Origin of the sequence: Paenibacillus sabuli (assembly GCF_014705605.1) — a bacterium.
Taxonomy (GTDB): domain Bacteria; phylum Bacillota; class Bacilli; order Paenibacillales; family Paenibacillaceae; genus Paenibacillus_D; species Paenibacillus_D sabuli.
Genome location: NZ_JACXIZ010000021.1, coordinates 114,363 through 169,602, shown reverse-complemented (window position 1 = coordinate 169,602; position 55,240 = coordinate 114,363). Strand labels below are relative to the sequence as shown.

General features: G+C 58.1%; 60 protein-coding genes, 4 tRNA genes and 1 other annotated feature (2 of these 65 only partly in view). Of the genes, 44 read left to right on the top strand and 20 right to left on the bottom strand.

Features of this window, described 5'->3' with window-relative positions; translation table 11 throughout:
* The 3 genes from IDH44_RS13815 to ileS form a co-directional block, all read left to right on the top strand.
* A protein-coding gene (locus IDH44_RS13815; RefSeq protein WP_190918581.1) for a YlmH family RNA-binding protein crosses the window boundary here: on the top strand, positions 1–228 show its 3' end. It extends 555 nt beyond the left edge of the window; the window shows 228 of its 783 coding nt (coding positions 556–783); its start codon lies off the left edge, out of view; its stop codon occupies positions 226–228.
* Between the two features lie 83 nt (positions 229–311).
* Complete coding sequence (locus IDH44_RS13810) at positions 312–800, top strand: DivIVA domain-containing protein (protein ID WP_190918520.1); 489 nt, start codon at positions 312–314, stop codon at positions 798–800.
* A gap of 50 nt (positions 801–850) precedes the next feature.
* Positions 851–1,107, top strand: a binding site (T-box leader).
* A gap of 57 nt (positions 1,108–1,164) precedes the next feature.
* Positions 1,165–4,266: an isoleucine--tRNA ligase gene (gene ileS / locus IDH44_RS13805; RefSeq protein ID WP_190918579.1), complete on the top strand. Its 3,102-nt coding sequence runs from the start codon at positions 1,165–1,167 to the stop codon at positions 4,264–4,266.
* Between the two features lie 36 nt (positions 4,267–4,302).
* Here ileS and IDH44_RS13800 read toward each other — a convergent pair whose 3' ends face one another.
* Positions 4,303–5,010 (bottom strand): TraR/DksA C4-type zinc finger protein, encoded by a 708-nt coding sequence (locus IDH44_RS13800; RefSeq protein WP_190918518.1) that lies wholly within the window; start codon positions 5,008–5,010, stop codon positions 4,303–4,305.
* 172 nt (positions 5,011–5,182) lie between these two features.
* On the opposite strand from IDH44_RS13800, the gene lspA reads away from it, so the two are divergent.
* The 18 genes from lspA (at position 5,183) to IDH44_RS13710 (ending at position 25,172) form a co-directional block, all read left to right on the top strand.
* Positions 5,183–5,710 (top strand): signal peptidase II, encoded by a 528-nt coding sequence (gene lspA / locus IDH44_RS13795; RefSeq protein WP_190918516.1) that lies wholly within the window; start codon positions 5,183–5,185, stop codon positions 5,708–5,710.
* Entirely contained in the window at positions 5,682–6,629 is a 948-nt protein-coding gene (locus IDH44_RS13790) for an RluA family pseudouridine synthase (protein ID WP_190918514.1), read from the top strand. The genes lspA and IDH44_RS13790 overlap by 29 nt, the downstream gene beginning before the upstream one ends.
* Positions 6,630–6,791: 162 nt before the next feature.
* Complete coding sequence (locus IDH44_RS13785) at positions 6,792–8,027, top strand: LL-diaminopimelate aminotransferase (protein ID WP_190918512.1); 1,236 nt, start codon at positions 6,792–6,794, stop codon at positions 8,025–8,027.
* 339 nt (positions 8,028–8,366) lie between these two features.
* Positions 8,367–8,942 (top strand): bifunctional pyr operon transcriptional regulator/uracil phosphoribosyltransferase PyrR, encoded by a 576-nt coding sequence (gene pyrR / locus IDH44_RS13780; protein ID WP_223869654.1) that lies wholly within the window; start codon positions 8,367–8,369, stop codon positions 8,940–8,942.
* The gene (locus IDH44_RS13775; RefSeq protein WP_190918510.1) at positions 8,939–9,838 is read left to right on the top strand and encodes an aspartate carbamoyltransferase catalytic subunit; all 900 of its coding nucleotides are present in this window, start codon (positions 8,939–8,941) and stop codon (positions 9,836–9,838) included. Before pyrR ends, IDH44_RS13775 begins: the two co-directional genes overlap by 4 nt.
* 53 nt (positions 9,839–9,891) lie before the next feature.
* Positions 9,892–11,175 (top strand): dihydroorotase, encoded by a 1,284-nt coding sequence (locus tag IDH44_RS13770; RefSeq protein WP_190918508.1) that lies wholly within the window; start codon positions 9,892–9,894, stop codon positions 11,173–11,175.
* Between the two features lie 109 nt (positions 11,176–11,284).
* Positions 11,285–12,430, top strand: coding sequence for a carbamoyl phosphate synthase small subunit (locus tag IDH44_RS13765; protein ID WP_190918507.1), 1,146 nt, complete (start codon positions 11,285–11,287; stop codon positions 12,428–12,430).
* Complete coding sequence (gene carB / locus IDH44_RS13760) at positions 12,417–15,632, top strand: carbamoyl-phosphate synthase large subunit (protein ID WP_190918505.1); 3,216 nt, start codon at positions 12,417–12,419, stop codon at positions 15,630–15,632. Before IDH44_RS13765 ends, carB begins: the two co-directional genes overlap by 14 nt.
* A 116-nt stretch (positions 15,633–15,748) precedes the next feature.
* Positions 15,749–16,480, top strand: a complete 732-nt coding sequence (pyrF, locus tag IDH44_RS13755) for an orotidine-5'-phosphate decarboxylase (RefSeq protein WP_190918503.1) — start codon at positions 15,749–15,751, stop codon at positions 16,478–16,480.
* A gap of 1 nt (position 16,481) precedes the next feature.
* Positions 16,482–17,126, top strand: coding sequence for an orotate phosphoribosyltransferase (gene pyrE / locus IDH44_RS13750; protein WP_190918501.1), 645 nt, complete (start codon positions 16,482–16,484; stop codon positions 17,124–17,126).
* A 391-nt stretch (positions 17,127–17,517) separates the two neighbouring features.
* On the top strand, positions 17,518–18,207 hold the full coding sequence (locus IDH44_RS13745) for an ABC transporter ATP-binding protein (protein ID WP_190918575.1): 690 nt from the start codon (positions 17,518–17,520) through the stop codon (positions 18,205–18,207).
* Complete coding sequence (locus IDH44_RS13740; protein WP_190918499.1) at positions 18,170–19,255, top strand: efflux RND transporter periplasmic adaptor subunit; 1,086 nt, start codon at positions 18,170–18,172, stop codon at positions 19,253–19,255. Before IDH44_RS13745 ends, IDH44_RS13740 begins: the two co-directional genes overlap by 38 nt.
* 3 nt (positions 19,256–19,258) lie before the next feature.
* On the top strand, positions 19,259–22,141 hold the full coding sequence (locus IDH44_RS13735) for an ABC transporter permease (RefSeq protein ID WP_190918497.1): 2,883 nt from the start codon (positions 19,259–19,261) through the stop codon (positions 22,139–22,141).
* Between the two features lie 3 nt (positions 22,142–22,144).
* Positions 22,145–23,029 carry an ABC transporter ATP-binding protein gene (locus IDH44_RS13730; RefSeq protein ID WP_190918495.1) on the top strand — a complete coding sequence of 295 codons (885 nt, stop codon included), beginning with the start codon at positions 22,145–22,147 and terminating at the stop codon, positions 23,027–23,029.
* Positions 23,030–23,033: 4 nt separating this feature from the next.
* The gene (locus IDH44_RS13725; RefSeq protein WP_190918493.1) at positions 23,034–24,530 is read left to right on the top strand and encodes an ABC transporter substrate-binding protein; all 1,497 of its coding nucleotides are present in this window, start codon (positions 23,034–23,036) and stop codon (positions 24,528–24,530) included.
* Positions 24,531–24,878: 348 nt separating this feature from the next.
* Positions 24,879–24,955, top strand: a tRNA-Met gene (locus IDH44_RS13720).
* Between the two features lie 30 nt (positions 24,956–24,985).
* Positions 24,986–25,062: transfer RNA gene (locus tag IDH44_RS13715), tRNA-Ile, on the top strand.
* 21 nt (positions 25,063–25,083) lie between these two features.
* A tRNA-Leu gene (locus tag IDH44_RS13710) sits at positions 25,084–25,172 on the top strand.
* Between the two features lie 229 nt (positions 25,173–25,401).
* On the opposite strand, the gene IDH44_RS13705 is transcribed toward IDH44_RS13710, so the two are convergent.
* From IDH44_RS13705 to IDH44_RS13685, 5 genes are all read right to left on the bottom strand, one after another.
* Positions 25,402–25,668, bottom strand: a complete 267-nt coding sequence (locus IDH44_RS13705) for a type II toxin-antitoxin system RelE family toxin (RefSeq protein WP_190918491.1) — start codon at positions 25,666–25,668, stop codon at positions 25,402–25,404.
* Complete coding sequence (locus tag IDH44_RS13700; RefSeq protein ID WP_190918489.1) at positions 25,652–25,876, bottom strand: hypothetical protein; 225 nt, start codon at positions 25,874–25,876, stop codon at positions 25,652–25,654. Before IDH44_RS13700 ends, IDH44_RS13705 begins: the two co-directional genes overlap by 17 nt.
* Positions 25,877–26,056: 180 nt before the next feature.
* Positions 26,057–27,142: an XRE family transcriptional regulator gene (locus IDH44_RS13695; protein ID WP_190918488.1), complete on the bottom strand. Its 1,086-nt coding sequence runs from the start codon at positions 27,140–27,142 to the stop codon at positions 26,057–26,059.
* Positions 27,126–27,743: a hypothetical protein gene (locus IDH44_RS13690; protein ID WP_190918486.1), complete on the bottom strand. Its 618-nt coding sequence runs from the start codon at positions 27,741–27,743 to the stop codon at positions 27,126–27,128. The genes IDH44_RS13695 and IDH44_RS13690 overlap by 17 nt, the downstream gene beginning before the upstream one ends.
* A 428-nt stretch (positions 27,744–28,171) precedes the next feature.
* Positions 28,172–28,435 (bottom strand): hypothetical protein, encoded by a 264-nt coding sequence (locus IDH44_RS13685; protein ID WP_190918485.1) that lies wholly within the window; start codon positions 28,433–28,435, stop codon positions 28,172–28,174.
* A gap of 204 nt (positions 28,436–28,639) precedes the next feature.
* Here IDH44_RS13685 and IDH44_RS13680 point away from each other — a divergent pair, with 204 nt between their 5' ends.
* On the top strand, positions 28,640–29,326 hold the full coding sequence (locus IDH44_RS13680) for a uracil-DNA glycosylase (protein ID WP_190918483.1): 687 nt from the start codon (positions 28,640–28,642) through the stop codon (positions 29,324–29,326).
* Positions 29,323–30,183, top strand: coding sequence for an SPL family radical SAM protein (locus tag IDH44_RS13675; protein ID WP_317890182.1), 861 nt, complete (start codon positions 29,323–29,325; stop codon positions 30,181–30,183). Before IDH44_RS13680 ends, IDH44_RS13675 begins: the two co-directional genes overlap by 4 nt.
* A gap of 26 nt (positions 30,184–30,209) precedes the next feature.
* On the opposite strand, the gene IDH44_RS13670 is transcribed toward IDH44_RS13675, so the two are convergent.
* Positions 30,210–30,884, bottom strand: a complete 675-nt coding sequence (locus IDH44_RS13670) for a PspA/IM30 family protein (protein ID WP_190918570.1) — start codon at positions 30,882–30,884, stop codon at positions 30,210–30,212.
* A gap of 143 nt (positions 30,885–31,027) precedes the next feature.
* Positions 31,028–32,029 (bottom strand): S-layer homology domain-containing protein, encoded by a 1,002-nt coding sequence (locus tag IDH44_RS13665; protein ID WP_190918482.1) that lies wholly within the window; start codon positions 32,027–32,029, stop codon positions 31,028–31,030.
* A 180-nt stretch (positions 32,030–32,209) separates the two neighbouring features.
* On the opposite strand from IDH44_RS13665, the gene IDH44_RS13660 reads away from it, so the two are divergent.
* Positions 32,210–32,923, top strand: coding sequence for a glycoside hydrolase family 73 protein (locus IDH44_RS13660; RefSeq protein ID WP_190918480.1), 714 nt, complete (start codon positions 32,210–32,212; stop codon positions 32,921–32,923).
* Positions 32,924–33,001: 78 nt separating this feature from the next.
* Here IDH44_RS13660 and IDH44_RS13655 read toward each other — a convergent pair whose 3' ends face one another.
* The 6 genes from IDH44_RS13655 to IDH44_RS13630 all read right to left on the bottom strand — a co-directional run bounded on the left by IDH44_RS13655 (position 33,002) and on the right by IDH44_RS13630 (position 35,181).
* Entirely contained in the window at positions 33,002–33,181 is a 180-nt protein-coding gene (locus IDH44_RS13655) for a hypothetical protein (protein WP_190918479.1), read from the bottom strand.
* Between the two features lie 59 nt (positions 33,182–33,240).
* Positions 33,241–33,591, bottom strand: a complete 351-nt coding sequence (locus IDH44_RS13650) for a LytTR family DNA-binding domain-containing protein (RefSeq protein ID WP_190918477.1) — start codon at positions 33,589–33,591, stop codon at positions 33,241–33,243.
* 21 nt (positions 33,592–33,612) lie between these two features.
* Positions 33,613–33,741 carry an AgrD family cyclic lactone autoinducer peptide gene (locus tag IDH44_RS13645; protein WP_190918476.1) on the bottom strand — a complete coding sequence of 43 codons (129 nt, stop codon included), beginning with the start codon at positions 33,739–33,741 and terminating at the stop codon, positions 33,613–33,615.
* Positions 33,738–34,274: an accessory gene regulator ArgB-like protein gene (locus IDH44_RS13640; RefSeq protein ID WP_190918474.1), complete on the bottom strand. Its 537-nt coding sequence runs from the start codon at positions 34,272–34,274 to the stop codon at positions 33,738–33,740. The genes IDH44_RS13645 and IDH44_RS13640 overlap by 4 nt, the downstream gene beginning before the upstream one ends.
* The gene (locus IDH44_RS13635) at positions 34,267–34,932 is read right to left on the bottom strand and encodes a hypothetical protein (RefSeq protein ID WP_190918472.1); all 666 of its coding nucleotides are present in this window, start codon (positions 34,930–34,932) and stop codon (positions 34,267–34,269) included. The genes IDH44_RS13640 and IDH44_RS13635 overlap by 8 nt, the downstream gene beginning before the upstream one ends.
* A gap of 176 nt (positions 34,933–35,108) precedes the next feature.
* A tRNA-Val gene (locus IDH44_RS13630) sits at positions 35,109–35,181 on the bottom strand.
* Positions 35,182–35,327: 146 nt separating this feature from the next.
* Between IDH44_RS13630 and IDH44_RS13625 the strand changes: the two genes are divergently transcribed.
* Both IDH44_RS13625 and IDH44_RS13620 read left to right on the top strand, forming a co-directional pair.
* Positions 35,328–35,561, top strand: coding sequence for a hypothetical protein (locus tag IDH44_RS13625; protein WP_190918470.1), 234 nt, complete (start codon positions 35,328–35,330; stop codon positions 35,559–35,561).
* Positions 35,562–35,680: 119 nt separating this feature from the next.
* Entirely contained in the window at positions 35,681–35,911 is a 231-nt protein-coding gene (locus IDH44_RS13620; RefSeq protein ID WP_190918568.1) for a DUF3892 domain-containing protein, read from the top strand.
* Between the two features lie 107 nt (positions 35,912–36,018).
* Here the strand turns inward: IDH44_RS13620 and IDH44_RS13615 are convergent, their stop codons facing one another.
* Positions 36,019–36,753 carry an MBL fold metallo-hydrolase gene (locus tag IDH44_RS13615; protein WP_223869653.1) on the bottom strand — a complete coding sequence of 245 codons (735 nt, stop codon included), beginning with the start codon at positions 36,751–36,753 and terminating at the stop codon, positions 36,019–36,021.
* A 149-nt stretch (positions 36,754–36,902) separates the two neighbouring features.
* Between IDH44_RS13615 and IDH44_RS13610 the strand changes: the two genes are divergently transcribed.
* From IDH44_RS13610 to IDH44_RS13600, 3 genes are all read left to right on the top strand, one after another.
* On the top strand, positions 36,903–37,103 hold the full coding sequence (locus tag IDH44_RS13610) for a hypothetical protein (RefSeq protein WP_190918469.1): 201 nt from the start codon (positions 36,903–36,905) through the stop codon (positions 37,101–37,103).
* An 88-nt stretch (positions 37,104–37,191) separates the two neighbouring features.
* Complete coding sequence (locus tag IDH44_RS13605; protein WP_190918467.1) at positions 37,192–37,758, top strand: stalk domain-containing protein; 567 nt, start codon at positions 37,192–37,194, stop codon at positions 37,756–37,758.
* Positions 37,759–37,904: 146 nt separating this feature from the next.
* On the top strand, positions 37,905–38,204 hold the full coding sequence (locus IDH44_RS13600; RefSeq protein WP_190918466.1) for a DUF1292 domain-containing protein: 300 nt from the start codon (positions 37,905–37,907) through the stop codon (positions 38,202–38,204).
* A 37-nt stretch (positions 38,205–38,241) separates the two neighbouring features.
* Here IDH44_RS13600 and IDH44_RS13595 read toward each other — a convergent pair whose 3' ends face one another.
* Both IDH44_RS13595 and IDH44_RS13590 read right to left on the bottom strand, forming a co-directional pair.
* Complete coding sequence (locus IDH44_RS13595; RefSeq protein WP_190918465.1) at positions 38,242–38,661, bottom strand: DUF1885 family protein; 420 nt, start codon at positions 38,659–38,661, stop codon at positions 38,242–38,244.
* Positions 38,662–38,731: 70 nt separating this feature from the next.
* Positions 38,732–40,201, bottom strand: a complete 1,470-nt coding sequence (locus tag IDH44_RS13590) for an aminotransferase class I/II-fold pyridoxal phosphate-dependent enzyme (protein WP_190918463.1) — start codon at positions 40,199–40,201, stop codon at positions 38,732–38,734.
* Positions 40,202–40,368: 167 nt separating this feature from the next.
* Here IDH44_RS13590 and IDH44_RS13585 point away from each other — a divergent pair, with 167 nt between their 5' ends.
* Positions 40,369–41,559, top strand: coding sequence for an MFS transporter (locus IDH44_RS13585; RefSeq protein WP_190918462.1), 1,191 nt, complete (start codon positions 40,369–40,371; stop codon positions 41,557–41,559).
* A gap of 70 nt (positions 41,560–41,629) precedes the next feature.
* On the opposite strand, the gene IDH44_RS13580 is transcribed toward IDH44_RS13585, so the two are convergent.
* Positions 41,630–42,283 carry a YktB family protein gene (locus IDH44_RS13580; RefSeq protein WP_223869652.1) on the bottom strand — a complete coding sequence of 218 codons (654 nt, stop codon included), beginning with the start codon at positions 42,281–42,283 and terminating at the stop codon, positions 41,630–41,632.
* A gap of 210 nt (positions 42,284–42,493) precedes the next feature.
* On the opposite strand from IDH44_RS13580, the gene IDH44_RS13575 reads away from it, so the two are divergent.
* Positions 42,494–43,090: a hypothetical protein gene (locus IDH44_RS13575; protein WP_190918460.1), complete on the top strand. Its 597-nt coding sequence runs from the start codon at positions 42,494–42,496 to the stop codon at positions 43,088–43,090.
* A 197-nt stretch (positions 43,091–43,287) separates the two neighbouring features.
* On the top strand, positions 43,288–44,697 hold the full coding sequence (gndA, locus tag IDH44_RS13570) for an NADP-dependent phosphogluconate dehydrogenase (protein WP_190918458.1): 1,410 nt from the start codon (positions 43,288–43,290) through the stop codon (positions 44,695–44,697).
* Here gndA and IDH44_RS13565 read toward each other — a convergent pair.
* The gene (locus tag IDH44_RS13565; RefSeq protein ID WP_190918457.1) at positions 44,694–44,987 is read right to left on the bottom strand and encodes a hypothetical protein; all 294 of its coding nucleotides are present in this window, start codon (positions 44,985–44,987) and stop codon (positions 44,694–44,696) included. The two genes, gndA and IDH44_RS13565, sit on opposite strands and share 4 nt — an antisense overlap.
* Before the next feature lie 123 nt (positions 44,988–45,110).
* Between IDH44_RS13565 and IDH44_RS13560 the strand changes: the two genes are divergently transcribed.
* From IDH44_RS13560 to ptsP, 8 genes are all read left to right on the top strand, one after another.
* A complete protein-coding gene (locus IDH44_RS13560) occupies positions 45,111–45,632 on the top strand; it encodes a shikimate kinase (RefSeq protein WP_190918455.1) in 522 nt (173 codons plus the stop codon).
* Positions 45,629–46,009 (top strand): fluoride efflux transporter FluC, encoded by a 381-nt coding sequence (locus IDH44_RS13555; RefSeq protein WP_190918453.1) that lies wholly within the window; start codon positions 45,629–45,631, stop codon positions 46,007–46,009. Before IDH44_RS13560 ends, IDH44_RS13555 begins: the two co-directional genes overlap by 4 nt.
* Positions 46,006–46,365 carry a fluoride efflux transporter FluC gene (locus tag IDH44_RS13550; protein ID WP_190918452.1) on the top strand — a complete coding sequence of 120 codons (360 nt, stop codon included), beginning with the start codon at positions 46,006–46,008 and terminating at the stop codon, positions 46,363–46,365. Before IDH44_RS13555 ends, IDH44_RS13550 begins: the two co-directional genes overlap by 4 nt.
* A 25-nt stretch (positions 46,366–46,390) precedes the next feature.
* Entirely contained in the window at positions 46,391–47,683 is a 1,293-nt protein-coding gene (aroA, locus tag IDH44_RS13545; RefSeq protein ID WP_190918450.1) for a 3-phosphoshikimate 1-carboxyvinyltransferase, read from the top strand.
* Between the two features lie 16 nt (positions 47,684–47,699).
* Positions 47,700–48,134 carry a CoA-binding protein gene (locus IDH44_RS13540; RefSeq protein ID WP_190918448.1) on the top strand — a complete coding sequence of 145 codons (435 nt, stop codon included), beginning with the start codon at positions 47,700–47,702 and terminating at the stop codon, positions 48,132–48,134.
* A gap of 107 nt (positions 48,135–48,241) precedes the next feature.
* Positions 48,242–48,907 carry a hypothetical protein gene (locus IDH44_RS13535; protein WP_190918446.1) on the top strand — a complete coding sequence of 222 codons (666 nt, stop codon included), beginning with the start codon at positions 48,242–48,244 and terminating at the stop codon, positions 48,905–48,907.
* 118 nt (positions 48,908–49,025) lie between these two features.
* Positions 49,026–50,912 (top strand): glucose PTS transporter subunit IIA, encoded by a 1,887-nt coding sequence (locus tag IDH44_RS13530; RefSeq protein WP_190918444.1) that lies wholly within the window; start codon positions 49,026–49,028, stop codon positions 50,910–50,912.
* Positions 50,909–52,669 carry a phosphoenolpyruvate--protein phosphotransferase gene (gene ptsP, locus IDH44_RS13525; protein ID WP_190918442.1) on the top strand — a complete coding sequence of 587 codons (1,761 nt, stop codon included), beginning with the start codon at positions 50,909–50,911 and terminating at the stop codon, positions 52,667–52,669. The genes IDH44_RS13530 and ptsP overlap by 4 nt, the downstream gene beginning before the upstream one ends.
* Positions 52,670–52,713: 44 nt before the next feature.
* Here ptsP and IDH44_RS13520 read toward each other — a convergent pair whose 3' ends face one another.
* A complete protein-coding gene (locus IDH44_RS13520; RefSeq protein WP_190918440.1) occupies positions 52,714–53,244 on the bottom strand; it encodes a type 1 glutamine amidotransferase domain-containing protein in 531 nt (176 codons plus the stop codon).
* A 58-nt stretch (positions 53,245–53,302) separates the two neighbouring features.
* Between IDH44_RS13520 and IDH44_RS13515 the strand changes: the two genes are divergently transcribed.
* The 4 genes from IDH44_RS13515 to ccpA all read left to right on the top strand — a co-directional run.
* Positions 53,303–53,725 carry a VanZ family protein gene (locus IDH44_RS13515; protein ID WP_190918438.1) on the top strand — a complete coding sequence of 141 codons (423 nt, stop codon included), beginning with the start codon at positions 53,303–53,305 and terminating at the stop codon, positions 53,723–53,725.
* A gap of 125 nt (positions 53,726–53,850) precedes the next feature.
* Positions 53,851–54,234: a hypothetical protein gene (locus IDH44_RS13510; protein ID WP_223869650.1), complete on the top strand. Its 384-nt coding sequence runs from the start codon at positions 53,851–53,853 to the stop codon at positions 54,232–54,234.
* Between the two features lie 50 nt (positions 54,235–54,284).
* Positions 54,285–54,647 (top strand): bacillithiol system redox-active protein YtxJ, encoded by a 363-nt coding sequence (ytxJ, locus tag IDH44_RS13505; RefSeq protein ID WP_223869649.1) that lies wholly within the window; start codon positions 54,285–54,287, stop codon positions 54,645–54,647.
* A 94-nt stretch (positions 54,648–54,741) separates the two neighbouring features.
* Positions 54,742–55,240, top strand: partial view of a catabolite control protein A gene (gene ccpA / locus IDH44_RS13500; RefSeq protein WP_190918434.1) — the 5' portion only. It continues 506 nt past the right edge of the window; 499 of the gene's 1,005 nt are visible here — the first part of the coding sequence; the start codon lies at positions 54,742–54,744; its stop codon lies beyond the right edge, outside the window.

Below are 55,240 nucleotides of genomic sequence, written 5' to 3'. Positions count from 1 at the left end.
CTGGACGGCATATGCAGCGATGTGTACCGCATCAGCCGGGCCAAGATCGTCGAACCGATCCGCGCCGGCCGCTGCCGGGTGAACTGGAAGGTCACCGAGGATCCTTCCAAGCCGCTGAACGCCGGAGACGTCGTGTCGCTTCAGGGATTGGGCCGATTCAAGCTGCTTGCCGTGGAGGGCGAGACCAAAAAAGGACGTCTGCGCGTGAAAGCCGGCAAATTTATTTGAAGGTGTTGCAGGATTTTGTGCAGCTTTGTCGAATCAACTAGGCAGGAGCAAGGTAGGCCGACAATTCACTAGGAGGTGCACAGATGCCGCTTACACCGCTGGATATACATAATAAGGAATTCGGCCGCAGGCTGCGCGGATACGACGAGGACGAGGTCAACGAGTTTCTCGATCAGGTGATCAAGGACTACGAAGCGATCATTCGGGAAAACAAGGAGCTGCAAAATCAGATTTTGACGCTCCAGGAAAAGCTGGGTCATTTCTCCAACATCGAGGAAACCCTCAGCAAGACGATCATCGTGGCCCAGGAAGCCGCCGACGAAGTGAAGCAGAATGCCAAAAAGGAAGCCCAACTGATCGTCAAAGAGGCGGAGAAAAACGCTGATCGCATCATTAACGATTCGCTGGCCAAGTCGCGCAAAGTGTCGCTGGAGGTCGAGGAGCTGCGCAAGCAAGCATCCATCTACCGCGCCCGTTTTCGCACCTTGGTCGAGGCGCAGCTCGATCTGCTGAGCCACGACGGATGGGATTCGCTGGAGACGGCTTCGAGAGAAGTGGCGACGACCGAGTAGCTTCGTTTGACAAAAGGCGCCGTCCGGCGTATAACTATAAGCATAACGCAAACCATTCGATGACGAGAACGAGTAATGGGCAGGCCAGTCCTCCAGAGAGTCGGCGTAGTGCTGCAAGCCGATGTTCGGGCCGCCGATGAAAATCATCTCCGAGAAGCTGCGCCGAAGCCGGCAGTAAGCGCAGACGGGCGTCTCCCGTTAACGAGACTGCGGATGCATGTCCGTACAGAGCAGCCGTTTGCTTGGCCGTTTCGACAGCCGGGCCAGCGGAATTAGGGTGGTAACGCGAGCAGACCTCGTCCCTTTCGGGAGGAGGTTTTTTTGTTTGTTTTTTACATTCAACGTCAAAGGTGGGATCGTCGCGATGCAGCGTGTCGATGTAAAGGAAAAAGCCCGTGCCCGAGAGCTGCGGGTATTGAACAAATGGAAAGCCGAACAGACCTTCAAAAAGTCGGTGGAGGGTCGCGAGCACGCCCCGAACTTCGTATTCTACGAGGGGCCGCCGACGGCAAATGGCGCGCCGCATATCGGGCATGTGCTCGGCCGGGTGATCAAGGACTTCATCTGCCGTTACAAAACAATGGCGGGCTATCGCGTCGTTCGCAAGGCCGGATGGGATACGCACGGTCTGCCGGTCGAGCTCGGCGTGGAGAAGCAGCTCGGTATCTCGGGCAAGCAAGAAATTGAAAATTATGGAATCGAGCAGTTCGTCAAAAAATGCAAGGACAGCGTATTCGAGTACGAGCGCCAATGGCGCGAGCTGACCGAAGCGATCGCTTACTGGACGGATATGGATCAACCGTACATTACACTGGATAACCGCTACATCGAGAGCGTCTGGCATATCCTCTCGTCCATCCACGGCAAGGGACTGCTCTACCGTGGTCACCGCGTCAGCCCGTACTGCCCGTGCTGTCAGACGACGCTCAGCTCGCACGAGGTGGCGCAGGGCTACGAGACGGTGAAGGATCTGAGCGCGACGGTCAAATTCAAGCTCGTCTCCAGCGGCGAAGCGGTACTGGCCTGGACGACCACGCCCTGGACGCTGCCGGCCAATGTGGCGCTGGCAGTCAATCCGGAGCTGATCTACAGCCGCGTCCGCAAGGACGGAGAGATCTACATTGTCGCGGAAAGCCTGGTGCCGAGCGTGATGGGGGAAGAAGGCGGCTACGAAACGGTCGGCACGCTGAAAGGCGCGGAGCTGGTTGGGGAGGCGTACGAGCCGCCCTTTGCTTATGGCGCCGTCGAGCGCGGTCATGTCGTCATTGCCGGCGACTTCGTCAGCGATACGAGCGGCACCGGAATCGTCCATATCGCGCCCGCTCACGGCGAGGACGATTACCGCGTCGCGCGCGAGACGGGCATCGGCATGCTCAGCGTGGTAGACGCTGCAGGTCGCTATACGGAGGCGGTCACCCCGCTCGCCGGTCGTTTCGTCAAGGATTGCGATGTCGACATCGTAAAAATGCTCAGCGAGCGCGGTCTGTTGTTCGCCAAAGCGCGGTATGAGCACAGCTATCCGTTCTGCTGGCGCTGCAAATCTCCGCTGCTGTATTACGCAACCGAGAGCTGGTTCATCAATACGACGGCGGTCAAGGATCAGCTGATCGCAAACAACAGCAAGGTGGACTGGTACCCGGGCCATCTGCGCGAGGGTCGCTTCGGCAAATTCCTCGAGGATCTGGTGGACTGGAATATCAGCCGCAACCGCTACTGGGGCACGCCGCTCAACGTCTGGGTGTGCGACAGCTGCGGCGACGAATACGCGCCACACAGCCATGCCGACCTGCGCGCCCGCGCGACGACGCCGGTCTCGGAGGATCTCGAGCTGCACAAGCCGTACGTGGACGAGATCAAGCTGGCTTGTCCGCACTGCGAGGACGGCGAGATGACCCGCACGAGCGAGGTGATCGACGTCTGGTTCGACAGCGGCTCGATGCCGTTCGCCCAGCAGCACTATCCGTTCGGCGACAAGCGCCGCTTCGAGGAGCAATATCCTGCGGACATCATCTGCGAGGGCATCGACCAGACACGGGGCTGGTTCTACAGCCTGCTGGCGGTGTCGACGCTGTTCAACGGTCAGGCTCCATACAAGGCGGTCATCTCGACCGGTCATATCCTTGACGAGAACGGACAAAAAATGTCCAAATCCAAGGGCAATGTCATCGACCCGTGGGAAATCATCGAAGCGTACGGCACCGATGCGTTCCGCTGGGCGCTGCTTGCCGACAGCGCGCCGTGGAACAGCAAGCGATTCTCGCACGGCATCGTAGCCGAAGCGAAATCAAAGGTGATCGACACGCTGGTCAACACGCATGCGTTCTATGCGCTGTATGCGACCATTGACGGCTTTGATCCCGACCAGCACACGGCGCGCCGCCCGTCCGGCCGACTTGATCGCTGGATCCTGTCGCGTCTTCATTCGCTCACCCGCCAGGTCGTCAAAGGACTCGAAAGCAACGATTTTTTAAACCCGGCCAAGGCGATCGAGGAATTCGTCGACGAGCTGAGCAACTGGTACATCCGTCGCTCGCGTGACCGCTTCTGGGGCAGCGGGCTGACCGACGACAAGCTGGATGCGTATGTCACGCTGCGCGAGGTGCTGCTCACGACGGCACGGTTGATTGCCCCATATGCGCCGCTGCTGGCCGAGGATATCTTCGGCAATCTGGGGGGCGGCGACAGCGTGCATCTGGCGGATTATCCCGTTGCCGACGATACGCTCGTCGACGAGGCGCTGGAACGCGATATGCTGACGGCGCGCCAGATCGTCGAGCTGGCGCGCAACGTGCGCAACGAGACCGGCGTCAAGACGCGCCAGCCGCTCGCGCAGCTCATCGTCTCGCTGGACCGGACCTTTGATCTTGAGGCGTACGCCGATATTATCCGGGACGAGGTCAATGTCAAGGAGATCGTCGTGCAGCGCGACGATGAGGGGCTGGTCGACTATACGCTCAAGCTGAATCTGAAGCTGGCCGGACGCAAGTACGGCAAGCAGGTCGGGCCGATCCAGGCCAGGCTCAAGGCGTTGACGCCTGATGAGGCCCGGGCCGTCGTGGGCGGCGAGGCGCTCTCCGTCACGACGGCGGATGGAGAGGAGATCGCCGTCGGCGTGGACGAAATGCTGGTCGAAAAAACGGCCAAGTCCGGCTATGCTTCCGCGAGCGGGTACAACATGACGGCAGCGCTCAATACCGACATCACGCCGGAGCTCGTGCAGGAGGGGATGGTGCGCGAGGTGGTGCGCGCCGTGCAGGATACGCGCAAAAAGCTTGACCTGCCGATCGAACGGCACGTCAAGCTGACGCTACGCGTCGACGAGGAGCTGCGCAAGGCGCTGCAAGCCTTCGGCCATGTCCTGCGCGACAACGTGCTGGTCACCGATGTCGTCTTCGCAGATAGCGACGAAGGCATGGAGCAGGTCCAGGCCGGCGACCGCGTGATTGGCATCGCTATCGCGCAGTAAGGCTTTGAGCGTCGGTATGGACTTGTACCGACAGCACTACTCGCCGGACATGTCGATCTCGACCTCGTATTCGCCGCGGTCGATGTAATCGCGGTATTGGCGATTGCGGTAGACAAAGCGGCTAGTGCCGGTCATGTCGGTAGCGACAAAGCTTTCGAGCGGTTCGACGAACCCTTCGTTGTCGTCGGGGTTGCCGCCGAGCTCGTCGTAAAAGTCTTCGACCGGAAATTCCCGCATCGCCGGCGAATCGGAGTTGCCCCAGCTCTCGACCGTCTGCCAGGCGTCCTCGCCGTCGAAGCCGCCCGGACCTCGGCCCGCATCGGGATCGGAACGGCCGAAGGGTGCGGGAGATTCTTCGGCCGGGCGCCGTTCGGAGACGGTGTGACGCGGCGCGTGCTCGACGCAATACAGACTGTCCGGGACCGCTTCGAGCCGCTCCGGATCAATGCGGCGTCCGCAGGCGCGGCAAATGCCGTACGTTCCGGCTTCGAGCGCTTCCAGCGCCTCCTGAATCCGGACAAGGTGCAGCTCCTCTTGCTCCAGCAAGGCAATGTCCTTGCCGCGCTCGTACAGGTCGGTAGCATTGTCGGCCGGATGGTTGTCGTTGGTCGACAGCTCGCCGGTCGACTCCCGCATCGCACTGGCGAGGTTGTAGCTCCGATTTTGGCTCAGCTCACGCTCGAGCCGCTCTTTTTCTTTCGTCAAGCGTTGCTTCAGCTTGCGCTCTGCATTCGTTTCGCCCATGCGCGTCACGCTCCTTTTTATCTCGCTTCCGGATTAGCTTTTGCCTGCCGGGCCGCGGTTAACCCCAGACAAGTGTGGAAGGCCTGGTAAACTGGTCCGCGCCCGGCGGATATGCTACAATATGGACGATCAATCGAATGGAACGAAGACGTTTATTTAGAGGGGGCAGGCAATGAGGTTTTATTACTACTGGATCGCGATGGCCGTGTTCGTCCTTGATTACATCACCAAAAAGATCATCGAGACCCAACTGGAGATCGGCGATAAGCTCTCGATCATCGGCAACTTTTTTATCATTACCTCTCACCGAAATCGGGGAGCGGCCTTTGGCATTCTGCAAGAGCAGACTACGTTTTTTATCCTCATCACGCTCGTCGTGGTCGCGGGCATCTTGACGTATATGTACTTGAATCGCAATTCGGGACGCAAGGTGCTGCTGGTCGGCCTCGGACTGGTGCTGGGCGGCGCGTTCGGCAACTTTTTGGACCGCGCCTTGTACGGCGAGGTCGTCGATTTCCTGCAATTCAATTTTGGCAGCTACACGTTCCCGATCTTCAATGTCGCCGATTCGGGAATCGTCTGCGGCGTCGCGCTGATCATGCTCGACACGGTGCTGTCGATGCGCGACGAAAAAAAAGAAGCGCCCCGCGAGGAAGGAAAGGACAACAACGATGAACCAGACGGAAAGCAGTCAGTATAGCGACGAAGCGGAAGAGTGGGTCGTCTCGGCGGGCGAGTCGGGGGAACGGCTGGACAAGCTGATCGTCGAGCTGGTCAAGGAGGAAGGCGCATCGCGGACGCTCGTGCAAGATTGGATACGCGCCGGCCACGTCGAGGTTAACCAGGCTCCGGCCAAAGCGAACCAGCGACTCGCCGAAGGCGATCAGATTCGGCTGAGCATCCCCGAGCCGCAGCACATCGGCATTGTCCCCGAGGCGATCCCGCTCGATATTGTACACGAGGATGCGGACGTGATCGTGATCAACAAGCCGCGCGGCATGGTCGTCCATCCGGCTCCGGGGCACAGCAGCGGCACGCTGGTCCATGCGTTGATGCATCATTGCGGAGAGCTGCCGCTGATCAATGGCGAGTACAGGCCCGGCATCGTGCATCGGATCGACAAGGACACGACGGGTCTGCTAATGGCGGCCAAAAACGATCGTGCGCATCACCTGCTTTCCGAGCAGCTGCGTTTGCATTCGGTTACGCGCAAATATATTGCCCTGGTACATGGCAATCTGCCGCATGATCAGGGTACGATTGACGCGCCGATCGGCCGCGATCCGAAGGATCGCAAGCTGTTCACGGTAACCGACCGTGCCAGCCGCGACGCGGTGAGTCATTTTCTTGTGCTGGAGCGGCTGGACGATTATACGTTGCTGGAGCTGCAGCTCGAGACCGGGCGCACGCACCAGATTCGGGTGCATATGAAGTATATCGGCTACCCGCTGGCCGGCGATCCGGTATACGGCCGCAGCAAAACGGTGGCGCTGAACGGGCAGGCCCTGCATGCGGCGGTGCTTGGCTTCGACCACCCGTCCGACGGGCGCAGGCTGCAATTCGAGGCGCCGCTCCCCGCCGATTTCGAGCATGTGTTGACTGCGCTGCGCAACCGCTAAGCAACCGCTGAGCAACCGCTGAGCATGCGCAGGAGTGCAAACTTTTCGTTATTTCATGCATTATCAGCTTGCGCCGGCTCGCGTTATGCTGAGAGGTAGGCATAAGAGGCATAACGGGCGTGCGCCTGAAACGAAGATGAACTGAAAGGTGTGGATACAAAAGTGGCAAACATTAACCAACATTATACAGAGCTGCAGGGCAGCTATCTGTTCTCGGAAATCGCAAAACGCCGCACGGCCTTTACGAAGGAAAATCCGGAGGCGAGCATCATCAGCCTCGGCATCGGCGACGTCACGCGCGGCCTTCCGCAGGCCGTCGTAAACGCCATGCATGCGGCCGTGGACGAAATGGCGGAGCCGGGCTCCTTCCGCGGCTACGGTCCGGAGCAAGGCTACGATTTTCTGATCGACGCCATTATTGCAGGCGACTACAAGTCGCGCGGCATCGAGATCGGCACGAATGAAGTGTTTGTCAGCGACGGCTCCAAATGCGACGTCGGCAACATCCAGGAAATTTTCAGCCAAAACAGCTCGGTCGCGGTGCAGGATCCGGTCTACCCGGTCTATGTCGACACCAACGTCATGGCGGGCCGCTCCGGCACGTTCAATAAAGAAACGAATCGCTATACCAACATGACCTACCTGCCGAGCAGCGCGGAGAACGGCTTCAAGCCGAGCCTGCCCGATCGCAAGGTCGATCTGATCTATCTCTGTTACCCGAACAATCCGACCGGCATGACGCTGACCAAGGACGAGCTCAAAAAATGGGTCGATTACGCCAAGGCCAACGACAGCATCATCCTGTACGATTCGGCCTACGAGGCCTATATTCAGGAAGAGGACGTGCCGCACAGCATCTATGAGATCGAAGGCGCCAAGGAAGTGGCCATCGAATTCCGCAGCTTCTCCAAGACGGCCGGCTTCACCGGCGTGCGTTGCGCCTACACGGTCGTGCCCCGCGAGCTTAAGGCTTTTGACGAGGCGGGCAAAGAATACCACGTCAATGACCTGTGGAACCGCCGTCACAGCACGAAATTCAACGGCGTATCCTATGTGACGCAACGCGGCGCTGCAGCCATCTATTCGTCGGAGGGCAAGGCCCAAATTGCGGAGCTGGTCAGCTATTACATGACCAACGCCGCAATCATCCGCGACGGTCTGAAATCGATCGGCCTCGACGTATTCGGCGGCGTGAACGCGCCTTATATCTGGCTGAAAACGCCGCGCGGTCTCGACTCCTGGGCTTTCTTCGACAAGCTGCTGTCCGAAGCCCATATCGTCGGCACCCCGGGCGTGGGCTTCGGTCAGAGCGGACAAGGCTACTTCCGCCTGACGGCCTTCGGCAGCCGCGAAAATACCGAAGCGGCGGTCGAGCGCATTCGCAAGCTGACGCTGTAGCAAAAGATCTTGACTTCTTTTGTCGAACGTGTGATAATTCTTCTAATGCAAACGAAGTACCTTTAATGCAGTCCAGAGAGGCTGTCAAGGTAGCGTAAACAAACGGAGGAACCATCCCTGCTGCGGCGAATGTCCCGGCAAGCTGCGGCTTGCCGGACTTGGCTGCGCACAGGCGCGGTTCGCGCGGAGGCCCATCGCCCTTCCGCGCGTGCACGAGACAAGCTTGCCAGCTTGTCGACGCCTTGCGCCGAGCAGCCGGCACTCCGTCTTGCAAGCTCCTTGCGGTCTGACGCAAGGAGCTTTTTTATGCCAGCTTTCCATAATGGAGGAGGCCCGCCGATGATCGAGGAGCGGCACGTCATCATGGACGAGACAGCGATTCGCCGTGCGCTGACCCGAATTGCGCACGAGATTTTGGAGAAAAACAAAGGCATCGACAACTGCGTATTCGTGGGCATTCGCACGAGGGGCATCTACCTGGCCCGGCGCATCGCCGAGCGCATCCAGAGTATCGAAGGCAAGCCGGTGCAGGTAGGAGAGCTGGACATCACCTCGTATCGGGACGATCGGGGCAGCGTGGGCAATCCCGCGCTGGCGGCAGAGCTGCTGACAGGCCCTTCCGGCCAAGCGGGCGAGCTGTCGATCCAGGACAAGCGCGTGCTGCTCTTCGACGACGTGCTGTTCACCGGGCGCACGATTCGAGCCGCGATGGACGCCCTGATGGACTGCGGCCGGCCGCAGATGATTCAATTGGCGGTGCTGGTCGATCGCGGCCATCGCGAGCTGCCAATCCGGCCTGATTATGTCGGCAAAAATGTGCCGACCGCCAAGCTGGAGGTTATCGAGGTGGCGCTGGACGAGATCGACGGCGCGGACAACGTGACGATTATTCAACAGAGGGGGCAGACCGGATGACTGTAGCACAGGTGAAGCAGCGCAGCTTGCTCGGCTTGAAGGAGCTGGACGGTGAAGAGATCGCAGCTATTTTGGACCGCGCCGCCTATTGGGAGGCGCAGCCGGAGAAGGTTCAGGCAGCCAAGCCGGGCAAATTTGTCGCCAATATGTTTTTTGAAAACAGCACGCGCACCCGATTCTCATTCGAGGTCGCGGAAAAACGGCTCGGCACGGAGGTGCTCAACTTCTCCGCCGCCGTCTCCAGCGTGCAAAAAGGGGAATCGATCTACGACACGGTGCGCACGCTCGAGTCGATGGGCATCGACGCAGGCGTGATTCGGCTGAAGCCGATCGGCGTCCTGGCGGATGTCGCAAGCCGCATTCGGGTGCCGCTCATCAATGCCGGAGACGGCAACAACGAGCACCCGACGCAGGCGCTGCTCGACCTGTACACGATGCGCAAGCAATTCGGGGCGCTCAAGGGGCTGCGCGTCGCCATCGTAGGGGATATCCTGCACAGCCGCGTCGCCCGCTCCAATCTGTGGGGACTGACCAAGCTGGGCGTGCGGGTCGTCTTCTGCGCGCCGGACAACATGCGGGCGCCGGATCTGGATGCTCCGTATGTGACGATCGACGAGGCGCTGCGCGCCGACGTCATCATGATGCTGCGCGTGCAGCTGGAGCGTCACGAGAGCGGCATGATCAGCTCGGCCGAGGAGTATCGGGCCCAATACGGGCTGACCGCGGAGCGGGCGGCGCGCATCGGCGCGCATGCAATTATCATGCACCCGGCGCCGGTCAATCGCAACGTCGAAATCGACGACGAGCTGGTGGAGCACCCGCAATCGCGGATTTTTGCCCAGATGGCCAACGGCGTGCCGATCCGGATGGCGGTCGTCGAGCGGGCGTTGAGTTAACCGGCTTCCGATACAACAGGCGAGAACAGCGCATAATGGAGAGGAGAACGTTCATGACGACGTGGATTATAAACGGCAAGATCTGGAACGAGGCGAGCGGCGGCACGGAGCTGATGCATGTGCGCGTCGAGGAGGGCAGGATCGCCGAGATCACTTCAGAGGCGCCTGCCTCGGGCGACTATGAGGTCGTGGATGCGACCGGCAAGCTGCTGGCGCCGGGACTGATCGATATGCATGTGCATCTGCGCGATCCTGGCTTCGAGCACAAGGAGGACATCGCCACGGGGACGCTGTCGGCGGCCAAGGGCGGGTTCACGACGATCGCCTGCATGCCGAATACGCGGCCGGTCACGGATACGCCGGAGACGGTCAGCTACATCCTGGACAAGGCGCAGCGCGAGGGCGCGGTCAAGGTGCTGCCGTATGCGGCCATTACGAAAAACGAGCTCGGTCGCGAGCTAACGGATTTTGAAGCGCTCAAGGCGGCCGGCGCAATCGGCTTCACCGACGACGGCGTAGGCGTGCAGAGCGCCCAAATGATGAAGGATGCGATGGCGCTGGCCCAATCGCTGGATCGGCCGATCATCGCGCATTGCGAGGACGATTCGCTCGTCGTCGGCGGCTTCGTCAGCGAGGGTGAATTCGCGCGTCGCCACGGGCTGAAGGGTATCCCCAACGAATCCGAGGCGATCCATGTCGGACGCGACATCCTGCTGGCCGAGGCGACCGGCGCGCATTATCACGTCTGCCATGTCAGCACGGAGCAATCGGTGCGCTTGATCCGGCTGGCCAAGCAGCTCGGCATCCGCGTCACGGCCGAGGTGTGCCCGCATCATCTGCTGCTCTCGGACGAGGATATTCCCGGCATGGACCCGAACTGGAAAATGAATCCGCCGCTGCGCACGCCGCGCGACGTCGAGGCGATGATCGGCGCGATCGAGGACGGCACGATCGACATGGTCGTCACCGACCACGCGCCCCACAGCGCCGAGGAGAAGGGCCGCGGCATGGAGCTGGCGCCGTTCGGCATTGTCGGCTTCGAGACGGCCTTCCCGCTGCTCTACTCCCGCTTCGTCGCGACCGGCCGCTGGAGCCTCGGCTTCCTGCTGCGCCGCATGACGAGCGATCCGGCCCGCGTCTTCGGCCTGGACAGCGGGCGCCTGGAGCCGGACGCGCCGGCCGATCTTACTCTGATTGATCTGGACGAGGAGCGCGCCGTCGATCCGGAGACCTTCGTCTCCAAGGGCAAGAACACGCCGTTCGGCGGATGGAAGCTGCAAGGCTGGCCGGTGCTGACGATGGTCGGCGGACGCGTCGTCTGGCGCGAGGCGCAATAATCGCGCAGCCGGGTCGCGAAGACCGCGGACGCAGGAGCGACAGGAGAGACTTGACATCGGCAGCATGCCGATACACGATAACCAGCATCATACCCAAGGAGTGATACGCATGCAGGCAAGACTGTTGTTGGAAGACGGGACGCTGTTCACCGGGCGTTCGTTCGGCGCGGAAGGTCAGACCTTCGGCGAGGTCGTGTTCAATACCGGCATCACCGGCTATCAGGAGGTGCTCTCCGACCCGTCCTATTGCGGACAGATCGTGACGATGACCTACCCGCTGATCGGCAATTACGGCATCACGCGCGACGACTTCGAGGCGGTGCGGCCGTACATTCACGGCTTCGTCGTGCGCCGTCACGAGCCGGTGCCGAGCAACTGGCGCGCGGAATATTCGATTGACAATCTGCTCAAGGAATACGAGATTCCGGGCATCAGCGATATCGACACGCGCATGCTGACCCGCAAGCTGCGCCATCACGGCACGATGAAGGGCATCCTCACGACCGGCGGCGAATCGACAGAGGAGCTGCTGGCGCATATGGGCACCAAGCCGCTCATGCGCGACCAGGTGCAGCGGACCTCGACGCCGCATGTCTTCTCCAGCCCGGGCGAGGGCGAGCGTATCGTGCTGATCGACTACGGCGCCAAGAGCGGCATCCTGCGCGAGCTGACCAAGCGCGGCTGCGATGTCGTCGTCGTCCCGCACGACACGACGGCCGAGCAGATCCGCCGTCTCAATCCGGACGGCATCCAGCTCTCCAATGGCCCCGGCGACCCCAAGGACGCGCCGGAATCGGTGGCGACGCTGCGCGAGCTGATCGGCGAATACCCGATCTTCGGCATCTGTCTCGGCCACCAGCTGTTCGCGCTGGCCTGCGGCGCCGACACGACCAAGCTGAAGTTCGGCCATCGCGGCGGCAATCACCCGGTCAAGGAGCTGGCCAGCGGCCGCTGCTATATCACTTCGCAGAACCACGGCTATACCGTGCTGAAGGATTCGATCGAGGGCACGGGATTGTCCGTCACCCATATCAACAACAACGACCGCACAATCGAAGGGCTGAAGCATGACACGCATCCGGCATTCTCGGTGCAATATCATCCGGAAGCCGCTCCGGGTCCGTTCGACTCGGGCTACCTGTTCGACGAATTCCTGGAAATGATCCGCGAGCACAAGCGCAGCCATCCGCGCAAGGCGCGCCAGGCCGAGCTGTCCGAAACGCTGAAAGGGGAGCTGCTGTATGCCCAAAAATGAGAAGCTGAAAAAGATCCTCGTCATCGGCTCCGGTCCGATCGTCATCGGACAAGCCGCGGAGTTCGACTATGCCGGTACCCAGGCCTGTCAGGCGCTCAAGGAAGAGGGCATGGAGGTCGTCCTGATCAACAGCAACCCTGCGACGATCATGACCGATACGAATATGGCCGACAAGGTGTACATTGAGCCCATCACGCTCGACTTCGTCTCCCAGATCATCCGTCAGGAGCGTCCGGACGGCCTGCTGCCGACGCTCGGCGGCCAGACCGGCCTCAATATGGCGGTCGAGCTGGCCCGCGACGGCGTACTGGAGCGCGAGAACGTCAAGCTGCTCGGTACGCAGCTGACGGCCATCGAGAAGGCCGAGGACCGCGACCTGTTCCGCGAGCTGATGCGCGAGTTGGAGCAGCCGGTGCCGGAGAGCACGATCGTCACGACGATCGCCGAAGCCGTCGAATTCGCGAATACGATCGGCTATCCGATCATCGTCCGTCCGGCCTATACGCTCGGCGGTACGGGCGGCGGCATCTGCGCCAATGAAGAAGAACTGCTCGAAATCGTCGCTTCCGGCTTGCGCTACAGCCCGATCGGTCAGTGTCTGGTCGAGAAGAGCATCGCCGGCATGAAGGAAGTCGAGTATGAGGTCATGCGCGACGCGGCGGACAACTGCATCGTCGTCTGCAACATGGAGAACTTCGACCCGGTGGGCGTGCATACGGGCGACAGCATCGTCGTCGCGCCGAGCCAGACGCTCTCCGACCGCGAGTATCAGATGCTGCGCTCGGCGTCGCTGAAGATCATTCGCGCGCTCAACATCGAAGGCGGCTGCAACGTCCAGTTCGCGCTCGATCCGCACAGCTATCAGTACTATGTCATCGAGGTCAATCCGCGGGTCAGCCGCTCGTCGGCGCTTGCTTCCAAGGCGACCGGCTACCCGATCGCCAAGATGGCCGCCAAGATCGCCATCGGCTATACGCTCGACGAGATTGTCAATCCGGTCACGGGCCAGACCTATGCCTGCTTCGAGCCGACGCTCGACTACATTGTCTCCAAGATTCCGCGCTGGCCGTTCGACAAGTTCATCTCCGCCAATCGCAAGCTCGGCACGCAGATGAAGGCGACGGGCGAGGTGATGGCGATCGGCCGCACCTTCGAGGAGTCGATTCACAAGGCGGTGCGTTCGCTGGAGATCGGCGTGCATCGGCTGCATGTCCAGGAGCTCGAGGCGCTGGACGACGCCGTCATGCGCACGCGCCTGCAAAAGCCGGACGACGAGCGGATGTTCCTCGTCGCGGAGGCGTTCCGCCGCGGTTACACCCTGCAGGATATCCAGGATCTGACGAGTATCGACTGGTGGTTCCTGGACAAGATCGAGCGCATCGTGCAATTCGAGCGCACGATTGCCGAAGAAGCGACGCTCTCGGAGGAGACGCTCTACACGGCCAAGCGGATGGGCTTCAGCGACCGCTCGATCGCCGAGCTGCGCAGCTCGGGCAAGGCGGGCTCGCTGACGACGGAGCAGGAGATCCGCACGCACCGCCAGGCCTCCGGTCTGAAGCCGGTGTACAAAATGGTCGATACGTGCGCGGCCGAATTCGAGGCGACGACGCCTTATTATTACTCGACGTACGAGACTGAGAACGAGGTGACGCCGACGACCAAGGAGAAGGTGCTGGTGCTCGGCTCCGGTCCGATCCGGATCGGCCAGGGCATCGAGTTCGACTACTCCACGGTGCACGCAGTCTGGGCCATCCAGGACGCGGGCTACGAGGCGGTCATTATTAACAACAACCCGGAGACGGTCTCGACCGACTTCAATACGTCGGACCGGCTGTACTTCGAGCCGCTCTTCTTCGAGGACGTGATGAACGTCATCGAGCAGGAGCAGCCGCTCGGCGTCATCGTGCAGTTCGGCGGGCAGACGGCGATCAATCTGGCGGCGCCGCTGGCCAAGGCGGGCGTGCGCATCCTCGGCTCCAGTCTGGAATCGATCGACGCAGCCGAGGACCGCAAAAAATTCGAGGCGCTGCTGCGCAGTCTCGAGATCGCCCAGCCTGATGGCAAGACCGTCATCTCGGTCGACGAGGCGGTCAGCACGGCCGATTCGCTCGGCTATCCGGTGCTCGTCCGGCCGTCCTATGTGCTCGGGGGACGGGCGATGGAGATCGTCTACTCCGACACGGAGCTGCTCAGCTACATGGAGCAGGCGGTCAAGATCAATCCGGAGCATCCGGTGCTGATCGACCGCTACATGCTCGGCAAGGAGGCAGAGGTCGACGCGATCTGCGACGGCGAGACGGTGCTCATCCCGGGCATCATGGAGCATGTCGAGCGCGCGGGCGTGCACTCCGGCGACTCGATCGCGGTCTATCCGCCGCAATCGCTGTCCGAGGACATCAAGCGGCAGATCGTCGACATCACGATCAGCATTGCCAAGGCGCTCAAGGTGATTGGCCTGGTCAACATCCAGTTCGTCATCTTTCAGGATCAGGTGTATGTCATTGAGGTCAACCCGCGCTCCTCGCGCACGGTGCCGTTCCTCAGCAAGGTGACGAACATCCCGATGGCGAATCTGGCGACGAAGGCGATCCTCGGCACGAAGCTGGCTTCGCTCGGCTATACCGACGGACTGTGGCCGGAGGACGACTTTGTTTCGGTCAAGGTGCCGGTCTTCTCCTTCGCCAAGCTGCGCCGCGTCGATCCGACGCTGACGCCGGAGATGAAGTCAACCGGCGAGGTCATGGGCCGCGACGCGCAATATGCGAAGGCGCTCTACAAGGGACTGCTCGGCGCGGGCATGCGCATTCCGCAGGCCGGCGGCATCATCGCCACGGTCGCCGACAAGGACAAGGAAGAAGCGATCGAGATTTTGCGCGGCTTCTACGAGCTCGGATACAACCTGATCGCCACCGGCGGCACGGCGCGCGCGCTGGAGGAGGCGGGCATGCACGTCACTCGCGTGAACAAGCTGAGCGAGGGGGCGCCGAACATTCTTGATCTGATTCGACTGGGGCAGGCGCACTTCGTCGTCAATACGCTGACCAAGGGCAAGACGCCGGAGCGCGACGGATTCCGTATCCGCCGCGAAGCAGTAGAGAACGGCGCTGTCTGCATGACCTCGCTGGATACGGTACGAGCGCTGCTGAAGATGCTGGAGACGATCAATTTCTCCTCGCGTCCGATGCCGGTGCTGCAGAAGTAAGTTCAGACGAGCGGCCTGCGGCCGTCGCCGCCCAGATAGACCGGGCCCGGCGGCCGCATGGCCGCCCTTGCATGTCCGCATGCGTAATGGATTGTGTAGACGGAGGAGGTTCACTCATGCAACTGACCAAAGCGGAGGCGGCCGGCAAAATTATGGTCGCGCTCGATTATCCGACAACGGATGCTGCTGCGGCGCTCGTGCAAGCGCTGCGCGGCATTCCGTGCTGGCTCAAGGTCGGCATGCAGCTGTATTATGCGGCGGGTCCATCATTTGTGGCGCAGCTCAAGGAGCAGGGCTACGCGGTGTTCCTGGATCTGAAGCTGCATGATATCCCCAATACGGTCAAAGGCGCTTCTGAGGTCATCACGCGGCTCGGCGTCGACCTGTTCAACGTGCACGCCGCCGGCGGCGTGCGCATGATGGAGGCCGCGCTGGAAGGCGTCGACCGCGCACGCGCCGGCTCTGCCGGAGGCGCGCCTCCGCAGGTGATCGGCGTGACGCAGTTGACGAGCACGAGCCGCGAAACGCTCAACGAGGAGATCGGCATTGCTGGGACGGTGGAGGACTGCGTCGTGCGCTATGCGCAGCTCGCGCATCGAGCGGGACTGAGCGGCGTCGTCGCCTCTCCGCTCGAGGTGCAGGCGGTCAAGACGGCCTGCGGCCGCGCATTTCGCACAGTCACGCCCGGCATTCGTCCCGCCGGCGCCGAGGCGGGCGACCAGTCGCGAATCATGACACCGCAGCAGGCGCTGGCCTGCGGCACGGACTATATGGTGATCGGGCGTCCGATCACCGGCGCGCCCGATCCGCGCGAAGCGCTGCAATCCATTATTGAGGAGCTGGTATAAGATGCGTACAACGACTGCACAATTGCCCAAAGCCATCGCCGAAAAGCTGCTGGAGATCGGCGCGGTCACCTTGCGTCCGCGCGAGCCGTTCACGTGGGCTTCGGGAATGAAATCGCCGATCTATTGCGACAATCGGCTGACGATGTCGTATCCGCCGGTGCGCGAGCTGATCGCAGACGGCTTCGCCGCGCTCATTCGCGAGCGCTATCCGGCCGCCGAGGTCGTCGGCGGCACGGCGACCGGCGCGATTCCGCATGCGGCCTGGGCAGCCCAAAAGCTGGAGCTGCCGATGATTTACATTCGCGACAAGGCGAAGGGGCACGGCAAGCAAAATCTGATCGAGGGCAAGCTCGAGCCGGGCCAGAAGGTCGTCGTCATCGAGGATCTGATCTCGACCGGCGGCAGCTCGCTCAAGGCCGCGCAGGCGGTGCGCGAGGCCGGCGGCATCGTGCTCGCGGTCGTCGCCATCTTCACGTATCAGTTTGAAGTGGCGGAGCAAGCGTTCAAGTCCGAGGAGATTCCGCTCGCGACGCTCTCCGATTATACGGCGCTGGTGGGCGCGGCCGAGGCGATGGGCAAGATTGGCGGCGACGACGCGGCGCTCCTGCAATCGTGGCGGGCCAACCCACAAAGCTACGGCGTCTAAACAAGGCGCAACAAGGCAATGGCATACGCCAATCCGATCGGCCTTCGCTTCATGGCGAAGGTCTTTTTTTATATGGACGGCGGCGCAAGTTTCGCCTTGATCAAAAATAGCGAATTTTGTTGAAAAGAATTGGCTGTATCGCATAAATTTTCGTAACCTTTACCGGGTGTGCACCGTCTATACTTGTAGAATGAAAATTTTCTCATCTCGATTCAAAGCAGAAAGGAGGGAAGCGCTACATATGGGGTGGCTGCGCAAAAAAGCCGGACGGGCGGAGACCGGGGAACGGTCCCGACCACGCGGCACGGAATCGCAAGCAACGGAAAACGTACAAGCCGGTGAGGCGACTGCCGAACTGGAGACGGCCGCGGCAAGCGCTGCGGCCGCGGGCATGCGTCCGGAGCCGGAAGGCGTACTGATGCGCGTCAACGAGGTGGAGCGTACGTTCCAGGTAGGCGGACGACCGCTGCATGTGCTCAAGGGCATCAACATGCAGATTGATTATCGCCGCCTGATCATGCTGCGCGGCCGATCCGGCTCGGGCAAGACGACGCTGATGAATCTGATCGGAGGGCTCGATCAGCCGACCAAGGGCGAGATCTGGTTCGACGATCGGCCGCTGCACAAGCTTGGCGATACCAGGCGAACCCTGATCCGACGCAAGGAAATTGGATTTATTTTTCAAGCCTACGCTCTGATGCCGCTGCTCTCGGCCTATGAGAACGTCGAGCTGACGTTGCGGATGGCCGGGGTGTCGCGGAGCGAATGGAAAACTCGCGTACCCGAAGTGCTGGAGCTGGTCGGACTCGGCAAGCGGATGCATCACCGGCCGTTCGAGCTGTCCGGGGGCGAGCAGCAGCGGGTAGCGATTGCCAAAGCGATCGCGCATCGGCCGCGGCTGCTGCTAGCCGACGAGCCGACGGCCGAGCTCGATTCTCAAATGTCGGCTCAAATCATGGCCGTCTTTCAAAACATTATACAATTGGAACGCGTTACGATCTGCATGACCACGCATGATCCGACGATTTTGGAGGTAGCTGACCATGTCTATGAAATGGTGGACGGAAAATTCAACGGTTAAAGGCCGCTTGCGCCGGGGCGCGCTGGCGTTTACGCTCGGCGCTGCCCTGCTCGCGGCCAGCGGCTGCGCGCTGCTGCCGGACGAGCCGGATGAGGAGGTGCTGCCCGAAATCACGCCGCCGCAAATTTCGCAAAAACCGGAATACGAGGTGACGACGACCACCCTGGAAACGAAAGTGTCGGGGACGGGCAAGCTGATGTCCACACAGGAAGAAACGATCTATTTCACTCTGGAAGGCAAACGGCTCAAAACGCTGGCGGTCGAGCTCGGGGACGCAGTGCAGGCCGGACAGCTGATCGGCGAGCTGGATGTGGAGGATATGCAAAAAGAGCTGACGATGCAAAAGCTGCAATTCCGCACCAATGAAATCGAAATGAAGGAACTGCTGCGCAAACGGGATGAGATGGACGCGATCGAGTTCGAGAAGGCGGTGATCGCCTTCGAGGAAGCGAGACAGCAGATCGTCGATCGCGAGACCGAGCTCGGCAAAGCCGCGCTGTATGCGCCGTTCGCCGGCACGGTCGTGTCTCTGCCGGTGCAGAAGGGCGATGCTATCACCGCCTACGAGCCGGTAGCCGTCATTGCGGATACAAGTGATTTGGCCGTGGCCGTCTCCATATCGAAGGAACGTCTGGAGCAAGTCGCCGTCGGTATGCCTGTGACGGTCGATATCAACAACGCGGGCAGTTTTACCGGAAAGGTCAAGTCGTTGCCGGTGCCCAAGGAGGACAGCGGCAACAACGGACAGAATCCCGGGAACAACGCGCCCGAGCGGCCCGAGCATTTTTTGCTCGTCGTGCTGGACGAGGCGCTGCCCGAAGACGTGACCAGAGGCACGCCGCTCTCGGCGAGCGTCATTACCAAGCGGACCGAAAATGCAATTGTCATCCCTTCGGCGGCGCTGCGCTCGATTGGTTCGCGCACGTATGTGCAGGTGGCCGACGAGCAGGGCAAGCGCGAGGTCGACGTCGCAGTCGGGCAGCAGACGGCGACGCAGGTGGAGATCCTGGAAGGCTTGACGCCCGGCCAGAAAGTCGTAGGTCGATAAGCGATGGGAATTTTGCGGTTTTTGTTCCGCAAGATGTGGAACACGCGCTGGATGACGATCAGCACGCTGGCGGGCTTGATTGTCGCTGTCGCATTTGCGACGAGTATCCCGATGTATGCCGACGGAGCGCTCAAGCGGGTCGTTGCGTCTTCGCTTGAGGAAAATAGCGACGGCTTGCCGGCCGGCTCGCTGTTGATGCGCTACCAGGCGATCGGCGGGGAGACGACCAATCTGGATGCGCTGGAGAAAGTGCGGAATTACATAAGCGAAGACGTGCCCGGCCTGATCGGCTTTTCTCAGAACGGTCTCATCGAGACGCTGCTGCTGCGCAGCACCGAGGTCACGCCGGAGGATCCGTCCAAGGTGGACGCGAGCCGCATGCGTCAGATGTCCATGATGGCGATGAGCGGCTTGCCGGACAAGGCCGAGCTGGCGCAAGGCCGCTGGTTCACGGACACCAAAGCCAAGGACGGAATGATTGAGGCGGTCATCCTGGAGGAAGGCATGTACCGCAACGATATTCATATTGGCGATGTGTTTGAATACCCGATTCGCAGCGGTCTGAATCTCACGCTGCGGGTCAAGATCGTCGGCGCCTACAACCCGGTCAGTCCGACTGATCCGTTCTGGTATCAGGGGCTGGAGGGGCTTATGAACGGGCTGCAGATCTCGCCGGTTGCCTTCGACGGCCTGATGCATGATGAGCAGGTGCCGATTCATACGGCGAACTGGTTTTATGCCTTTGACTTGGGCGAGATCAAAACGAGCGATCTGTCGCCGCTCGGACGCACGCTGGAGCGGCTGCATATCGATTTGTATCAACAATTGCCAAACACGCGGGTGGAAATATCGTTTGCCCCGCTGCTGGCCGATTTCAAGCAACAGGGCCTGCAGCTGCAGACGATGCTGTTCACGCTCGCTGCGCCGATGCTGGCGATGGTGTTTTACTTCATCGCGATGAACGCGAGACAGGCGCTCGACAAGCAGCGCAGCGACATTGCGGTGCTGCGCAGCCGCGGCGCCGGCACGCGCCAGATCATCTGGATTTATTTGCTGGAGGGGCTGCTGCTCGGCGCGGTCGCGCTCGCGCTGGGGCCGCTGCTCGGCTGGTTTATGGCCAAGAGCATCGGCTCGGCGAACGGCTTTCTGTCGTTCGTGGACCGCAAGGCGATCCCGGTCGGCTTCTCCACCGAGGCGGCGATTGCGGGGGGCGCGGCGGTGCTGCTGGCCATCCTGGCGACGGTCATTCCGGCGATCGTGTACGCTCGCTCTTCGATCGTCGGCTACAAGCAGGAGCTGGCTCGGGGCGATCGCAGCCCGTTCTGGCAGCGCTGGTTCCTGGACGTCGCGCTGCTCGGGCTGGCCGGCTACGGCTGGTACCTGTTCAACGAGCGGCAGATGCTCACCTTTCAGACGGGCATGACGACCGATCAGCTGAATGTGCAGCCGTTTTTGTTCTTTGTGCCTGCGCTCGCCATCTTTGCGCTCGGACTCGTATTCCTGCGCGTCTTCCCATGGCTGCTCAAGCTCTTCAATCTCATGGGCAAAAAGCTGCTGCCCGTGCCGGTCTATCTGACGCTGACCCAGCTGTCGCGCTCGATGAAGGCGTACTATCCGCTCATGATTCTGCTCGTCCTGACGCTCGGACTCGGCGTCTACAACGCGTCCGCGGCGCGGACGATCGATCTCAACTCGACGGAGCGGACGCTGTATAAGTACGGCACGGACGTCATCATCAGCACGGTGTGGGAAGGTCAGCCGGAGCTGCCGCCCCCTTCGCAGGGCGGCGGGGGCTCGGGCGGAGGAGAAGGCGGCGAGGGCGGAGGCGGCAATCCGGGGAATCCCGGCAACCCGGGCGGCCAGCCGCAGGCACCGGTCAACATCATCTATCCGGAGGAGCCGCCGTTTGAAGTCTTCCGCACACTGGACGGCGTCGAGGCGGCGGCCAAGGTGCTCCAGACACGGGCGAACATGGTCGTCTCCGGCAGCTCGATCGGCCAGGGCATGGTGATGGGCATCCAGAACACTGAATTCGCGCAAGTCGCCTGGATGCCTCAGGATCTGTATCCGGCGCATCCGCGCGCCTATCTCAATGCGCTCGGCAAGTATACGGCGAATGCGGCTCTCATTCCGACGAGCGTGGCCGAGCGCTATCAGCTCAAGACGGGCGACGTCATCTCGGCCGGCATCGGCGAGCGGCTGCTCGAATTCGTCATTGTCGGCATTTTGCCGTACTGGCCGTCGCAGTACCCGGATCAAGCGCCGTTCCTGATTGCCAATCTCGACTACATCTACGACGAGGTGCCGATGATCCCGTACGAGGTGTGGCTCAAGATGAAAGATGGCGCCAGCACCGCTGCGGTCATGCAAGAGTTGACCGATGCGGGCATCGAGCTGGCCTCGGTCGAGGATGTGCGGATCGAGCTGGCGAGTCAGTCCAAGCACCCGACGCGCGGCGGCGTGTTCGGCATTCTGAGTCTCGGCTTCCTCGTCTCGGTCATCGTCTCGCTGGCAGGGTACGTGCTGTACTGGTTCTTCAATCTGTCGGGCCGGGTCGTACAGTTCGGCGTGCTGCGCGCGATGGGACTCTCGCGCAAGCAGTTGACCGGGATGCTGCTGCTGGAACAGGTATTCACCGCAGGACTGGCGATCGTGCTGGGCATCGCGATCGGCCGGGTGACGAGCCTCTTGTTCCTGCCGTTCCTGCAGACGACGGGCAACGCCGACAGCGCGGTGCCGCCGTTCCGTGTGACCTTCGACCAGCAGGATACCGTGCAGCTCTACATCGTCGTCGGCGTGATGATGCTGATCGGCGCGGTCATGCTGCTGCTGCACATCCGCAGACTGCGCGTGCATCAGGCGGTCAAAATGGGAGAGGAGCGCTAGGGCATGATTCAATGCGAAGGCTTGGTCAAAATCTATAAAACCGACGACCTGGAGGTCGTCGCGCTGCAAGGCTTGAATCTGACCGTGGGCAAAGGCGAGCTGATGGCGATCATCGGCAATAGCGGAAGCGGCAAATCGACGCTGCTCAACACGCTGGGCGGACTCGACCGCCCCTCCGCCGGCCAGGTACGCGTCGGAAAATGGGACCTGCTCAAGATCACCGACGATCAGCTGGTGCACTACAAACGCGACACGGTCGGATTCATCTGGCAAAATAACGCCCGCAACCTGCTGCCGTATCTGAGCGCGCTGGAAAACGTCGAAATGCCGATGATCCTGGCAGGCAAGCTCGATCGGGCGTATGCGAAGCAACTGCTGGAATGGGTCGGGCTGAAGGAGCGTATGCATAACAAGCTGCATCAGCTCTCCGGGGGCGAGCAGCAGCGGGTCGCGATTGCCATCTCGCTGTCCAATCGGCCCCAGCTGCTGCTCGCCGACGAGCCTACCGGCTCCGTGGACAGTCGGACGTCGGACATGATCATGGATATCTTCCGCAAGCTGAACCGCGAGATCGGCATCACCATCGTGATCGTTACGCATGATCTGTCACTCGCAGGAAAGGTGGACCGCGTGGTCGCCATCCGCGATGGCCTGACCAGCACGGAATTCATCAAGCGCAACCCTAACCTGGATCAGGCCGCAGAGGACGTAGAACGCGCGTTGAGCGGCCTTCAGGGCGGGCATGAGGAATATGTCGTGGTCGACCGCGTCGGCCGCTTGCAGATCCCCAAGGAGTACCTGGGTCGACTCAACATTACGGACAAGGCGTCAATGGAATTTGACGGGGATAAAATTACGATTCGGGCACCGAAATCATTGGAGGGGTAACGAAATGAAAACCAACGTACGAAAAATGATCGTAACGTCGCTCGCACTGCTGCTGCTAGCGGCCGCCCTGGCCGCGTGCAGCGGCGGCAACGGCGAATCCGGGACGGAGACGCGTGTGCTGCGCATCGGCATGCTGTACGGCGGAGCGGACAACGAACCCTACTTCCGCCAGCAGTTCACCGATTCTTACGAGCTGATGCATCCGGAGATTGAATTCGAGATCACCTCGGCGATCGATTATTCGACGATGCGCTACAGCGCCAGCGGCGAGCAGGAGGAGCAGCCTGATCCGTACGAGGAAATGCAAAAGCTGCTCAACGGCAGCAATCCGGTCGACGTCGTAGTCGTCGACGGCGCCATACTGCGCAAGCTTGTACAAGACAATATGCTCAAGGAACTGGACCCGCTCATTCAACAGGACGATTTCGATATCAGCGACTACGTGCCGACAGTCATCGACGGCATCAAATCGCTTGGCGACAATCGGATTTTTGGCTTGACGCCAACCTTTACGTCTTCCGCGCTCTTCTATAACAAGCAAATTTTCCAGGAAACAGGCGTGCAGCCGCCGACTGACGGCATGCAGTGGCAAGATGTAATCAATTTGGCGCAGCAGGTTGCAAAAGGGGAGGGCGCCGATCGTAAATTCGGTCTGATGCTCAACCGCTGGGGCGGGGACGGCTTCTCAGACATGCAGACGTTTGCGGCGCCGCTGCAGCTCAAAATGTTTGACGACAATGCCGAACAGATGCTGGTGAACAATGACGAGTGGAAACGGATTTGGACGACGGTTACGGATCTGTATCGCAACGATATCTCGCCGACCAGCGAGGAAATTTATAACTATGACGGTATGGGCGATCAGCCGATGGGGCCTTACTCTGGCGACATGTTCCTCAGTGGCCGCGTGGCGATGGTCGTCGCGGATTACTATTTCCTGAACGAAATTCGCAATGCGCAAAATCAGGCGCAGAACTCGGAAGACTACACGATGATCGAGTGGGACGTCGTTACTGTTCCCGAGCACCCGGAAGCGCCGGGCGTAGGCGGGAATATCAATCTGAGCCAGCTGATGGGCATCAATGCCAAAGCGCCGAACGCAGACGATGCCTGGGAGTTCATCAAATTCCTGAACGGCAAGGAATGGGCGAAGCTTAAATCGCGGAGCACGTACGAAATGGTTGCGCGCGAAGAATATCTGAAGCCGCAGGCGGGAATGGATTACAACATAGGCGCCTTCACGAAAATGAAGCCCGTGCTGCCGACCGACAGCGACATGAACGAATTGTATATGAAATATCCGTATTTCTACGAAGCCGTCTACTCGCCCGGTCAGATGCTATTCCAGCAGGTGCTGAGCGAGGAGAAGTCCGTCGACGAGGCACTTGCCGAATGGGAAACGCAAGGCAACCAGAATTTGGCGCAAATGAAGGAGAATCCGGATCAGCCATTGCAAAACTCCGATATGGCCACGAGCGGCGGCGCCATAATGGTTCGCTGATTGAATACCCGTAAAGCCGGCAGCACCTCATGTGGTGCTACCGGCTTGTTTTTTTTCAATCGGGGCATCCTAAGCACAAAACCGGATTGGGAGGACAAAACATGCGCTGGGTGTATTGGGGCAGGCTGTATGAGACCAAATTTCAGGCGGGATGCCTGGTCAAGCGAATGGAGGACGACGGGTGGATCTACGGGTACGAGAGTCCGCGAGAGGTTGAGGTTTTTCGTTCCCGAAGAGGCAGATATGGCGTGCGCTTTATGCCCTGAAAAAAAGGGGTTGACTGATGACGGCAAAATATAGTATATTATATCTTGTCGCCGCTGATCAACACATGCGACAACAAAATGACGCGGGGTGGAGCAGCACGGTAGCTCGTCGGGCTCATAACCCGAAGGTCGCAGGTTCAAATCCTGCCCCCGCAACCAATTTCTCCTACAATGATGGAATCCCTATTAGGGCCCTTAGCTCAGTTGGTTAGAGCGGTCGGCTCATAACCGATTGGTCGGGGGTTCGAGTCCCTCAGGGCCCACCATTGCATATATGCTTTTGATGAGCCGGGGTGGCGGAACTGGCAGACGCACAGGACTTAAAATCCTGCGGTGGGTGACCACCGTACGGGTTCGATTCCCGTCCTCGGCACCATAAGAAATACCTCGAATCCCTTACTACATAAGGGGTTTTTTTATATAACATTTTTTAATTCGACAAAATCAAGGAAATTGAATTTTTTGTAGTTGGGAACGGATTGTGACGGGATTTCAGATCAAACACTTAAAGATGGGCGGTGGTTTTGCGGCTGAGCTACTTTGTGACATGCGCAAAATTAAGAATGCGATCAATGTTTTTTCTTAATCATATTTGATTCACAGTTCTACTTGTAGGCATCGCCCCGGCTACCGATGTAGAGAACGGTAATGACTAGCTGTCCATTATCAAGACGGTAGATGAGGCGAAGCGATCCTATCCGGATTCGATAATCAGATTCTGTTCCCTGTAAGGGCTTGATGTGCCGGACAGTATAAGGGTCAACTGAGAGTAAGTCCAAAATAGCAGCTACCTTTTGTTTCAATGCCGGGTGCAGCTTGCCCAACGCTTTTGCGGCATTTTTGGTAAGGACGATTTTATAACTCGAACTCACGTTTCAAATCCTCCCAGCTCACTGTTTCGTCATCGGATAGCTGCTGTTCCGCTGACTTGAGTGCGCGCTTCTCTTCAACATTTAGGGGAGAGTTGTCTGCAAGCCATTCATCTGCAGCAAGCGACCTTAGGAGTTCATAGGCCGGTTCCAGCAATTCGGGCGAGATGCCGTTAATCAATTCATGCAATTGGTCTCTGTTCACTGCCATTTGCTTCAACTCCTTTAATTTTTATCATCTACGCATCTCCTAGAATAACATACCTCCGTTTGGTCAACGCCAGATCCTTACTTATATACAGAGGCAGTCTGATAAGCGAGAAACTGATGGGACGAACATAATTGTAAAACTTAAGATACTGTCCAATCCCGCTTCGTGCTTCTCTCTGCGTTATTTTATAAGTCGTAAATGATTATTGTCAGACTTAAAATAGAGGTGTTTAACCTCGTTATAGTTTAATGAAAGAACTTTGCAAATATCACTGACACTGTATTTGAAATCGTTTTGATACACAGAAACAATATCATCTAATAACTGAGGCTTCTCAATGGGCGGAGACAACTCAGGAGGCTCCGTTGTTCTATATCCCAACTTGTTCATTTGCATCCAAAAGTAACGTGCATTTCTTTCGTTGACATAACCTAAATCAATCGATTTTTTTAACATGGAGGACATGGATGTTTTCCAGTATGGTTTCAGAGATGCAAGTTTTTGAATTGAAACTCCACGTAATAAAGGTGCAATTTCCATAGCTGGCATTAAAAACTCTGATGCAAACCGGTCTGCTTGTTCTTCAATGTCAGCACCGTTTGAGGGCATATTTCTATGCAACACTAAATGCCCAAGTTCATGGCAAATTGTAAACCGGATACGATCCATCGGCCTGTCAAAGTTCACAAAAATTAACGGGGGCATACCTGGATGCCACAAGCTGATACCATCAACGTTTGCCTTCTCGAAATCAAATGGTACTAAAACAGCGCCTGCTTCCTCAATTAACTCTACAACATTATCTATAGGGCCTTTTGGTACGCGCCAATTCGCTCGAACAACTTGAGCTATAGTTTCAATATCATTATCGTACTCCTCAGGATCTATAGCAGGGACCGTGACATCGCCGATATCCACTGATTTCAATAATGCTGCTATCTCTATACGTCGAATTTCTAATTTAGCATAGATTTTGTTTAAGGACTTCTGCGAAACGCTCTGGCGTTTTCTATGGAAGTACTCACTAATTCCAACTCCATAGATACGGTCTGTTCGTTTAAAGAAACTCAAGGGGTAGTCCATTACCGACGACAGCACTTGAATTTCTTCATCCGCAATGGGTATAAGCCCGTTTTCAAGCTTAGAAATTTTGCCTTGTGAGATGCCGCTCAATTCAGCGATATCTTTCTGCGCCAGCCCGCGGGATTCCCTCGCCAGAACTACCATCTTATAATTGTAATGTTCATTTTTAGTGGTTGTTTCCATTTACAATCTCACCAACGTTATCAGTCTTAGGCCGCGGTTTTCTTTTGCGATCCATAGGCTGTTCGTGTGGGAAGATCTCAATTTGTTTAACATTGTTAGAACCACCCTCCAATAAATCCCATTCCCAAAGGTTTTGGTCCCCCTGTCGGTATGTTACGCATATGTTGTCTACGCCAGTCCGAAGAGTATTGATGCAGTAACCAACATGTAATAAACCATCAGGAGGCATATTTTCAAGCTCTAGTTGTTCAATCTCTTGATTATTTAGTTTAGTTGATTGTATGGTATTTATACTTCGCCCAAGGTTTTTATGATCAAATAATTTGAAGCGGAGAAGAACCCGCTCTTCGACAATAAGGAAGAATACTTTATTTTTATGAAGTAACCGGGTTCTTGGATGTTGTTCAAATTCCATTTTAATTTGATCGACTATCAAATCGTGGCAATTAGAGGCATCAGAACGTTTTGATAGCTTCTGTCTGTGCAAAGTCAAAGCAGGGTTTGTGAAATAATCATTAATTGGATTTAATACAGATGCCTTGATTTTATAAATGTAAGGCTCAAGTAATTCCACAGCTTCTTCCTTGGAGATTCCCCGCATTGCATCACCTCATACCCTATTTAGTTATGGTACAAGTTTACCAAAAAAAATTGTCAAAATCAACGAAAAATATTCCGAAAATATTCTTGGATCATTCAAGAAACTGTATTGCGATTTCGTGTTATCCGAATTCATGCAGCAATGTAACATACGAGTTGTGGATGAGGAAACCAAAGACGAGAAACTGTATTATCAGTATGCTGTAGGGGATACGACGACCAGGTCTTGCGAAGAGGGCGAGGCTTTGCGTCCTGAGATCCAGTTAAAGCTTACAGAGAATACAAAGCATCTCGGCCGCCAGGCAGAAGGAGTGAACGAGTAGGATAGCGATGAAAGGTGTCAAATCTACTCCTTGCGTTATTTCCCAGGAAATGCAAAAAGAAGCCGCTATGGCTTCCGTGCGCGTACATAAAATTTGTAGGGACTCGTTAGGGGAGACGATTCGTTTCCAGCATCTGCTGTTCGAATTCGGCGGCGTATTTGCTCATGCAGTTGCAGTAGTAATCCTTGCGGCATACCGGACAGGGAATGTTCAGCAACCGGTTGACGGCGGTGATCTTCCACTCGGGGTCCTTGGAGAAAAACAGTCTGCATTTTGCCTGGTTCGTCAAGGTGACGACAAATTGATACAGTCCGCTATCTTCGTTATAGTCGGACGAATTGATCTCCTGAATTACCGGTTTGAAGGTCATTGTTTCCCACCTATTCCGTTAGTTTAACAAATGCCTTGTAATCATAACCGTTTTCGATCTCACTGTCAACAAAAGGGATGGCATCGATCGCGGTTCAGCGGCGCTCACGCAGGACTGACGGGGATAAGCAAGCCTTCTCCATTGTCTGACTCTGTCCGCTGGCTTATAATAGAAACGGAAATGCTAGGGTTGGGAGGCAATCGGATGAGCACCATTTTTCGAAACGATTGGAAGCCGCTGCTGGACGCGGAGCTGGACAAGCCGTATTACGTGACGCTTCGGAAGCAGTTGCTCGAGCAATACCGGAGCGGCACCGTCTATCCGGATATGCATGATATTTTCAATGCGCTTCATTATACTTCCTATGCCGAGGCGCGAGTGGTCATTCTGGGCCAGGATCCGTATCATGGTCCTTGTCAAGCGCATGGCTTGAGTTTTTCCGTGCAGCCGGGCGTGCGTGTTCCGCCGTCGCTGCAAAACATTCACAAGGAGCTGCGCGATGATCTCGGGTATCCGATCCCGCCGCATGGCTCGCTCGTGTCGTGGGCCAAACAAGGGGTCCTGTTGCTTAACACGATTTTGACGGTACGCGGCGGAGAAGCAGGCTCGCACCGCAATATGGGCTGGGAGCGTTTCACCGATCGTGTCATTCATGCGCTGGACGAGCGCGAGCGGCCGCTTGTTTTTATTTTGTGGGGCCGCCATGCGCAGGAGAAGGCCTCCTTTATCGATCAAGCGCGTCATTGTGTCATTGCAACCGCGCATCCCAGTCCGTTTTCGGCCAATCGCGGGTTTTTGGGCAGTCGGCCGTTTTCGCGTGCGAACCGCTTTTTGGAGGAAAAGGGGGAGCCGCCGATCGACTGGCGCCTGCCGATGGAGCCGCTCGCGTGACAGCGGTGAGCGGCCGTCGCCCCGCGCGCTGGCTTACGCCGGCATCCGGGTATTTGACGGGATACAGCCACACGCTTAATCCGTATGTCGGGTGCGCCTACGGCTGCTCGTACTGCTACGTGCGGCGCATGCCCGTCGGTCTGTTCCATCATGAGGCGCCTTGGGGCGAGTGGGTGAATGTCAAGCGATTCGAGCGGGCGTTCTTCATCCGCGAGTGGGAGCGCGCCCTGGACAAGGGAACGGTGACGTTGTTCATGTCCTCCAGCACCGATCCGTATCAGCCCGCGGAGGCGCATCATCAGGTGGCGCGGTCGTTGCTGGAGACGATGGCGGAGCGACCGCCCGCCTTTGTGATGCTTCAGACGAGAGGGCCGCTTGTGGTGCGGGATATTGACCTGCTGCGCCGCCTGGGTCGGCGTGTGCGCGTCAGCATGACGATCGAGACCGACATGGAGGCTGCACGCCGGCATTTCACTCCTTCAGCGCCGCCGCTGGCGGCACGCTGGCGCGCCCTGCAGGAGCTGCAACGACACGGTGTGCCTACTCAGGTAGCGGTGGCGCCGCTGCTTCCGCATACCTCGCAATTTGCTGACTGGTTAGCCGAGCGTGCCGAACGCGTCGTTGTCGACGATTTTTTCCGAGGAGACGGCCGAGCAGGCCAGAGGTCGGCACAGCTTGGCATGCGCGAGGCCTGTGCCGCTTTTGGCGATCCCGAAGCTTACGACCCCGCTTCGGCTGAAGCGCTGTACGCCGCGTTGACCGAGCGGTTGGGTGAAGCGCGTGTAAGCTTCAGTCAAGCGGGCTTTCTGCCGCCTGACGAAGAGGCGCGTAGACCAGAGCCTCCGCCGATCTCATGATCGGCGGAGGCTCTTTTTAAGGTCGCTTATTCGGATTTGGTTTCGTACTGTTTCAGCAAAGCCGCCAGTTCGTCCTCGACCGCTTTGTTTTTGCTGAGATTGGCAAATTCGTCATCCAACGACTTGCCTTTGTCGCTGAGCTGTTCGCTGGCCTCCGCCTGGGCTTCCATCTGCAGCATTTTCTCTTCCATTCGTTTCATTCCGCCGCTGGCGGAATCTGTATTAAAGCCATTCATGGCTTGATTGATTTCGTTTTGCGCTTTGGCTGCCTGATAGCGGGCCACGAGCGCTTCGCGTTTGTTTTTCATTTCGGTCAGTTGCTTGCGCATTTCGCCGAGCTTCGTCCGCAGCTTGTCGGCTGACGCTTTGTTTTGATCGTAGCTGGTCTTATATTCATTCATTCGGGTTTCGGCGGCTTGTTTTTCCTCCAATGCCCGTCTGGCAAGATCGACATTCTGAGCCTGCGCAGCCATATGCGCTTGCTCGGTGCGACGACCGACCAGCGCGCGCTGCTCCTCATAGAGCTGCTCGAATTTTTTCTCAATTGCAATTTGGGCGGCGACGGCTTTTTCGGCGTCGACGAGGTCCTCCTGCATATCGCGAATGTATTGGTCGGTCAGCTTGATCGGGTCTTCGGCGCGCTCGATCAGGGCATATACATTGGATAACGTCAAGTCGCGCAACCGTTTGAAGATAGACATCGCATAGCCTCCTCTGCATGAATAGCTTGCTTCTATTATAGGTCCTAATACGCGCAATGAAAAGAAAGGTTTCGGATGTGCCTCAAGGCAATACACACAAAAAAGCGGCCATTGGCATGACCGCCCTTCGCATTCATCTGCATTCATTCTACGGCCGCTGTACTGCTGGCAATGGCAGCATCCGCATCCGGAGGTCCCGGATTGCCTGCCTGGCTCTGCGCCGCAGGAGCCAGCGCTTCGAGCTCAATCGAGTAGTCGCTATCCACATAAGTGACCGTCTCGAGCTCCGTAATGACCTGCGGGTACATGCGATCCGGGTCAGGCAGCGTGACCTCCACGCGAAGCACAGCCGTATCGTCGTGGAAGTCGATGCCGGCGATCCGCATACCATAGCCCGGATGGGGGGCAGTCGCGCTGACGACGACTTGGTTAACCCCTGCGCCCGCCTCCGAGATTGCGAAGCTGATATCCTGCAAGGGGGAGTTCGCCGGCTCCGGCTCCAGTGGCGGGATCGGTTCGACCTCTTCGACGAATGAGACGGCTCCAAACAGCCAGCCCGCGGCCTCGCTGCGTGTAATGGAGGCGGTCGGATGAAAAGCGCCATTCTCATCCAATGCGGCGATTTTGGCAAGGATTAACTTTTGGATGCTGTTCATATACGCCGAATCGATCTGGGCCTCGTCTTCGATCATGACCCACATCTCGATAAACGCGTAGTCGCCTTTGGCGGCAATGCCTTGGAACAGGGCATGCGCAAATGCCTCGCGCGTCATCGCCTCGCCAAATCCGACTTCTTCGGGAAGATCAATGCCGCTGGCTTGCGCCGCCGCCAGGGCGTCGGCGTACCACGCGCCGCTGGCTGGACCGTTCATCGCATTCGAGGCAGGAGCCTGCCCGGCAGCACCGTCGCCGGTGGTCAGTTCGAGTCCCCTTACAATGAGAGTCAGTCCTTCGGCATAGCTCAGCGCTGCGCCGGGACGAAAGCTGCCGTCGTTGCCGCCCTTTACAATGCCCAGGGCCTCCAGCTTTTTAATTTGCTCTGCATTCGGGTCATTGGCCGTGTCGGGAAAAGCAAACGCGCTTTGTCCGAGCGCTAGCAGCAGCAGCGCAGACACCAGTACCCCTGCCAATCGTTTTTTTTGCATGGGTCGTCACCTCATCTGTCAGTAGTGTGGTCCATCTCTATGCTCTAGACGCGCATGTCCGAACAAAGGTTGCAGCGAAGGAGGGAGAGGTGGTACGGAACAGCGCTGTTGCGCATACACTACATTATCCTGCCGGACGAGTCGATTACGCGCCGGTCCGGCAAACAAAGGGGGAGAGCCATGACCAGAGAGGCATTCATTGCGACGCTGGCGCCCTATGCCATACAAGCCCGGATCGAAGGCTCGCCGCTGCTGGCGTCCGTTCGGCTCGCGCAAAATGTGCTGGAAACCGGCGGCGTGCTGCCGCAAACCAATAATCTGGGCGGGTACAAAGCCGGGGACGGCAAGCCGACAGCGCATTGGAACGGGCAAGTGGCGAATAAATCCACATGGGAAGTAATCAACGGGAAGCGCGTGGAGACGACAGCGGCTTTTCGCGTTTACGAGAGTATCGCCGCTTTTTATAAGGATCAGGATCTGCTGTTGCGACAGCCGCGCTACCAAGCCGTGCGCAGCGCCCGCACGCCGGAGTCTCAGGCGACCGCGTTGCAGCAATCCGGCTATGCGACAGATCCGGCATATGCCAGCAAGTTAAAGGCGTTGATTCACCACTATCAATTGGAGCGCTTTGACGCGCGCGTGGAGGAGGAGCTTCGCATGGCACAGGAGACCAGAATGGAGCAGCAGCTTGACGCGGTAGGCAGGCAACTGGAGGAATTAAAGCGCAGCCTGGAGCAGCTTGATCGACGGACCCGGCAGATCGAAGCCCCGGCGTGGGCCGCAGCGGCGGCCGCCCATTTTGATGCCTATATCGATACGCCGAAAGGTAGCTATGACTTTTGGCGGCTTTTAACGGTGCTGTACCGGCAACAGGCTGGCGGGGCGGGCGAATGAACTGGCCCCGTATTTTGATCGCTTTGGGCGTATTGATTTTTTGGATCACGGTATTTTTGATGCTCGCCTACGAGTAGCTCAGCCTGATTTGCGCCATTTGAAGATGGTCAATGCAATCCAGATCGCGGCAAGCACGAGAATGGCAATATCCAGGAAAGAAGGGGAAGCAAAGTCGACGGCAAAGGCAATGACAAGCAGGAGAGCGGCCATGATGAACAAATCCTGGCCTTTTTTGGTCGGTTTGTCCGGGTCGGCCATCTTGAAGCTCCTTTCCTAAACAAAAAATCCGGCGAAAGAGCCTGGGTAACAGGTCGACATTAGCTCTTTCGCCGTTTAAAAAAATCGGCAATGCGGCTCCATCGGCTTTTGGAAACGGTTGCGCTGAGCGTATCCTTCTGATCGCCAGGTCCAAAAAAGACAAGCCGAAGGTTGCTGTCGATTTCTGTAATCTTGTCCAATTTGACGATGCTGTTGCGGTCCGTTTTTTCGAAGCCAAGCGGCTGCAGTACCCGTTCCCACTCATCGATCGTGCTTGGTACGGTATACATGCCGTCATTCGTTTGCAGCATGATATCGCCAGAATCCGTTGTCAACAAAATCACATCGGAGGTAATATCGATCCAATGCACGTCGTCAGGGGAATTGTTTCTTAAACCCGGTACTTTCACGGTTCCCCTCCAGATCTAGCATTATGCCTTGTTTTTCAGTAAGTCTTCTGGCACGGGGTTATTAAATACGAAAATGGATGCAGTCGAAACGGCTGCAGTCGCAATCATGGTCAGCGCAACAGCGACCAATTTGAATACGTTTTTTTTCATTTGTTTTCACCTCCCTTCCAGAAAGTAAAATGAATCATCGTCAATGCTTGGGTGAAAATGGCCATCGTCATGATTTCGGAGTAAAGCGGCCAGGTCAAACCCACAAACAGGACGGATACCAATTTTAACACAGGATAATATTTTTTGGGAATACGCGATTGCTTTTGTAAATTTGAAGGCGAGAAGAGTATAAAAAGGACCAGGCTAACGGCGTAAAGCACGTTCATGCCGGTGACGGTCAGCGGCACGAGCGGAATGGCAAGCGCCGTCAAGGTCGTCAAAATAAAACATGGGGTGGAGGTGCTGAAGTGATAGCCGCCGGAAATGGCGCGCAAAATGATGAAGATGAAGAGGCCGAATGCAACCTCCTCCCAATAACCAAACAAGGCGCTGACGGCCATTACGAAGGAAATCGTCAGCACGAAATTGACCACAATAATTAACGCGTAGCGTAAAATGGCTTTGTTGAATTTCGCATCGTCGGCCGCCTCGTAAATGAATCCGGCCAAGCGATCGGCAGCTTTTTCAATCATCGAGCTCATCCCTTTTTTTGGATAAGTATAATAGCACGAAAATGAGGCAGCCTATCGTCAAAAGCGCAGAAATGTAGTAGATGGCCAAGCCAATTACAAGCACATAGTAGAGTACGATCAAAACGGCGAGCGTCAACAGCGTTAAAACCAAAAACACGTTGTTTTCGCCGCGCATGACGACTTTTGCGCGGTGGGTGTTGGGAATCCAGTCAATCGCAAAATCATAACGCTTGATCAGCCAGGTCAGAAGAAGCATCAATACCATGGAGCACAGCGGAACAATGTAGCTTTCGAACGACAACTTCTCCGTCACTTCCTGCATCGAAATGAGGCCGGTCTCCGTAAAAATAAAGACAAGCAGCACCTGAATTAATGCATAGCTGGCATAGCCAATCGTCGTAATGATGGTGGAATAGAAGATGTGCACGCGAAAAAGCATCCAGATCAAAATGGCAAACATGACGACTTGAAAGATCGGTGAAAATTTAGATAAAATTTCGTCCGCCCGAGTTGCGTAAGACACATTGCCAAGCATAATGGCGATGAAAAAAATCTGCGGATAAAACCCGGAAATTTTGATTCGAAAAAAGGTCATGATAAATACTAGCACCACGATATATTCAGGAGCGGACAGTAAGATAAACGGTATGTAGGACATCGGATGGTAACTCCTTTTGCATCGTACTGAAACGGACGGTAGTTTACCTCAACTATACAAGACGGCCTCGAATTTGTACACTGAATTATGTGAAAACTTTAAGATTAGGGTGGAAACAAGCAAATCTATGATGATAGACATAAAAAAAGCCCCGAATGCTCGGGGCTTTTTCGCGATGATCTGTAGTGGGCTCGAACCACTGACCCCCACCCTGTCAAGATGGTGCTCTCCCAGCTGAGCTAACAGATCACGTCGGCGACAAATAATACTATACCAATTTCATGCTTCGGCGTCAACCCTTGTTTTATATTTTTTTTGATTAAAGCGACATCGGGTTGGCGACCATAATGAATAACAGCCACGCATTCTATTCATGCAAGAGGGGGATGAACGTAATGAAAGTACGATTCGCCTTGTGCGCGCTGATCCTGCTCGCCGGGTATGCGGGATGGACGGCGCAAGCGGCGCGAGACGCAGGCAATGCTTCCGCCTCGGTTACGGACCGGGTCTATACGCAGGGACCGCAATCGGTGATCGGCGAAGTCTATGAACCGTTGGAAAAAGAGTCGCTCGGCGACCCCCAGCGAAGCAGTGACCCGCGTCGATTGCCTCCGCTGGAAGAGGAATAAAGCCCAGGCGCGCGCGCATACTAACGGTGCAAGGCCATGCAGCGCCATTCGGGCTTGCGCAGCTTTGGCTTGCAAAAGCATACGAGGAGGAATGCCAGATGGAGGTTCAATCTTCAGGTATGTCGCAACGTGAAAATTTCGTGGCGGTGCAAAAAAACGGAGATGGGGATCTGACCGCATTCAAGACATCCAGCGGGCGGGTACTCCAATACGATCAAGCGCTGCAAGAGGTTCAAGCCGGGAAAATCGCAGGCGTCAATGCATTCAAGGGCAAAGACGGCGACACGTATATACGAGGGGACGCGGACGGCGATCCTGCGAACAATTTGGATCAGCTGCCGCTATTTTAAATAGCCGGCTTGCTCTGAAAAGCAGCAAGACTGTTATTCATGAAAGCGCCCGTCCCCATTGGGGGCGGGCGCTTTGTCGTATGCAGAGCGCGACCTGCAGGTCGCGCTCACAATCTGTACACCCTTTGTTGCTCGACAAATCGCATCGCGCCGGTTCGCCCTTCAAAATCGGCGCGATTGTCGCCGTAATGCATCAGCCCTATTTTTTGCTGGAGATCTGTCGGCAGGGTGAGCAGCTCTTCGAGCGTCGCATGAACCGGCCCCGGCTGAAAGAGCTGACAATCGTGAAAGATGGTCTCGCAGCCCCGTTCCTCCACCAGATCACGCAGCAGCTGAGGCTGAAATTGCATATCGGCAGAGTAAAAAAAGCGGTCGTTGACATAGAGCGAAAAGCTGGGCTTGCCCGGGATGTGAGGGGTCTTGATGATCTCGATTGTCAGGCCGGGGGCGAGCTCGCAGCCGCGATGCTCGTGAAGCAGCCGCACCTCGAAAAAATCCTCCAGCGTTTGAAGCTCGCCCTGAACAAGCCCGCCGCGCAGCGTGTGGTTCCACAACGGGTCCGCGAGCTCGGCCGCAATATAGAGCAGCGGGCGGCGTTGATGCTGAAATCGCATGCGAAACGCGAGTTCTTCCAGGCCGCCGACATGATCCGCGTGAATATGCGTAATCAATACGCCGTGCAGGCGGTCGATGCCGAATTCCAGACTGTGCAGGGCGGACATGGCAGTCACGCCGCAGTCGATCAGCAGCGGCGGTGCTGCTTCGGATCCGAACAAAAGCGCGTTGTTGTTGTTGTAGGTTTTGGCAAAGGCGCTGCCGGTGCCAAGCATCTGAATGTGCAAGCCGCTTCCACTCCTCTCAAGCGTAATTACCTACGAATTTAACATTATTATCCGAAAAATAAAAGGCATTCCTGTAGGTTAGACCGGCAAACGTCCAGACGCAGCGATGTGAACGGGCATATGCTGATGCAGACAGGGAGGCGATGGTCATGGGCAAAAACAAAAAAGGCAAGGCGTCCCAAAAACAGTCGGCGCAGCTGCGCGCGATTGAAATGAGAATCGTGCTCTCGGACACGTGCGAGGCATGCCGGACGCCGTGCTCGCGCGGACTCTCCTATTTGAAACGCATGCAGGAGCCGGGAGCTGTCGGCGGGGGCGTCCCTTGCGTGCTGACCCGAAAGCGCGGCTAATCCGAATTCATGGCAAGCGGCGGCGCAACTTTGCCGCAGCGGCGGCGTATAACCTTACATCCGACAACATGGATGGAGGTCCAGGTTCATGAAATTGCGCAAGTTGGTTGTGCTCGTGCTGCTGATCTCGCTGTGGGGGGGCACGATGATGTTCGCGGATTCCGCTACCCGGCAAGTCCGCACGCTCGTCAACGGTACAGCGCTTGACCAGTCCGGTCTGCTCATTGAAAATTCGACGTATTTGCCGCTGCGACAAGTGGCGACCTCGTTGCAGGCGATCGTGATTTGGGACGACGACGCCAAGCAGGCAAAAATCTATAAGCCGAATGTGCATATGCTGCTGCTCAACGAACAAGGCAAGACGTTCGGCGCGGTCAACAGCGGTGCCAATTTGAGCTTTGAGGTTTGGGCGCAGGTCGATTCGCTTAAAATCCCAATTTCCAAGGTGAAAATTGTCATTGCCAATTTATCCGGCCAAGAAAAAGTCATTTATTCGGAGGGCGTGGATGCCTTTAAAGAAGACTTTTTCCTGCGGACGCAAACCATTGATTATCGCTTTGCCGAGCAGGGCAATTACAAAATTCGTTTCTATGTCATGCCTGAACAGGAAGAGGACTGGTTTATGGTCTCGGAGAAAGCAGTCATTTCCAACTGATGCGGGCCTGCGGTCCGCATTTTCAGCGGTTTGACCCTCGACGGCGAACGTGTTAAGATACACGGATACTGCATTGGTAAGCGCATTTCCGGAACGGTTTTCAGCCGACTCGGAGATTTGCGCTTATGGAATAGGAGGGTCTGGCAATGAGCGAACATCAGCATGATGAAAATTGCAACCATGAGCACGACGAGGAGCATGTCTTTGTCGTTGGCGACGAAGAGGGAAACGAGCGGGAAATGGTCATGGCTTTTACGTTCGAAATGGAGGAACAGCCGTACGCGGTTTTGTTGGATCGCAACAATCCGGAAGCCGACGGCGTGATCTTTCGGATCGAAGAAGAGAACGAAGAAGCTTTTCTGGTCGGCATCGAGGACGACCAGGAGTGGGAGCGCGTCACCAAGGTATATGAGGAAATTGCCCGTCAGGAAAGCCAGGCCGACTAGACACAAAAGAAGCCGCCGCATCGCGGGGCTTCTTTTTTTATTTTCGGGGGTTATAATGCAGCGTGCGCCCGTTAAACAAGCGCAGCTGCGCTTTAAGGCGCTTGGCAATAAATTTGCACAGTTCGTTTGCCTTGGCTTTGTCGCCGTGCGTGGCGCCTTCCGGCAGGACGATCTGGATATGGTGACGCTGCGTGCCGTCGACTGCGGACGAGCCGGTGCCGAATAAAATGAAGCGGTACATCGGATCGCGTCCTTCTAGATAAAACCACTGATCTTCTTCGCCGGGCCTGGCAGCCAGGACGTAGGGAAATGCCGCATCCGCATAGTCCCAATTCAGCTGCCGGCCCGTCAAAGCCATCTGCTCCCTGTAATGAAGGAGCTGCTGCTTGATCTCGTCAAGCGTCAGCTTCTCCTGCTCGGACCCTTCGACGAATACAATGTACGCACTCTGACTCACGGAGCCCACCTCCACAGCCATCATAGCAAATTTTTTGTCTGACTGACAACGTTTTCCGTTGCGTACGAGACTAGAAAATCGCTTCTTCTTCCACGATGACCTTGACGTACTCGATCGTGCGATCCTCCGGCCCCTTGACTGGCAGACCGACCTCTACGTGCTCGACAATATAATCGATATTTTCTTGCGGAATGACTTCGCCCGGCAACAGAATCGGGATGCCCGGCGGATACACGTAAATGAATTCCGCGATGATCCGGCCTGCCGATTCGCGAAACGGGATCACCTCCGTTTCGCCGTAAAAGGCGTCCCGCGGCGTGAGGGAAAGCTGCGGTATTTCCGGAATTTTGATGACCAGCTCCTTGGCGGGATGGACCTTGTGGTATTGCTCCGAGAGCCGCTGCAACGCGGCGATCAGACGATCGACCGACTCCTCCCGCTCGCCCGGCGTCACGAGGCAAAGGATGTTGTACATGTCGCTTAGCTCGACCTCGATGTTGTCATGCTCGCGCAGCCAGTTCTCGGTCTCGTAACCGGTAACGCCCAGATGCCGTACATGTACGATCAGCTTGGTCGGATCGTACGCATGGGTCGCTTCGCCGCCGAGCATCTCCTCGCCCGGGCAAATCAGCCCGTCAATGGCATTGATGGAAGTGCGCGCCCTGTGAGCGAGCGCAATCGCATCCTCCGCGAGCTGGCGCCCGTGCAGCGCCAGATAACGGCGCGACGTGTCGAGCGATCCGAGCAGAATGTAGGAGGTGGAGGTCGTTGTCAGCATGCTGATGATCGTCTGTACACGCAGCGGATTGACGCGGCCATTGCGGATGTTCAGCACCGAGCTCTGGGTCATCGAGCCGCCGAGCTTGTGCACGCTGGTCGCCGCCATATCGGCGCCTGCCTGCATGGCGGAGATCGGCAGTTGCTCGTGGAAATGGATCAGCACGCCGTGGGCCTCGTCGACAAGCACCGGGATATCGTAGCTGTGCACGACCTCCACGATCTCCTGCAGGTCGGCGCACAGGCCGAAGTACGTCGGATTGATGACGAGCACAGCTTTGGCGTCGGGATGGCGCTCCAGGGCGCGACGCACGGAGCGGGTCGTAATGCCGTGGTCGATCCCGAGATTCTCGTCTCTGGCCGGCGAGATGAAGACTGGCCGCGCGCCGGCGAAAATAATGGCCGACATGACCGATTTGTGCACGTTGCGCGGCACAATAATCTTGTCCCCGGGGGCGCAGACGGTGAGAATCATCGTCATGATGGCGCCGCTTGTGCCTTGGACGGAGAAGTAGGTGTAATCGGCGCCGAACGCATCGGCCGCCAGTTGCTGGGCTTCCTCAATGACGCCCATCGGCTGATGCAGATCGTCGAGCGGGGCGATATTGATCAGATCAATCGACAGCGCATTGTCGCCGATGAATGCGCGAAACTCCGGGTCGCTGCCGGCTCCTTTTTTGTGCCCGGGTATATGAAATTGAACGGGATTGCGCGCAGCGTGGGCGCGCAGCGCGCTGAACAGCGGCGTGCGGTTGTGATCCATCGCAGGTCCCAGCCTTTCTATTGGCATAATCAATCATTCGCAAACAAGCTTGAGTATAGCAAATCCCAAGGTGATTGCAAGCCATTTCAAGCTATTTAATGTTGCGTTTTTGTTCATTTCCATACGCTGACAAGTTGTGATACGATGTTTCGCATGGAGGGTGCGAAATGAACAAACCACTTGCTGTCGTCATGCTGATGCTGCTGACGACCTTTATCGGCTTCGGCATTATTATTCCGGTGATGCCCGAAATCATCAAAGCGACCGATCCGGGAGCTTTGGAGCTTCATACCGGGCTGATGCTTTCGGTCTATTCGGCGGTCTCGTTTTTGCTATCGCCATTTTGGGGCGGACTGTCGGACCGGATCGGCCGCAGGCCGATTATTTTAACAGGCGTGCTCGGGTTCGCCGCCAGCTTCTTGCTCTTTGGCCTCGGGGCGGGCAACCTGACGCTCATGTACGCGTCGCGCGTGCTGGGCGGCTTGTTTTCGGGTGCGGTCACCTCGGTTATCGTCGCCTATGTCGCGGATGTGACGCCGCCGGAGCAGCGTACGAAGGGGATGGGGCTTGTCGGGATGTCGATTGGTCTGGGCTTTACCATCGGCCCGGGCTTCGGCGGGCTTTTGAGCGGCATTTCGCTGGAGGCACCGTTTTATGCCGCGGGCGCGTTGGCGCTGCTGACCTTTGTCCTGGCGTTGCCGCGGCTCAAGGAATCGCTGCCGCCGGAGCGGCGCAGGCCGGCCGACCGGCAAAAGCGGCCTTCTCGCTGGCGTGCGTTTGCCGGACCGGTGCGCTATCTTTATGTCCTGGCGTTATTTGTATCGCTCTCGCTGGCTGGACTGGAGGCGACGCTGCAGTTATTCGGCATGAGTCGGTTCTCCGTGACGCCCGGTCAGGTCGGCATGATGTTTTTCGTATGCGGACTGGTGGGCGCCCTCGTCCAGGGCGGCATCGTGCGCCGTTATATCCGCGAGGGGGACGAGCCCAAGTTCATCGTCATTGGACTCGTAATCTCCGCGGCCGGCTTCTTCCTGCTCGTCACGTCGCACACGCTCTTGACGGCGACGCTCTATCTGGCGATCTACGGGATCGGCAATGCGCTCATCCGTCCCTGCGTGACGTCGCTGATCACCCAGAAGACCACAGTCGGTCAAGGCGTAGCTTCCGGTCTCAGCTCCTCGATGGACAGCTTGGGGCGCATCGCCGGACCGCTGGCCGGGACGGCTCTGTTATCCTGGAATTTGGAGCTGCCCTATCTCGTCGGAGGCCTGCTGTCGCTGGCGGCGCTGTTGCTGCTGCTGCGCTTTCGGCTGGTCAGCCGCAGCTCCGACACGGGCGAGGCCGGGTCGCCGGCGTGAGTGGCGGCCGGCATAGGACGAAGCGCAGCGAGGCTGAGCGAAGGGCTGTCCGAGGGGCCCGTTCCGTTGGTCACAAGGCCATTCGGTATAGCGGCTGCAAGGTGGCGAAGGTCTGCTCGATGGTCTCGAGCAAGCGCGGGCCGTCGCGCAGCAGTTCGTCGCCGGCGTCAATCTGGAGGCCGCAGAGCACTTCGGACGCCTTGACGTGACGCAGGCGCTGCAGCAGCGCCTCGAGCTCCTTGCGCTTCATCTCGCCGTGCGGCTGACCGCCGGGCACGGTGTGGTCGCCAGACCAGACGTAGTGCGCAGGCACATGGCGCCGCAGCTCGGTCAGCCGGCGCAGGGCTTGCGCCGCGAATTGCGCCTTATGATCAGCCTCGTAAATCATTGCAAATTGGACGAAGAGATGGGTCCCGAACAATCCGATCTGAAAATGCGGGTGCGCCTTGTAGCCGCGCCGATTGTGCGCGAACGCGACCCAGGTGTCGTCCGGCGGGTTGACGGTGCGTCGCGCATGCTTCGCGACATGAGCGAACATCGGCTCGCCGCATTGTTCGGCAAGCACCGGGGCCACCAGCTCCCCGAGCTGTTCCAGCTTGGGCCGAACGCGGGAGATCAGGGCTTCCATCCGCGGCTCCAGACCGGGAATCCCGAATACGTCAAAATCCTGCTGCGTGAAGCCGGCGAATGCGCCGGCTTTTGTCATGGGCGAGATGTCTTGCATGTGAAAGATAACCTCCGTTAACGATGGACTTGCTCACCATTATAACATGGGCGGCCAGCGCGCGTTTCCCGTAATAAAATTAGTCAATAATCCAAGTTGCCAGAACATAAGATGAAGTATAAGATAGAAGTAAGCTCAAATTGTCAGAACATTTAGTCAATAAGAGCGCAAACGTAGACGCGATTACTGTTAAACTGGGGAGGGATTGCCGTGACCAGGAGCAATGAAGTCGAGTATTGCAATTTGGAGCTGCGCTTTGACCGTCGGCAAATCCAGAACATGATCCGCGATCTGATCCACGAAGGGTATTCCCTCTACTGGAGCGAGACGGACACCCATTTTCTGGTTTCGATTCGTACCGGTCGCAAGCTGGTAAAGCTGCGGTTCCAGCGTCTGCATCATCGCTACAAGATTGTAGGCGATTACACCATCAAGGACGAAAAGCTGTCGGCCCTGATTGAGAAGCTGATCGGGGACACGCGCGGGCATGCCGTCGTCAAGCGTATTCGAGATCGTCAAATTGTGATTGAAAGCATCATGTTCGGCGAAGTGATTCGATTGGTGGAGGTGTCCGGGATGGAGCACAAGATCATCTATCAACGCAAACCGTTCATAACGACCGAGGAAATGATGCAAGCTTTTCAGTCGAAGCGCGCTGAAGAGCGCGCAGCGGTGCTGCGCTACGAATTGGACTACGAGCTGGCGGTGCTGCATGAGGCGCTGCAGGGCGGACGAGCGGAGGAAGCGGCAGCAGCCAAGGAAAAACTGTCGAGCTTGCGCACGGAAATGCTGCAGCTTGAATTATAAAAGAAAATGGGCGCGCTGCTCACGAAATGGAACACGGGACCTCGCTTCAGGGGCTCCCGTTTTTTGCTGGGAACGCGGAAGGTGGGCCAGGAAAAAGAGAGCGGGAGGTTTTCTTCTTCCTCAATGTAGAGTAGAATAGGAGTATTCGTGCATTGCAGCACCAAAATACTGAATGGAAAAGGGATGAAGCGAACGTTATGTCGAAACAGCAAATCGGTGTCATTGGCCTTGCAGTCATGGGCAGAAATCTCGCCCTTAATATTGAAAGCAGGGGCTTTACAGTCTCGGTCTACAACCGCTCGCGTGCCAAAACGGACGATCTGATGCAAGAGGCGGCGGACAAAAATCTCGTTCCGGCGTATACGATCGAGGAATTCGTCGCCTCGCTCGAGACTCCGCGCAAAATTTTGATTATGGTGCAGGCGGGGGCCGGTACCGATGCTACAATCGAGCAACTCGTGCCACTGCTGGATGAGGGCGACATCATCATCGACGGAGGCAACGCTTATTTTCCGGATACGCAGCGCCGCAGCAAGGAGCTCGAAGCCAAGGGGCTGCGCTTCATCGGCACCGGTGTATCGGGCGGCGAGGAGGGCGCGCTGAAAGGGCCTTCCATCATGCCGGGCGGGCAAGAGTCGGCCTATAAGCTGGTCGAGCCGATCCTGACCGCAATTTCGGCCAAAGTCGGCGGAGATCCGTGCTGCACGTACATCGGACCGGACGGCGCCGGTCATTATGTCAAAATGGTCCACAACGGCATCGAATACGGCGACATGCAGTTGATCTGCGAAGCGTATCATCTGCTCAATTCCGTGCTGAACGTATCGACCGAAGAATTGCACGGCATCTTCACCGAATGGAACAAGGGCGAGCTCGACAGCTACCTGATCGAGATTACGGCTGATATTTTTTCCAAGTATGACCCGGAAACCAACCAGCCGATGGTGGACGTCATTCTCGACTCCGCCGGTCAGAAGGGCACAGGCAAGTGGACAAGCCAAAGCTCGCTGGATCTGGGCGTGCCGCTCTCCATTATTACCGAGTCGGTCTTCTCCCGCTTCCTCTCGGCTATGAAAGAGGAGCGCGTAGCGGCCAGCAAACTGCTAAAGGGACCGGAGGCCAAGCCGTACCAAGGCGACAAAGCGGCCTTCATCGAGGCGGTCCGCAAAGCGCTGTTCGCCAGCAAAATTTGCTCGTACGCCCAGGGCTTTGCGCAAATGCGTGCCGCCTCCGACGAGTACGGCTGGGACCTGCGCTATGGCGATATCGCGATGATTTTCCGCGGCGGCTGCATCATTCGCGCCGGCTTCCTGCAAAATATCAAAGACGCGTACGACCGCGATCCGCAGCTGCGCAACCTGCTGCTGGATGAATACTTCAAAAGCATCGTCGAGAATTACCAGGACGCCTGGCGCGAGGTCGTCGCGGCTGCGATTGCAAACGGTGTGCCGGTTCCGGCCTTTGCAAGCGCCCTGGCCTACTACGACAGCTATCGTACGGAACGGCTGCCGGCTAACCTGCTGCAAGCGCAGCGCGACTATTTCGGCGCGCATACCTTCAAGCGTCTGGACAAGGAAGGCACCTTCCACTTCAACTGGATGGACTAAGCGCCGGCGCTAACGGCTGCGATGGCTTCCGCCAGCGCAGCCCGCAGCCGTTCGGCCTCCAGGATCCGGCCGTGGCGCTGATGGATCAGCGCCATCGCCGCCTCGGCGAAGCAGGTATAGCTGCGAATGAGATGTGGCTGCGGCACCAGCGCCAAGCGCGGGGCGTCGTCAGCCACCTTTTTTTTGATCCATTCGAGCAGCCAGATGACGTCGGCGGCGCAGAGCGGATTCGACGGGTGGAGGATGCGGGCAATTCGGAGCTTTACAGGCTCTGATGCGGATTTCAACATCGACGCTACCTACCTTTCGGTTCATCCTATTCTCATCCTTACGGCAAACATCGGCTTTTTATACCCCGTAGCAGCCCGCATATGTAACGGGACGGAAACTGTATCGAAGGGAGGGCATGGCTCATGCCTGCTGAAAAGCACGCCATCGTGCTGATCGGATTCATGGGGACCGGCAAGTCGGTCGTCAGCCACCATTTGTCGCGCCGGCTGAATTGTGCTGCGGTCGATCTGGACGAGGAGATCGAGCGCCATGCCGGCAGGCGCATTCGCGACATATTTGCCGAAGCCGGCGAAGAGGCTTTTCGCAAGTTGGAGACCGAAACATTGGAGCATGTCTTGAAGCGGCCCGGTCTGCAGGTATTGGCCACGGGCGGCGGAGCCGTGCTGCGGCCGCAGAACTGCCGGCTCATGCAGCAATACGGCTGGGTTGTCGCGCTCAAAGCCGCACCTTGGCAGATCATTCACCGCGTCAGCGGCGACGCCAATCGCCCGCTCCTGCAGGGCGATGTCAAAGGCCGGGTCTACAAGCTGCTGCGTCAGCGCAAGCATGCCTACGACTTTGCGGATATAACCATCGATACCGGCAGCTTGCGACCGGAAGAGGTCGCGAACGTCATCGTGCGCAAATGGAACGCGTGCTCGTGAAGACAGCGGCGGCAGTGGCGGCAGGCGGGATGGCGGGGGCGGCTGCGCGCTGGACGATTGGAGCGGCCTTGCCGCATCACGCGTTTCCATGGGCGACGATGATCTGCAATCTGATCGGCAGCTTCGCACTCGGCTGGTGGCTCGGGAGGGCGGCGGCCGGTCGGAGCACCCGTCGCGTCTGGCACGAGGCGGTCGGCACCGGCATGCTTGGCTCGTTCACGACCTTTTCGGCCTTCAGCGCGGAGACGGTGGCCTTGCTGCGCGAGCACCTCTTCGGCATGGCGGCGGTTTATGCGAGCGCTTCGATTGCGCTCGGGTGGCTGGCTGCAGCTGCAGGACTGAAGCTGGCCGCCGTCAGCCGCAGGAGCGGTTCATGACGGGGCTGCTGCTCGCCGCCGGCGGCGGCGCCATCGGGGCGGTCGCGCGCTACGGAATCGGTCTGTGGTGCGCGAGATACACCAGCGTGCCCCAAGCGGCGACGCTGCTCGTCAATCTCTTGGGTTCGGCGCTGCTGGGCGTGCTGCTGGGCTGGACGGCAGGCCACCCTCACCCGATGCTGTATGCTTGGCTTGGCACCGGCATGATGGGCGGTTTTACGACGTATTCGACGCTCATGGTTCAGCTTGTGAATTTGCGCGGCAAGCGCCTCACGCTGACTTGGTATGCGGCGGCAACGTTTTTGGGCGGACCGGCGCTCTTCGCGCTGGGCATGCTTGCAGGGGCCTTGTTCTAAAAAATTTGGAGAGGAAGATCGGGAAATGGACATTCGGGTGACGCCAACGCCGCGGCTGGCGGGAGACATTCAGGCGCTTTCTTCAAAAAATTATACGACACGCTACTTGCTCGTGGCGGCGCTGGCGGAGGGCACGAGCACGATTTATCATCCGGCCCACAGCGAAGACAGCGACGCCATGCGGCGCTGCATCAAGGCGCTCGGGGCCGACGTGCAGGAAGATGACGAAAAAATTGTGATCACCGGGTTTGGCCATCGTCCGGTCGCGGTTAATGAATTGGACGTGGGCAACGCCGGAGCGGTGCTGCGCTTTCTGATGGCCATCGCGGCGCTCTGCCCCGACGTCACATTTGTGAACCGCTATCCCGATTCGCTCGGCAAGCGTCCGCACGACGATCTGATCGAAGCGCTGCAGGCAATGGGCGTGGAAGTGGAGCATCATAACGGGCGACTTCCGATTCGAATTCGCGGCGGCAATCCGCATGGCGGCAAAATCCGCGTTTCCGGCAACGTGAGCTCGCAATATTTAAGCGCGTTGCTGTTTTTGACGCCGCTGCTCGAGCAGGACAGCGAAATCGAAGTGCTGCACGACCTGAAATCAAAAATTGTAGTCGGTCAAACGCTCGAGGTACTGGAGCAGGCCGGCATCGTCGTCGAAGCGTCGGAGGACCTGATGCGTTACCGCGTGCCCGGCGGGCAAAAATATGCGGCGCGCGAGTATATCGTACAGGGCGACTATCCGGGCTCGGCCGCCGTATTGGCCGCCGCTGCCGTCACGCAATCGGACGTGACGATCCACCGGCTGGCGGAGCGCAGCAAGCAGGGCGAGCGCGCCATTGTCGATGTGCTGCGCACGATGGGCGTCCCGCTGACGCATGCGAACGATATCGTGCGCGTGCAAGGCAACGGACGACTGCAGGCGCTCGAATTCGACGGCGACGCAGCGACGGACGCCGTGCTCGCCATGGTCGCGGCGGCGGTGTTTGCGGAGGGGACCTCGCGCTTTTACAACGTGGAAAATCTGCGCTACAAGGAATGCGATCGCATCACCGACTATCTGGCCGAGCTGCGCAGGGCGGGGGCAGAGGTGGAGGAGCGTCAAAGTGAAATTATCGTGCATGGCCGGCCGCAGGGCGTGGCCGGCGGCGTAACCATCGACGCGCATTACGATCATCGCGTCATCATGGCGCTGACGGTAGTCGGGCTGCGCGCCGATGCGCCGATTCGCATTCGCGACGCGCATCACGTCGCCAAGTCGTATCCGATATTTTTCGATCATCTGCAGGCGCTGGGCGCGCAGGTGGAATGGATCAATTGACAGGAGGCTACAGTCCATGGGCTACGAACATCCGTCCAGAGAATCGATTAAAACCATTTTGCAGAATGCGAGCACCATTGCGGTAGTGGGGTTGTCCGGCTCGCCGGAGCGGACCTCGTACATGGTCGCGCAGGCCATGCAGGCCAAGGGCTATCGCATTGTGCCGGTGAATCCGAATGTGGAGACGGTGCTCGGAGAACAAAGCTACGCCACGCTGCGCGACATCCCGTTCAAGATCGATGTCGTCAACGTATTTCGTCGCAGTCAGCATGCCGTCCACATTGCCAAACAAGCGGTGGAGATCGGAGCGGGAACGCTCTGGCTGCAGCTCGGCGTGCTCAGCGAGAAGGCGGCGGAGCTCGCGGCGGAGGGCGGCTTGCAGGTCGTCATGGACCGCTGCATCAAGGTCGAGGACGCGATCCTGCTGACGGAAGGAAAACCCAAGCTATAGCGCGGCATAAAACAAAGCTTGTTCTCCCACACTAAGTACGGCTTCAGCGGGCAAAGCGTCAGCCGCGCGCTGAAGACTACCCCGGTCTATTACGAGGAGGACAAGACGTGAACAACGGCATGTCGCACCAACAAAACGGAATGCAATCGCAGCAACAGCAAGGACTTCAAAACAACCAGCAATCGTATCAGCCGGCAGGCTATGTCGCTTCGCAATACCAAGGCCAAATGCGCCAAAAGGGCAGCATCGCGGCGCAAACCGGCCCGGTCATCTCGCATCTGGGCGGATATCAAGCGAACCAGCAGCAAAGCCAAGGCGCTTACCAGGCGCAAGGAATGCAGCAAGCTTCGATGAACGCGCAGTATCAGCAGCAGCCGGTCATCTCGCATCTGGGCGGCTACTCGTCCCAGCCGCAGCAAAACAGCTTTGCCGCCGCTTCGCATAATCAGCAGCAAGCGCAGCAAAACAGCTATGGCGCCCAACAGCAAAGCCATCCTGTATATCAACAAACACAGGCGTTCCAAAATCAGCCTGTGATTTCGCATGCCGGCGGCTACCAAGCCAACCAGCAGCAATACGGAGGGCATCAGGCGCAGCAAGCCCGTCAACAGCACCAACAAGCTCAACAAGCGCAATACGGCATGCAGCAAGCCCAAACCCAGCAAAATCCGGTGTATCAAGCGACGAATGCCCAAGCGCAGCAAGGTCCGATCATCAACAAATTCGGCTACCAGTCGAACGCGGGTCAAATGCAGCAAAACAACCGTTTCTAAAACGTGCAGCGCGTGTAATGCGGCGAACCCTCGCGGTTCGCCGTTTTGCTTTGACAAATGCTATGCAAACCCTTACGATCGAGATAGACGAAATTCCCTGTTGAAAGGGGGGCCGGCCTTGAATGTAATGGGCAATCTTCAGCAGCTTGGCAGGGCGCTGATGCTGCCGATGATCGTATTGCCTGCGGCTGCGGTATTTTTGAGTCTGGGAGAGCTGCCATGGGATCGGCTCGGTGCGCCGATGCTGTCCGACTACCTCAATACCGCCGGACAAGCCTTGTTTCTGTTCCTCCCATTCCTGTTCGCGCTGGGCGTGGCGCTCGGTCTGACCAACAATGCCGGCGCGGCCGGCATCGGCGCGCTTGCGGGAATGTTTATTTATACGGGGCTGACGAGCACGCTCAGCGAACTGCCGATCCAGCCCACTGTCTTGATCGGCGTCTTGATCGGTTTGTTTTCCGGCTACAGCAACGAGCGCTTCAAGGAGATCAAGCTGCCGGAATACATTCAGTTTTTCGGCGGGCCGAGGTTCGTGCCGCTGTTTGTCAGCTTCGGAGCGGTGCTGTTTTCGATCGTAATGATCATGATTGCGCCGACCATTCAGCACGGGATGCACGCGCTGGGAGAGATCGTCTCCTCGGCCGGCGGCTTCGGCGTGTTTTTGTTCGGCTTTGTGCTGCGCATTCTAGTCGTCTTTGGGTTGCACCACTTGGTCAGTCACGTCTTCTGGTTCCAGGTGGGCGGCTATGAGCTCGAGAGCGGGCAGATGGTCTACGGAGACCTGCCGCGATTCTTTGCGGGAGATCCGACGGCAGGGGCGTTTATGGCGGGGCTGTATCCGACGATGATGTTTGCGCTCCCTGCGATCGCGTTTGCAATCATTCACGAGGCGCGCGAGGATTTGAAGCCCAAAATTCGCAAAACGTTTTTGTCCGCGGCACTGGCATCTTTTTTGACCGGGGTAACCGAGCCCGTAGAATTCGCCTTTCTGTTTGTGGCGCCGTATTTATACGTCATCCATTCTGTCATCTCGGGTCTGATTATGTGGCTGACCTACGAGCTGGGTATTTTGCACGGCTTTTCTTTTTCGGCCGGGGCCATCGACTATATCGTCAATGCGCATCTGTCGACGCGGGGCTGGCTGCTGATCCCGATCGGCATCGTCGTCGGCGTGCTCTATTACGTCCTGTTCCGTTGGGCGATCGCCCGCTTCCGCATTCCGACGCCGGGCCGCGAGGAAGGCTCGCAGCTCGACGAATGGGCCGGCGATATTCCGTACCGAGCCCCGCTCATTCTCCAGGCGATCGGCGGCAAGGACAATATTGTCCAGATGGAGGCCTGCATCACGCGCTTGCGGCTCAAGCTGACCAATGACAAGCTGCTCGACATCAACGCGCTGCGCGGTCTCGGGGCGGCGGGGGTCATTCGGCTCGGCGGAGGCAACGTACAGGTCGTATTCGGGACCTTCTCGGAGCTGATTCGCGAGGAAATGATGAAGGTGGTGCGGCGCGATCAGGTGCAAGTGCTGTTCTGCTCGCCGATGCAGGGGCGCATGATTCCGCTCGAGCAGGTGCCGGACCCGATTTTTGCCGGCAAGCTCGTCGGCCAGGGCGTGGCGTTCATGCCGGATCGCGGAGAGCTGGTCTCGCCGGTCTCGGGCAAGGTTGCGCATGTCTACCCGACCAAGCATGCGATCGGCTTGCAGACGCCGGAGGGGCTCGATGTCATCCTTCATATCGGCATCGACACCTCGCAATTGGGCGGGGACGGCTTCGAGGCGTTCGTCGCGGAAGGCGACGAGGTAGAGCCTGGTCAATTGCTCATTCGCTTCGATCTGGCGCGCGTACGCCGTGGCAGCAAGTCGCTGGCGACGCCGATGGTCATATCGAATCCCGACAAGGTCCGTTCTTGGAGCTATGCCCCGTTCAAGTCCGTCAAGAAGGGTCAGGCTTCGGTCATGTCGGTGGTGCTGAAAGAGAGAAAAGGTGGAGGGGATAGTCCATGATCCAAGGGATAGGAGCGTCCGCGGGCATCGCGATCGGAAAAGCGTTCGTGCTGCCGAACTGGGAGTGGGACCTGCCGGAGCAAAAAATCGACGTCGCCGACCTGGCGAAGGAATTCGACCGGCTCTACGAAGGCATCAAGACGTCCAAGGTGGAGATCGAACAAATCAAAGGGGAGCTGCGAGAGGCCGTCGGAACGGCCGAAAGCCATATTTTCGACGCGCATCTGGCCATCCTGGAGGACCCGGTCTTCATGAACGAGGTGCAGGGCATCATCCAGCGCCAGTACAAGGTGGCGGAGGTGGCGGTCAAGGAGGCGATCGACCACTTCGTGACCATGTTCGATCTGCTGGACGACGAATACATGAAGGAGCGGGCGCTGGACATCAAGGACGTGGGCAACCGGCTCCTCAAGCATCTGCTCGGCGCGCCGGAGATCAAGCTGCCGTCCGACACGCAGCCGTTCATTCTTGTGGCCAAAGAGCTTTCGCCCTCGCAACTGGCTCATCTGAATACCCAGCACGTGCTGGGAATCGTGACTTTGGCCGGCAGCACGACCTCGCATTCGGCCATCATGGCCCGCGCGCTCGGCATCCCGCTGGTGGTCGGGCTCGAAGCCAAGCTGGAGCGGCCGATCCAGACGGGGGAGCGGCTCGTCCTCGACGGAGACACCGGCGAGCTGCTGATCAATCCCGGCGAGGCGGCGCTGGCGCGCTACCGGGCGCTGCGCGGCGAGCAGCAGGAGGAGCGCCGCAAGCTGCATCAGCTGGCCGGCGTCAGCGCGGTCTCCGCAGACGGCAAAACGATCGCGCTGGCGGCCAATATCAGCTCGCTCAAGGAGCTTGAGGTTGCGCTCCCGGTCGGCATCCACGGCGTGGGACTGTTTCGGACGGAATTTTTGTACATGGATCGCACCGATTTTCCCGACGAGGAGGAGCAATTCGAGGTGTACCGCACCGTCGCCGAAAAGCTGAACGGTCAACCGGTCGTCATTCGGACGCTCGATATCGGCGGGGACAAGCAGCTCGATTATTTCGAGCTGCCGGAGGAGGACAATCCGTTCCTCGGCTATCGCGCCATCCGCATCTCGCTGGATCGCAAGGACCTGTTCAAGACGCAATTGCGGGCGATTCTGCGCGCGAGCCACTATGGTCAAGTCAAGATGATGTATCCGCTGATCTCCTCGGTCGAGGAAGTGCGTGCGGCCAATACGTTGCTGGAGGAGGCCAAGCGCGAGCTGCATGCGGAGGGACTGCCCTTCAATCAGCATATGCCGATCGGCATCATGATTGAGGTGCCCGCGGCGGTGCAGATCGCCGATATGCTGGCGGAGGAGGTCGACTTTTTCAGTATTGGCACCAATGATCTGGTCCAATTCGCACTCGCCGTCGATCGTATGAACGATCAGATCGCCCATCTGTACGAGCCGCTGCATCCCGCTGTGCTGCGCATGCTCAAGGCCACGGTAGAGGCGGCCAAGAGCCGCGGCATCAAGGTCGGGGTGTGCGGCGAGCTCGCGGGCGACTCGCGCGCGCTGCCGATCTGGCTGGGGCTCGACGTCGACGAATTGAGCATGTCCTCGCCGACCGTCCTGAACGTGAAAAACCGTCTGCTCGGCACGAGTCAGACGGATAGCCGCGAGCTGCTCTCCGCGCTGATGGACTGCCGCACCAGTGCGGAGATCGGCACCACGCTGCTTGAATTCAAGCGCAAGTCGGATGCGGCCAGGGCGGAGCAGACGGTCTCCAAGTCGGAGTAGCCGGCCGTTCCCGCCAGGCGGCAGCCAATGCTGGAATACGCGCTTTAGCGTGCAGTCGCGCCGAGCAAGTCGACGAAGGCTTTGGCGTAAGCCGGCAGGTCAGGCGGGCGGCGCGAGGAGACGAGATTGCCGTCTACGACGACGGCCTCGTCCAGCCAGGTGGCGCCGGCATTCTCCATGTCGTCGCGGATGCCCGGCGTTGACGTGACCTTGCGCCCGTTCAGAATTTTGGCGGAGATGAGCACCCATCCGGCATGACAGATCTGGCCGATCGGCTTGCCTGCGGCGTCGAGCTCGCGCACGAGCTGCAGCACCTGCGGGTAGCGCCGCAGCTTGTCGGGGGCCCAGCCGCCCGGGACGAGCAGCGCGTCGCAGGCGCCGGCGGCCATCTCGTCGAAGCTCAGGTCGGCTTTGGCCGGCACCCCGTATTTGCCGATATGCGTACGGCCCTTTTCCGGTCCGGCGAACTGCACGAGCGCGCCCTCCTCGCGGGCGCGGTACACGGGGTACCACAGTTCCAGGTCTTCAAATTCGTCGTCAATGAGGCAGATTACGGACTTGCCCTTCAATCGCATCGCATGTTCCTCCTGTTTCTTTGGCTGACATCTCGTTTATTGTAACGAAGGAGGCGCCATGAATCAAACGAGACATCCGGCCGGCCGCTTGCCGCGCTGGCTGCCGGCGCTGCTGGTGATGACCGTCATTTTTTGGCTCTCAAGCCGAACCGGAGACGAGCTTGACGGCGTCCTGCCTTGGATGCAGCGACTGCTTCCGTGGATGCAAAGCTTTGACTGGGGCCATTTTGTCGCCTATTTTGCGCTGGCGCTAGCCTTTGATTATGCGCTGGGCGCGCGTGCAGACGCACCGCGCTGGAAAGCGTTGATCGTGCTGCTATGCTTGCTCTACGGAATTACCGACGAATATCATCAATCCTTCGTGGCCGGCCGCATGCCCGACCCCGCCGACCTGCGCAACGATACGATCGGCGCGCTGGCCGCCGTTCTTTTGCTGGCCATTGCGCCGATTCGCAGACGATGGCGCAAATTTGCGGCCTAACAAAAATTAGTACCGCTCCGATGGCAGGAAATACGCGAATCAAGTCGAATAATTTTACGTATACCCTGCAGTGTGGAATGAAGGAGTGGGCCATTTTGCAAAAACGGTGTTCATGCGGAGGACAAATGACAGTCAAGCTTCGAACGGTCCTTTTTTCGGGCAAGGTGGAAATCGACAATGTGCCGATTTTTTGCTGTGCCGCGTGTAGCCAAAGCGAAGTGCTTGCTGAGGTCAAGCCGGACTTGACGCAATTGATTGAAGGTCTCGGAGACGAGCCGGACAAGCAGACGATCGCTTTTGAGGCTTGCAACGAATGGGCGAATTTGCTGCTTGCCGTCGAGGCCAAGCCCAAAAGCGCGGAAGCGCGTTCGGTGGAACAAATGCTGGAACAGCGTGTGAACCAGCTGCTCGATCTTTATTTGCTTGCGCAGTCGCTCAGCGACGAAGCCTGGATGGAGGAGCTTGAACGGCGCCTGGCCCAGCTCAGCAAACGAACGATTCATACATAAGTTGCGCCTGGTTTGGCGCAAAGTAACGGTAGATCAAGGAGGAAATGAAAATGAGCGAGATGACCTTGCAAACCCTGGAGACGACGGAGCAATGGGACGCCGCGCTGGCCGCCTCGTCCGAGCGGCCGCTGCTCGTATTCAAGCACAGCACACGCTGTTCGGTCAGCGCAGGCGCGCATGACGAATTGACGACGTTTTTGTCTGACGTCAAAAGCCCGGCATTCGATGCGGTCCTGGTCAACGTCGTGGAGGATCGGCCCGTATCCAATCGCATCGAGGAGCAGCTCGAAGTCAAGCACGCTTCTCCGCAGGCGCTGCTTGTCGAGGCAGGCAACGTGACATGGCACACGAGTCACTGGCATATAACTTACGCCGCTCTGGAAGAGAAATTGCGGCAACATTGCGAAATGTAGTTGAATGTCGTATCATGGAAGACATATGGTGATCCTAAGCTGCAGACGCACACGAGTGGAAACAAAAAATATGAAATAAATGGAGAGAAGGATCGTGACGGTAACCATTTATGATGTTGCAAGGGAAGCGGGCGTGTCGATGGCGACCGTATCCAGGGTCGTCAACAACAACCCGAATGTAAAACCCCAAACGCGCAAAAAGGTGTTCGAAGCGATCGAACGCCTGGGCTACCGTCCCAATGCGGTGGCGCGGGGATTGGCAAGCAAAAAAACGACGACCGTCGGTGTCGTCATTCCGGATATCTCCAATTCGATTTTTGCCGAAGTGGCGCGCGGTATCGAAGATATTGCGAACATGTACCATTACAATATCATCCTCTGCAACGCGGACAAGAAGAAGGAAAAGGAAATCCGGGTCATCAACACGCTGCTGGAGAAGCAGGTGGACGGTCTGCTGTTCATGGGCGGCGCAGTGACGGACGAGCATGTCCAAGCCTTCAAAACGGCTAATGTTCCGATCGTACTGTGCGCGACGACAGACGAGCAGGGTACGATTCCATCGGTGGACATCGACCACGAAGCCGCTGCGTTCG

What these genes read in the sequence shown, in the direction of transcription:
- IDH44_RS13810 (WP_190918520.1), top strand. Translation starts at nt 312, where the DNA reads ATGCCGCTTACACCGCTGGATATACATAATAAGGAATTCGGCCGCAGG.
- ileS (WP_190918579.1), top strand. Translation starts at nt 1,165, where the DNA reads ATGCAGCGTGTCGATGTAAAGGAAAAAGCCCGTGCCCGAGAGCTGCGG.
- IDH44_RS13800 (WP_190918518.1), bottom strand. Translation starts at nt 5,010, where the DNA reads ATGGGCGAAACGAATGCAGAGCGCAAGCTGAAGCAACGCTTGACGAAA.
- lspA (WP_190918516.1), top strand. Translation starts at nt 5,183, where the DNA reads ATGAGGTTTTATTACTACTGGATCGCGATGGCCGTGTTCGTCCTTGAT.
- IDH44_RS13790 (WP_190918514.1), top strand. Translation starts at nt 5,682, where the DNA reads ATGAACCAGACGGAAAGCAGTCAGTATAGCGACGAAGCGGAAGAGTGG.
- pyrR (WP_223869654.1), top strand. Translation starts at nt 8,367, where the DNA reads ATGATCGAGGAGCGGCACGTCATCATGGACGAGACAGCGATTCGCCGT.
- IDH44_RS13775 (WP_190918510.1), top strand. Translation starts at nt 8,939, where the DNA reads ATGACTGTAGCACAGGTGAAGCAGCGCAGCTTGCTCGGCTTGAAGGAG.
- IDH44_RS13770 (WP_190918508.1), top strand. Translation starts at nt 9,892, where the DNA reads ATGACGACGTGGATTATAAACGGCAAGATCTGGAACGAGGCGAGCGGC.
- IDH44_RS13765 (WP_190918507.1), top strand. Translation starts at nt 11,285, where the DNA reads ATGCAGGCAAGACTGTTGTTGGAAGACGGGACGCTGTTCACCGGGCGT.
- carB (WP_190918505.1), top strand. Translation starts at nt 12,417, where the DNA reads ATGCCCAAAAATGAGAAGCTGAAAAAGATCCTCGTCATCGGCTCCGGT.
- pyrF (WP_190918503.1), top strand. Translation starts at nt 15,749, where the DNA reads ATGCAACTGACCAAAGCGGAGGCGGCCGGCAAAATTATGGTCGCGCTC.
- pyrE (WP_190918501.1), top strand. Translation starts at nt 16,482, where the DNA reads ATGCGTACAACGACTGCACAATTGCCCAAAGCCATCGCCGAAAAGCTG.
- IDH44_RS13745 (WP_190918575.1), top strand. Translation starts at nt 17,518, where the DNA reads ATGCGTCCGGAGCCGGAAGGCGTACTGATGCGCGTCAACGAGGTGGAG.
- IDH44_RS13740 (WP_190918499.1), top strand. Translation starts at nt 18,170, where the DNA reads ATGTCTATGAAATGGTGGACGGAAAATTCAACGGTTAAAGGCCGCTTG.
- IDH44_RS13735 (WP_190918497.1), top strand. Translation starts at nt 19,259, where the DNA reads ATGGGAATTTTGCGGTTTTTGTTCCGCAAGATGTGGAACACGCGCTGG.
- IDH44_RS13730 (WP_190918495.1), top strand. Translation starts at nt 22,145, where the DNA reads ATGATTCAATGCGAAGGCTTGGTCAAAATCTATAAAACCGACGACCTG.
- IDH44_RS13725 (WP_190918493.1), top strand. Translation starts at nt 23,034, where the DNA reads ATGAAAACCAACGTACGAAAAATGATCGTAACGTCGCTCGCACTGCTG.
- IDH44_RS13700 (WP_190918489.1), bottom strand. Translation starts at nt 25,876, where the DNA reads ATGGCAGTGAACAGAGACCAATTGCATGAATTGATTAACGGCATCTCG.
- IDH44_RS13695 (WP_190918488.1), bottom strand. Translation starts at nt 27,142, where the DNA reads ATGGAAACAACCACTAAAAATGAACATTACAATTATAAGATGGTAGTT.
- IDH44_RS13690 (WP_190918486.1), bottom strand. Translation starts at nt 27,743, where the DNA reads ATGCGGGGAATCTCCAAGGAAGAAGCTGTGGAATTACTTGAGCCTTAC.
- IDH44_RS13685 (WP_190918485.1), bottom strand. Translation starts at nt 28,435, where the DNA reads ATGACCTTCAAACCGGTAATTCAGGAGATCAATTCGTCCGACTATAAC.
- IDH44_RS13680 (WP_190918483.1), top strand. Translation starts at nt 28,640, where the DNA reads ATGAGCACCATTTTTCGAAACGATTGGAAGCCGCTGCTGGACGCGGAG.
- IDH44_RS13670 (WP_190918570.1), bottom strand. Translation starts at nt 30,884, where the DNA reads ATGTCTATCTTCAAACGGTTGCGCGACTTGACGTTATCCAATGTATAT.
- IDH44_RS13665 (WP_190918482.1), bottom strand. Translation starts at nt 32,029, where the DNA reads ATGCAAAAAAAACGATTGGCAGGGGTACTGGTGTCTGCGCTGCTGCTG.
- IDH44_RS13660 (WP_190918480.1), top strand. Translation starts at nt 32,210, where the DNA reads ATGACCAGAGAGGCATTCATTGCGACGCTGGCGCCCTATGCCATACAA.
- IDH44_RS13655 (WP_190918479.1), bottom strand. Translation starts at nt 33,181, where the DNA reads ATGGCCGACCCGGACAAACCGACCAAAAAAGGCCAGGATTTGTTCATC.
- IDH44_RS13645 (WP_190918476.1), bottom strand. Translation starts at nt 33,741, where the DNA reads ATGAAAAAAAACGTATTCAAATTGGTCGCTGTTGCGCTGACCATGATT.
- IDH44_RS13640 (WP_190918474.1), bottom strand. Translation starts at nt 34,274, where the DNA reads ATGATTGAAAAAGCTGCCGATCGCTTGGCCGGATTCATTTACGAGGCG.
- IDH44_RS13635 (WP_190918472.1), bottom strand. Translation starts at nt 34,932, where the DNA reads ATGTCCTACATACCGTTTATCTTACTGTCCGCTCCTGAATATATCGTG.
- IDH44_RS13625 (WP_190918470.1), top strand. Translation starts at nt 35,328, where the DNA reads ATGAAAGTACGATTCGCCTTGTGCGCGCTGATCCTGCTCGCCGGGTAT.
- IDH44_RS13620 (WP_190918568.1), top strand. Translation starts at nt 35,681, where the DNA reads ATGTCGCAACGTGAAAATTTCGTGGCGGTGCAAAAAAACGGAGATGGG.
- IDH44_RS13610 (WP_190918469.1), top strand. Translation starts at nt 36,903, where the DNA reads ATGGGCAAAAACAAAAAAGGCAAGGCGTCCCAAAAACAGTCGGCGCAG.
- IDH44_RS13605 (WP_190918467.1), top strand. Translation starts at nt 37,192, where the DNA reads ATGAAATTGCGCAAGTTGGTTGTGCTCGTGCTGCTGATCTCGCTGTGG.
- IDH44_RS13600 (WP_190918466.1), top strand. Translation starts at nt 37,905, where the DNA reads ATGAGCGAACATCAGCATGATGAAAATTGCAACCATGAGCACGACGAG.
- IDH44_RS13590 (WP_190918463.1), bottom strand. Translation starts at nt 40,201, where the DNA reads ATGGATCACAACCGCACGCCGCTGTTCAGCGCGCTGCGCGCCCACGCT.
- IDH44_RS13585 (WP_190918462.1), top strand. Translation starts at nt 40,369, where the DNA reads ATGAACAAACCACTTGCTGTCGTCATGCTGATGCTGCTGACGACCTTT.
- IDH44_RS13580 (WP_223869652.1), bottom strand. Translation starts at nt 42,283, where the DNA reads ATGCAAGACATCTCGCCCATGACAAAAGCCGGCGCATTCGCCGGCTTC.
- gndA (WP_190918458.1), top strand. Translation starts at nt 43,288, where the DNA reads ATGTCGAAACAGCAAATCGGTGTCATTGGCCTTGCAGTCATGGGCAGA.
- IDH44_RS13565 (WP_190918457.1), bottom strand. Translation starts at nt 44,987, where the DNA reads ATGTTGAAATCCGCATCAGAGCCTGTAAAGCTCCGAATTGCCCGCATC.
- IDH44_RS13560 (WP_190918455.1), top strand. Translation starts at nt 45,111, where the DNA reads ATGCCTGCTGAAAAGCACGCCATCGTGCTGATCGGATTCATGGGGACC.
- IDH44_RS13550 (WP_190918452.1), top strand. Translation starts at nt 46,006, where the DNA reads ATGACGGGGCTGCTGCTCGCCGCCGGCGGCGGCGCCATCGGGGCGGTC.
- aroA (WP_190918450.1), top strand. Translation starts at nt 46,391, where the DNA reads ATGGACATTCGGGTGACGCCAACGCCGCGGCTGGCGGGAGACATTCAG.
- IDH44_RS13540 (WP_190918448.1), top strand. Translation starts at nt 47,700, where the DNA reads ATGGGCTACGAACATCCGTCCAGAGAATCGATTAAAACCATTTTGCAG.
- ptsP (WP_190918442.1), top strand. Translation starts at nt 50,909, where the DNA reads ATGATCCAAGGGATAGGAGCGTCCGCGGGCATCGCGATCGGAAAAGCG.
- IDH44_RS13520 (WP_190918440.1), bottom strand. Translation starts at nt 53,244, where the DNA reads ATGCGATTGAAGGGCAAGTCCGTAATCTGCCTCATTGACGACGAATTT.
- IDH44_RS13515 (WP_190918438.1), top strand. Translation starts at nt 53,303, where the DNA reads ATGAATCAAACGAGACATCCGGCCGGCCGCTTGCCGCGCTGGCTGCCG.
- IDH44_RS13510 (WP_223869650.1), top strand. Translation starts at nt 53,851, where the DNA reads ATGACAGTCAAGCTTCGAACGGTCCTTTTTTCGGGCAAGGTGGAAATC.
- ytxJ (WP_223869649.1), top strand. Translation starts at nt 54,285, where the DNA reads ATGAGCGAGATGACCTTGCAAACCCTGGAGACGACGGAGCAATGGGAC.